52 protein-coding genes (1 of these 52 running past the window's edge) are annotated in these 57137 nt (G+C 64.3%); 21 read left to right on the top strand and 31 right to left on the bottom strand.

Annotated features, from left to right (window positions below; genetic code table 11):
- Positions 1-476, bottom strand: partial view of a tetratricopeptide repeat protein gene (locus tag ACX80C_RS16835; RefSeq protein ID WP_459327613.1) — the 5' portion only. The gene continues 46 nt to the left of window position 1, outside the view; 476 of the gene's 522 nt are visible here — the first part of the coding sequence; its start codon is at positions 474-476; its stop codon lies off the left edge, out of view.
- Positions 477-630: 154 nt separating this feature from the next.
- Between ACX80C_RS16835 and ACX80C_RS16830 the strand changes: the two genes are divergently transcribed.
- The 3 genes from ACX80C_RS16830 to ACX80C_RS16820 all read left to right on the top strand — a co-directional run bounded on the left by ACX80C_RS16830 (position 631) and on the right by ACX80C_RS16820 (position 3826).
- Positions 631-1170 carry a TIGR03086 family metal-binding protein gene (locus ACX80C_RS16830; protein WP_459327612.1) on the top strand — a complete coding sequence of 180 codons (540 nt, stop codon included), beginning with the start codon at positions 631-633 and terminating at the stop codon, positions 1168-1170.
- Between the two features lie 229 nt (positions 1171-1399).
- A complete protein-coding gene (locus ACX80C_RS16825) occupies positions 1400-2914 on the top strand; it encodes an HNH endonuclease signature motif containing protein (protein WP_459327611.1) in 1515 nt (504 codons plus the stop codon).
- Positions 2915-3307: 393 nt separating this feature from the next.
- Positions 3308-3826 (top strand): hypothetical protein, encoded by a 519-nt coding sequence (locus ACX80C_RS16820; protein WP_459327610.1) that lies wholly within the window; start codon positions 3308-3310, stop codon positions 3824-3826.
- 133 nt (positions 3827-3959) lie between these two features.
- Here ACX80C_RS16820 and ACX80C_RS16815 read toward each other — a convergent pair whose 3' ends face one another.
- Together ACX80C_RS16815 and ACX80C_RS16810 are read right to left on the bottom strand one after the other, a co-directional pair.
- The gene (locus tag ACX80C_RS16815) at positions 3960-5384 is read right to left on the bottom strand and encodes an FAD-dependent oxidoreductase (protein WP_459327609.1); all 1425 of its coding nucleotides are present in this window, start codon (positions 5382-5384) and stop codon (positions 3960-3962) included.
- Between the two features lie 114 nt (positions 5385-5498).
- A complete protein-coding gene (locus ACX80C_RS16810; RefSeq protein ID WP_459327608.1) occupies positions 5499-5876 on the bottom strand; it encodes a CBU_0592 family membrane protein in 378 nt (125 codons plus the stop codon).
- 131 nt (positions 5877-6007) lie between these two features.
- On the opposite strand from ACX80C_RS16810, the gene ACX80C_RS16805 reads away from it, so the two are divergent.
- The 9 genes from ACX80C_RS16805 (at position 6008) to ACX80C_RS16765 (ending at position 16407) form a co-directional block, all read left to right on the top strand.
- Positions 6008-6913, top strand: a complete 906-nt coding sequence (locus ACX80C_RS16805) for a LysR family transcriptional regulator (RefSeq protein ID WP_459327607.1) — start codon at positions 6008-6010, stop codon at positions 6911-6913.
- Positions 6914-7001: 88 nt separating this feature from the next.
- Positions 7002-8570: an ABC transporter substrate-binding protein gene (locus ACX80C_RS16800; protein WP_459327629.1), complete on the top strand. Its 1569-nt coding sequence runs from the start codon at positions 7002-7004 to the stop codon at positions 8568-8570.
- Entirely contained in the window at positions 8570-9571 is a 1002-nt protein-coding gene (locus ACX80C_RS16795) for an ABC transporter permease (RefSeq protein ID WP_459327606.1), read from the top strand. Before ACX80C_RS16800 ends, ACX80C_RS16795 begins: the two co-directional genes overlap by 1 nt.
- Complete coding sequence (locus ACX80C_RS16790; RefSeq protein ID WP_459327605.1) at positions 9568-10407, top strand: ABC transporter permease; 840 nt, start codon at positions 9568-9570, stop codon at positions 10405-10407. Before ACX80C_RS16795 ends, ACX80C_RS16790 begins: the two co-directional genes overlap by 4 nt.
- The gene (locus tag ACX80C_RS16785) at positions 10404-12158 is read left to right on the top strand and encodes a dipeptide ABC transporter ATP-binding protein (RefSeq protein ID WP_459327604.1); all 1755 of its coding nucleotides are present in this window, start codon (positions 10404-10406) and stop codon (positions 12156-12158) included. The genes ACX80C_RS16790 and ACX80C_RS16785 overlap by 4 nt, the downstream gene beginning before the upstream one ends.
- Entirely contained in the window at positions 12155-14209 is a 2055-nt protein-coding gene (locus tag ACX80C_RS16780) for a CocE/NonD family hydrolase (RefSeq protein WP_459327603.1), read from the top strand. The genes ACX80C_RS16785 and ACX80C_RS16780 overlap by 4 nt, the downstream gene beginning before the upstream one ends.
- The gene (locus ACX80C_RS16775; protein ID WP_459327602.1) at positions 14206-14880 is read left to right on the top strand and encodes a TetR/AcrR family transcriptional regulator; all 675 of its coding nucleotides are present in this window, start codon (positions 14206-14208) and stop codon (positions 14878-14880) included. Before ACX80C_RS16780 ends, ACX80C_RS16775 begins: the two co-directional genes overlap by 4 nt.
- 28 nt (positions 14881-14908) lie before the next feature.
- Positions 14909-15868: an EamA family transporter RarD gene (gene rarD, locus ACX80C_RS16770; RefSeq protein WP_459327601.1), complete on the top strand. Its 960-nt coding sequence runs from the start codon at positions 14909-14911 to the stop codon at positions 15866-15868.
- A 110-nt stretch (positions 15869-15978) separates the two neighbouring features.
- Positions 15979-16407, top strand: coding sequence for a universal stress protein (locus ACX80C_RS16765; RefSeq protein WP_459327600.1), 429 nt, complete (start codon positions 15979-15981; stop codon positions 16405-16407).
- Here the strand turns inward: ACX80C_RS16765 and ACX80C_RS16760 are convergent, their stop codons facing one another.
- The 5 genes from ACX80C_RS16760 to ACX80C_RS16740 form a co-directional block, all read right to left on the bottom strand.
- Positions 16408-17916: an APC family permease gene (locus ACX80C_RS16760; RefSeq protein WP_459327599.1), complete on the bottom strand. Its 1509-nt coding sequence runs from the start codon at positions 17914-17916 to the stop codon at positions 16408-16410.
- 8 nt (positions 17917-17924) lie between these two features.
- Entirely contained in the window at positions 17925-19334 is a 1410-nt protein-coding gene (locus ACX80C_RS16755) for a flavin monoamine oxidase family protein (RefSeq protein ID WP_459327598.1), read from the bottom strand.
- A 182-nt stretch (positions 19335-19516) separates the two neighbouring features.
- Entirely contained in the window at positions 19517-21046 is a 1530-nt protein-coding gene (locus tag ACX80C_RS16750) for an APC family permease (RefSeq protein ID WP_459327597.1), read from the bottom strand.
- A gap of 25 nt (positions 21047-21071) precedes the next feature.
- Positions 21072-22085, bottom strand: coding sequence for an agmatine deiminase family protein (locus tag ACX80C_RS16745; protein WP_459327628.1), 1014 nt, complete (start codon positions 22083-22085; stop codon positions 21072-21074).
- A 2-nt stretch (positions 22086-22087) separates the two neighbouring features.
- The gene (locus ACX80C_RS16740; RefSeq protein WP_459327596.1) at positions 22088-23062 is read right to left on the bottom strand and encodes a nitrilase-related carbon-nitrogen hydrolase; all 975 of its coding nucleotides are present in this window, start codon (positions 23060-23062) and stop codon (positions 22088-22090) included.
- A 176-nt stretch (positions 23063-23238) separates the two neighbouring features.
- Here ACX80C_RS16740 and ACX80C_RS16735 point away from each other — a divergent pair, with 176 nt between their 5' ends.
- The 3 genes from ACX80C_RS16735 to ACX80C_RS16725 are packed head-to-tail and all read left to right on the top strand — an operon-like array spanning position 23239 to position 24749.
- Positions 23239-23877: a hypothetical protein gene (locus ACX80C_RS16735; protein WP_459327595.1), complete on the top strand. Its 639-nt coding sequence runs from the start codon at positions 23239-23241 to the stop codon at positions 23875-23877.
- Complete coding sequence (locus ACX80C_RS16730; RefSeq protein WP_459327594.1) at positions 23878-24483, top strand: hypothetical protein; 606 nt, start codon at positions 23878-23880, stop codon at positions 24481-24483.
- Positions 24483-24749 carry a helix-turn-helix domain-containing protein gene (locus ACX80C_RS16725; RefSeq protein WP_459327593.1) on the top strand — a complete coding sequence of 89 codons (267 nt, stop codon included), beginning with the start codon at positions 24483-24485 and terminating at the stop codon, positions 24747-24749. The genes ACX80C_RS16730 and ACX80C_RS16725 overlap by 1 nt, the downstream gene beginning before the upstream one ends.
- A 215-nt stretch (positions 24750-24964) precedes the next feature.
- Here ACX80C_RS16725 and gabT read toward each other — a convergent pair whose 3' ends face one another.
- Together gabT and ACX80C_RS16715 are read right to left on the bottom strand one after the other, a co-directional pair.
- Positions 24965-26341: a 4-aminobutyrate--2-oxoglutarate transaminase gene (gene gabT, locus ACX80C_RS16720; protein ID WP_459327592.1), complete on the bottom strand. Its 1377-nt coding sequence runs from the start codon at positions 26339-26341 to the stop codon at positions 24965-24967.
- Between the two features lie 31 nt (positions 26342-26372).
- Positions 26373-27803, bottom strand: a complete 1431-nt coding sequence (locus ACX80C_RS16715) for a gamma-aminobutyraldehyde dehydrogenase (RefSeq protein ID WP_459327591.1) — start codon at positions 27801-27803, stop codon at positions 26373-26375.
- 146 nt (positions 27804-27949) lie between these two features.
- On the opposite strand from ACX80C_RS16715, the gene ACX80C_RS16710 reads away from it, so the two are divergent.
- Entirely contained in the window at positions 27950-29365 is a 1416-nt protein-coding gene (locus ACX80C_RS16710; protein ID WP_459327590.1) for a PucR family transcriptional regulator, read from the top strand.
- A 4-nt stretch (positions 29366-29369) separates the two neighbouring features.
- Here ACX80C_RS16710 and ACX80C_RS16705 read toward each other — a convergent pair whose 3' ends face one another.
- From ACX80C_RS16705 to ACX80C_RS16690, 4 genes are all read right to left on the bottom strand, one after another.
- The gene (locus ACX80C_RS16705; protein ID WP_459327589.1) at positions 29370-29723 is read right to left on the bottom strand and encodes a TraR/DksA family transcriptional regulator; all 354 of its coding nucleotides are present in this window, start codon (positions 29721-29723) and stop codon (positions 29370-29372) included.
- Positions 29707-30144: a sigma factor-like helix-turn-helix DNA-binding protein gene (locus ACX80C_RS16700; protein WP_459327588.1), complete on the bottom strand. Its 438-nt coding sequence runs from the start codon at positions 30142-30144 to the stop codon at positions 29707-29709. The genes ACX80C_RS16705 and ACX80C_RS16700 overlap by 17 nt, the downstream gene beginning before the upstream one ends.
- Before the next feature lie 138 nt (positions 30145-30282).
- Positions 30283-30861, bottom strand: a complete 579-nt coding sequence (locus ACX80C_RS16695; RefSeq protein ID WP_459327587.1) for an isochorismatase family protein — start codon at positions 30859-30861, stop codon at positions 30283-30285.
- A gap of 79 nt (positions 30862-30940) precedes the next feature.
- Complete coding sequence (locus tag ACX80C_RS16690) at positions 30941-31858, bottom strand: alpha/beta hydrolase (protein WP_459327586.1); 918 nt, start codon at positions 31856-31858, stop codon at positions 30941-30943.
- Between the two features lie 69 nt (positions 31859-31927).
- Here ACX80C_RS16690 and ACX80C_RS16685 point away from each other — a divergent pair, with 69 nt between their 5' ends.
- Positions 31928-32560 (top strand): putative glycolipid-binding domain-containing protein, encoded by a 633-nt coding sequence (locus ACX80C_RS16685; RefSeq protein ID WP_459327585.1) that lies wholly within the window; start codon positions 31928-31930, stop codon positions 32558-32560.
- A 91-nt stretch (positions 32561-32651) separates the two neighbouring features.
- Positions 32652-34304, top strand: coding sequence for a BCCT family transporter (locus ACX80C_RS16680; protein ID WP_459327584.1), 1653 nt, complete (start codon positions 32652-32654; stop codon positions 34302-34304).
- A 95-nt stretch (positions 34305-34399) separates the two neighbouring features.
- On the opposite strand, the gene ACX80C_RS16675 is transcribed toward ACX80C_RS16680, so the two are convergent.
- The 11 genes from ACX80C_RS16675 to ACX80C_RS16625 form a co-directional block, all read right to left on the bottom strand.
- Positions 34400-36100, bottom strand: a complete 1701-nt coding sequence (locus ACX80C_RS16675) for an ATP-binding protein (RefSeq protein WP_459327583.1) — start codon at positions 36098-36100, stop codon at positions 34400-34402.
- A 129-nt stretch (positions 36101-36229) separates the two neighbouring features.
- Positions 36230-37699 (bottom strand): FAD-dependent oxidoreductase, encoded by a 1470-nt coding sequence (locus ACX80C_RS16670; RefSeq protein WP_459327582.1) that lies wholly within the window; start codon positions 37697-37699, stop codon positions 36230-36232.
- On the bottom strand, positions 37686-38939 hold the full coding sequence (cobA, locus tag ACX80C_RS16665; RefSeq protein ID WP_459327581.1) for a uroporphyrinogen-III C-methyltransferase: 1254 nt from the start codon (positions 38937-38939) through the stop codon (positions 37686-37688). The genes ACX80C_RS16670 and cobA overlap by 14 nt, the downstream gene beginning before the upstream one ends.
- Positions 38936-39877: an ABC transporter permease gene (locus ACX80C_RS16660; protein WP_459327580.1), complete on the bottom strand. Its 942-nt coding sequence runs from the start codon at positions 39875-39877 to the stop codon at positions 38936-38938. The genes cobA and ACX80C_RS16660 overlap by 4 nt, the downstream gene beginning before the upstream one ends.
- The gene (locus tag ACX80C_RS16655; RefSeq protein WP_459327579.1) at positions 39867-40583 is read right to left on the bottom strand and encodes an ABC transporter ATP-binding protein; all 717 of its coding nucleotides are present in this window, start codon (positions 40581-40583) and stop codon (positions 39867-39869) included. Before ACX80C_RS16655 ends, ACX80C_RS16660 begins: the two co-directional genes overlap by 11 nt.
- A complete protein-coding gene (locus ACX80C_RS16650; RefSeq protein WP_459327578.1) occupies positions 40580-41764 on the bottom strand; it encodes an ABC transporter substrate-binding protein in 1185 nt (394 codons plus the stop codon). Before ACX80C_RS16650 ends, ACX80C_RS16655 begins: the two co-directional genes overlap by 4 nt.
- Entirely contained in the window at positions 41754-43142 is a 1389-nt protein-coding gene (locus ACX80C_RS16645; RefSeq protein WP_459327577.1) for a sulfate adenylyltransferase subunit 1, read from the bottom strand. Before ACX80C_RS16645 ends, ACX80C_RS16650 begins: the two co-directional genes overlap by 11 nt.
- On the bottom strand, positions 43142-44224 hold the full coding sequence (cysD, locus tag ACX80C_RS16640) for a sulfate adenylyltransferase subunit CysD (protein ID WP_459327576.1): 1083 nt from the start codon (positions 44222-44224) through the stop codon (positions 43142-43144). The genes ACX80C_RS16645 and cysD overlap by 1 nt, the downstream gene beginning before the upstream one ends.
- A complete protein-coding gene (locus ACX80C_RS16635) occupies positions 44221-45003 on the bottom strand; it encodes a phosphoadenylyl-sulfate reductase (protein WP_459327575.1) in 783 nt (260 codons plus the stop codon). Before ACX80C_RS16635 ends, cysD begins: the two co-directional genes overlap by 4 nt.
- A complete protein-coding gene (locus tag ACX80C_RS16630) occupies positions 44967-46700 on the bottom strand; it encodes a nitrite/sulfite reductase (protein ID WP_459327627.1) in 1734 nt (577 codons plus the stop codon). The genes ACX80C_RS16635 and ACX80C_RS16630 overlap by 37 nt, the downstream gene beginning before the upstream one ends.
- Before the next feature lie 119 nt (positions 46701-46819).
- Positions 46820-47518, bottom strand: coding sequence for a sirohydrochlorin chelatase (locus ACX80C_RS16625; protein ID WP_459327574.1), 699 nt, complete (start codon positions 47516-47518; stop codon positions 46820-46822).
- 69 nt (positions 47519-47587) lie between these two features.
- On the opposite strand from ACX80C_RS16625, the gene ACX80C_RS16620 reads away from it, so the two are divergent.
- Genes ACX80C_RS16620 through ACX80C_RS16610 form a run of 3 tightly spaced genes read left to right on the top strand, consistent with a single transcriptional unit; the run spans position 47588 to position 49161 of the window.
- Positions 47588-48226: a trimeric intracellular cation channel family protein gene (locus ACX80C_RS16620; protein WP_459327573.1), complete on the top strand. Its 639-nt coding sequence runs from the start codon at positions 47588-47590 to the stop codon at positions 48224-48226.
- A 36-nt stretch (positions 48227-48262) separates the two neighbouring features.
- Entirely contained in the window at positions 48263-48691 is a 429-nt protein-coding gene (locus ACX80C_RS16615; protein WP_459327572.1) for a hypothetical protein, read from the top strand.
- Positions 48688-49161 (top strand): HIT family protein, encoded by a 474-nt coding sequence (locus ACX80C_RS16610; protein ID WP_459327571.1) that lies wholly within the window; start codon positions 48688-48690, stop codon positions 49159-49161. The genes ACX80C_RS16615 and ACX80C_RS16610 overlap by 4 nt, the downstream gene beginning before the upstream one ends.
- Here ACX80C_RS16610 and ACX80C_RS16605 read toward each other — a convergent pair.
- From ACX80C_RS16605 to ACX80C_RS16580, 6 genes are all read right to left on the bottom strand, one after another.
- Complete coding sequence (locus tag ACX80C_RS16605; RefSeq protein WP_459327570.1) at positions 49082-50068, bottom strand: LysR substrate-binding domain-containing protein; 987 nt, start codon at positions 50066-50068, stop codon at positions 49082-49084. The genes ACX80C_RS16610 and ACX80C_RS16605 overlap by 80 nt on opposite strands.
- Positions 50069-50158: 90 nt before the next feature.
- Positions 50159-51613: an aldehyde dehydrogenase family protein gene (locus tag ACX80C_RS16600; RefSeq protein ID WP_459327569.1), complete on the bottom strand. Its 1455-nt coding sequence runs from the start codon at positions 51611-51613 to the stop codon at positions 50159-50161.
- A 78-nt stretch (positions 51614-51691) separates the two neighbouring features.
- Positions 51692-52783: a zinc-binding dehydrogenase gene (locus ACX80C_RS16595; protein ID WP_459327568.1), complete on the bottom strand. Its 1092-nt coding sequence runs from the start codon at positions 52781-52783 to the stop codon at positions 51692-51694.
- Positions 52784-52826: 43 nt separating this feature from the next.
- On the bottom strand, positions 52827-54041 hold the full coding sequence (locus ACX80C_RS16590) for an MFS transporter (RefSeq protein ID WP_459327567.1): 1215 nt from the start codon (positions 54039-54041) through the stop codon (positions 52827-52829).
- Between the two features lie 207 nt (positions 54042-54248).
- Positions 54249-55604 carry a phosphonoacetate hydrolase gene (gene phnA / locus ACX80C_RS16585; RefSeq protein WP_459327566.1) on the bottom strand — a complete coding sequence of 452 codons (1356 nt, stop codon included), beginning with the start codon at positions 55602-55604 and terminating at the stop codon, positions 54249-54251.
- Positions 55605-55912: 308 nt separating this feature from the next.
- The gene (locus ACX80C_RS16580; protein WP_459327565.1) at positions 55913-57016 is read right to left on the bottom strand and encodes a polyprenyl synthetase family protein; all 1104 of its coding nucleotides are present in this window, start codon (positions 57014-57016) and stop codon (positions 55913-55915) included.
- Between the last annotated feature and the right edge of the window lie 121 nt (positions 57017-57137).

Raw genomic sequence — 57137 nt, 5'->3', positions numbered from 1 at the left:
CTGGGAAGTGCCTCAGCATACTCCGTCAGCGCACGCCCGTAACCGCTGAGGGTAGGGATGAGGGCGTTCAGTGCTGTCCTTAACGCGTCTCCGTAGCGGCCCTCGTCATACATAGCCAGGGCGAGAAACGCGAGCCGCGCGTCGTCGTCGTTTGATGACGGCATTGACTCCAGCATCAAAACCGCTTCCGACGGGGCGCCAACGTTCCGCAGGGTGCTCGCGAGTTGGATATACACGCGTGTGGCGCGTTCCCCTTCGAGCCCGGCCTCGATCGACCGTCGATAGAGTGAAATGGCTTCGCTCTCGAGTCCGAGAGCATCGTGAACGCCGCCCAGCTCGAACAGCGCTGCAGCGTCCCCTCCCGGCTGCTCGGAAGCCAACGCGTGCATCCTGGCGATCGAACCCTGCGCGTCCAATTCCGAGAACTCGTTCTCGTAAAAGTAGTCAACTTTTCGGTCCCAGCTCTGATCCGTCACAATCTCAGTGTTCCATGTCGAGGTACCAGTAATTCGGTGGCCGTACTCGCAACGCTACTGAAATGGAGAGGCGATTCGACGAGTCCGTCAGCGCCACCGCTCTGGTGGAGTTCGCTTCAGCGGTGTTTACTGATTCCGTCGAAGGGAACCCACAATGTCCTCACGCTCCGAAGAATCGCTTGCCGTTCTGTCTCGCGCGCTCGACCAGACGGCCGAAGTGCTGGCCGCAATCCCAACCGAGAAGCTGCACAATCCAACGACGTGCAGCGACTGGGATGTGACTAGACTGACCGCACATGTGGTGGCCGGGCCGTCGAACTTCGTCGTGATGGCGGAGGGAAACGAACCTGACTGGTCGGTTGAACCTGACCTGCCTGATGATTGGACTGCCGAATTCCGGACTGGCGCCGACAAGTTGCTGACCACGTGGCGCGACGCCGGATCCGATGCCTCACCTGAAGGGATGGACTGGCAAACAGCGGAGTTCGCCGTTCATGCCTGGGAACTGGCGAAGGCTACCGGCCAGTCCCGCGAACTGGATGAGGAGGTGGCGCAGCGGGGTTATTCCTTTATGCATGCGGCCCTGACACCGGAGAATCGCGGAGACGCTTTCGCCCCGGAGGTTGCCGTTGCCGATGACGCTACGGCATACGAGCGGCTGGTCGCCTTTGCCGGAAGAAAACCGTCTTCCTAGTGACTGCTGCGCTTTGCGGTGTGGATTCATGGCTCAAAACAGGTCAGGCCGAGAACCTATCCATGTCCACCTACGACGACGGCGCGTGGCTTCGCGCTGTCGTCGTCTGGCCCGCTCGGCGGACGAAAGTGCGGCAGACTGGCCAATCTCTCGCCTCGTTCGCTGTGGGCATAATTCGGCGTTGAGCTGGCCCAGCAAGAATGTCAGAGCTGGGTGATGGACTGTTTCTATGGAGAACGGGAGTGAGTTGACCCTTGAGGATGCCTATGCTCAGGCGTCTTTGCATTGGTCTGAGGTTCCGCTTTCGGATTTCTTTTTTCCTGACGGCGATGATGAGTTCGATGAGCATGCCCGTGCTGCCGTTGAGAACGCGTCGCCGTACGGGCTGGTGAACAGGTTGGAGAGGGTGACCCGGTCGGATTCGCTGCAGGCAGACAGCCTGGATGATGCCCTGAACCAGCTTCGGGCAGCGGACCGGTTGGCGTCGTGGGCGGCTGCTAAGCAGGCAGCGCTGATCGCCCAGGTTTTCCACGGAATCCAGGCGCACCAGGCCTGCCACACCGAGGAGGCACGTGCGCAGTTCGCTTTCACCCTGGCTGAACAGGAGATCGCACCATTGCTGCGGCTGCCCGCCCGGACGGCACACCGGATGCTCAACGAAGCGTTACGCCTGAGTGAGTCGCTCCCGGCTACCTGGGAGGCCCTGGAAGCGGGGAAGCTTAGTCCTGCCCAGGCGCAGGTCATCGTGGAAGAATCCGGGTCCATCCCGGATGAGGCAGTCGGGGTGTTCGAGGCCACGGTGTTGACGACGGCGGGGGCACTGACCCGGCCGAAACTCGCCCGGTCATGCCGGCGGCTGCGGGAGGAACTGCACCCGGAGTCGATCAGCGTGCGAAGGGTCCGTGCGGTGAAGGACCGGGCAGTGAGCGTTCAGCCCGAACAGGATGGGATGGCCTGGCTGGGGGCGTACCTGCCCGCCGAGCAGGCGCATGGGATTTTCAACCGGGTCGACGCCGCGGCACGCTCGTTACAGGGCCCCGATGAGGCACGGACCCTCACTCAGCTCCGGGCCGACGTGTTCGCTGATGTGCTCACCCACACCTGCACCGGGGATCCGAAGAACGGCACCGGGTACCGTGGCGTCGGCGCCCACATCTACGTCACTGTCCCGGTCATGACACTTCTGGGTCACCGGAGACAGGACTGGCAAAACACCCCCGCCGGTGCCGACGGAAGCAGCCACGCGAAGGAGCCCGCCCAGGAAAGTGCGCGGAACGGCAACGGTCACGGCGGCGGCGCACCTGATCTCGAGGGTTGCGAAAGCGGGCTGCTCGACGGTTACGGGCCGCTCGACCCGGAAACCGCCCGCCAGTTGGCCGCGCACGCGCCGAGCTTCACCCGGATCCTGGTCCATCCGGAAACCGGGGCGGTCCTCAGTGTCGGCAGGGACAGATACCGTCCACCGAAACACCTCCAGGACTGGGTGAGAATCACCCACCCGACGTGTGTCCATCCGGGATGCAACAGATCCGCCTGGACCTCGGAGATCGACCACACCATCCCTTGGGCGCACGGCGGGAAGACGGAACTGGGAAACACTCTGCCTCGCTGTCGGCTCCACCACGCCCTCAAGTCAAAGGGTATCTGGGGAGGCATCAGAGTAGATCCATCCGGCTCCATCAGCATCACCTCACTGGCCGGGAAAACCTACACCACCCTCCCCGAACCACCACCACCCTTCTAAGAATCTGGGGGTGCCCTGACAAGGCTGCTGGGACTGACGGGTGCTGAGTCGTGTGCCCAGCGAGGAGCCAGCGGCGACAGGGGTGAGAGGACATCGGGTCATGCCTGCGCACCCAATCGCCTCCTCAGGCGCAGGCAACAGGGCAGTCCCGCCTAGCGCGGGGGCCCTGACGGGCGCTTTCCTTCAAGCAGGGACCGACGGGTGCGTTCCTTCAATCAGGGCCCGACGGGCGCTTTCCTTCATGCGGGGCCCCGCCTCCGGAGAACCGCAGCGAAGCATTCCCGTCTGCGGTGCCTGTTGCTGACGACGCGACGGCCTGCGAGCGGCTCGGGCTTTCGCGCACAGAGCCCGTCTGCTCGGGGATCTAGCCACGCCCCGAATGTGGTGCTCTCATTGAAGGACCAATCGGTCGGCGGCGAGGCGGTGGTCCAGATGTCGGAAATGGCAATTTCGAAGAGCGCGCTACGCGGTGGGGCTCTTACGGTCGGCCTCTACGCCATCCTCTTGTGCTGGTTTGGGGTGGCCTGGATGATAGTGACCATTCCGGGTCTCTTTTATTCGTCTGCTTGGTTCCTCGCTCCGGCAGCTGTGCTGACTCTGGTGCTCTGCGCGCGGTGGTTTAAGGGCCGGGAACGTGCCGCACCGCGCAAACCTCGACACGTCCACGTCCGACGACGGCACGTCGCTCGCGCCGTCGTCGTCGGGGCTGCTCAGCGAGGCCCAAGATCTCCGCTGTCGCGCTCGTTGCTCATTGTCTTTGTCTACACCGCGACGCTGGCTTGGGGTTTGCTGGTGCTGATGGCCTGGAACGGCGCGGCCTGGGTGCTTGGCTCGGTGTTGCTCGGGCTTCCGCTTCTGGCCACCCTCCTTGCAACCTTCGCGTGGGCTTATCGGGGACGACCTCAAACCTGACGCGAACAGCCCTCGCAGACGGCTGCACAGAACCAACGGATTCTGACAAAGAGGGCTTCCCGCAAGCGACGCAGCATCAACCCACCGTCACATGCATGAAGGCAACGGATTCGTTGGAACATGCATAAACAACCTACTCCCCGCGGGAAATCGCAATCATCTCGTCGCGCGGAACCAGCTTCACGCGCTCACGGACGAGCTCGGGCAGCGTGCCGTCGTCGTGCGCGTAATTCGCACCCAACTTGAGCTCATGGTCGTCGAGCCGAAGCCAGCCTTCCCACGTGGTGTAACGGACGCCGCGCTCCTCGAGGAGGTTGATAATGGCATCCTCGGACGGGTGCTCTGCCGCCGGAAGGTTCAGGCGGTCCTCGAGGAGGAAGCCGATGGTCTCCAGGGCGTCGCCCTTGGTATGGCCAATAAGGCCAACCGGCCCGCGCTTGATCCAACCCGTGCAGTAGATCCCCGGGACCGGATTGCCGGACTCGGCGATGACGCGGCCGCCCTCGTTCGGGATGACACCGTGCCGGCGGTCATAGCCGACCTCCGGAAGCTCAGAACCGAAGTAGCCGATCGCCCGGTACACAGCCTGGACCGGATAGTCCACGTACTCGCCGGTGCCCTCAACGGAACCCGTACCGTTCAACCGGGTGCGCTCAAACCGCATGTTCGCCACCTTGCCCGGGGTTTCCGATGAATCGGTGATCTCGACCGGGCTGTGCAGGAAGTGCAGATGCAGACGGCGGGACGCACCGGAGGGCTCATCTTCGACCAGCCAGTTGGTCAGGGTCTTGACCATGGTCTTTGTCTGGTTATTGGCGGCGATCTGCTGCTCGGACGCCTCGTCGAAGTCGAAGTCCTCGGGGTAGAGCACAATGTCAACGTCACGGGAATGGGACAGTTCACGCAGCTCCAGCGGCGTGAACTTCACCTGGGCCGGACCACGGCGGCCGAAGACGTGCACGTCCGTAACGGGCGACTTCTTCAGTGCCGCGTAAACGTTCGCGGGAATTTCAGTGACCAGCAGGTCGTCAGCATGTTTGGACAGCACGCGCGCGATGTCCAGGGCCACGTTGCCGTTGCCGATGACCGCGATCTCCTTGGCGTCCAACGGCCAGTCGCGGTCCACGTCCGGATGCCCGTCGTACCAGGACACGAAGTCCGCTCCCCCGAACGAGCCCTCAAGGTCAACGCCCGGAACATTCAACTCGGCATCCTTCACCGCACCGGTGGCAAAGATGACGGCGTCGTAGAAGGTGCGGAAATCGGAGAGGGTCAGGTCCCGCCCGTAGTTGACGTTGCCCAGGAACCGGATGTCGCCGCGGTCCAACACCTTGTGGAGAGCGTTGACGATCCCCTTGATACGCGGATGATCAGGGGCGACGCCGTACCGAATGAGGCCGTAAGGCGCAGGGTATTGGTCGAATAGGTCGATGGAGACCTCGAAGTCCCCGCCCTTAACTTCCTGCGACTTGGTCAGGATGTCTGCGGCATAGACACCGGCCGGGCCGGCGCCGATGATGGCAACCCGAAGTGGTCGGGCCGACGTCGTGCTGGACACTGATGCGCCTTCTTCCTGGTGGACAACCGCACGCGTATTAGCGCACAGTTTCCTATTCTAAATGTCGCAGCGTGCGGCGTCGAAAGCAGTGGCGCAGGTCTCACGGCCGGCTCGCTATACCCCGGTCAGCGTCCGGTGCTGCACCGACGACGGCGGCAGCAGAGTGAGCGGCAGTGTGGGCGGAGTGGCGGTGGAATCCTCGAAGCGCAGCCACTCGACCGGAACTGGCTCAGGTGCTGCTTCCTTCTTGGTGCGCAGCATCATGATCAGCGCATGCAGTCCAATGAACGCCCACAATGCATTCACGGCAGCCGATGGCCAAGCCTGACTGAAATACGCGCTACAGAACAGGAACGCCGAGCCCGTGATGTTCAGTCCCTGGAACAGGCGCGACGTCGCCGCAAGCCTACCCGCCGTCAACAAGCCGTACCCGGTGATGGTGCACAATGCGCCGGTCCAACCCAGCACTGAAAGAAGAAAAAAGGTGTCCACGGACAGCTTGCTCCGATGGGAAAGAGCCGCCAAGGACGGCTCGTGATTCGATCTGACAGATAGATCATGCGTCGCACGAAAGGTTAAGCACAACTCGCCATTTATAAACTCCCCATTTAGGATTACTAAACATGCCCACCGACGCCCGTCGCCTTGAGTTTCTTCTTGCCGTTGCACGCCAGGGAGGCATCCTCGCTGCCGCCGAGTCCCTCCATGTGACTCCCTCCGCCGTGTCACAACAGATCAGCAAACTCGAAAGCGAAGAGAAGGTGCGGTTGCTGGATCGGGGGCCGCGGGGCGTCACGCTCACACGGGCGGGCCGCGTGCTGGCCGAAGCCGCCGAAAACATCGAACGGGAACTCATCGAAGCGCGCCGCCGCGTCATGGAGATTGAGGGCGAGGTCTCCGGCACCGTGGTGATCGGCGCCTTCCAGACCGTCATCACAGGCGTTCTTGCACCGATGCTGGCCGCGTTTCAGCGTGATCTGCCGGGGGTCGACGTCGTTATCTCCGAAACTCCCTCGTCAAAGCTGCCGGGCGTGCTTCGCTCAGGTGATGCCGACGTCGTCATTCTTGAGCGCGATCTCGACGCCGACCACCCGGCCCCGCGGTATACCCGCGAAGTGCCGCTGCTGGACGAGCCCTGGCGGCTGATAGTCCCCAGGGATGCTCTCTCCGACCAGACCGTACCGGACCTGGATCGCTTGTCCTGGCTGGGCATCGACCCCGACGGAGCCTCGGCGCAGGCATTCGCGCGGGTGTCGGCCAACCTGAAGCTCACGCCGCGAACCGCCCACAGCTACTCGGACTTTTCCTCCGCACTGTCCCTCGTTGCTGCCGGACAGGGAGTTGCACTGTTGCCCGCGCTGGCCCTTGAGCGTGATCTGCCGGACGGAATCGAGATCATCGACCTGCCCGGATTGGGAAGCCGGCGCCTGGTACTGCGCCACCGGCAGAGCAAGCGCGAACCTTCGACCGCGGCCCTCGCCGTCATAGAGGCAATCGTGCACAAAGCGGGTCAACTCTCCCTGGCGTGATGGCTGGCGTGAGCACAGTCATGGGCTAGCCAAGTGACGTGCATTACGCGTATCGTTCATATGAACGATTAGTTAGGAGCTATCAGTGATGACTCCACCATCGCTTTCCCGCAGAAGCCTGCTCTCTGCCGGGTTGACCATTGGAGCCGGTTCGCTCGCGGCAGGCCTCACCGGTTGCGGACCTTCGCAGCCGGTCTCCGAAATCCCCCTGAGAGGCGCAACCGGAGTACCAGCGCCGGGCAAGCGGCTGAGGGTTGCGCGCCCGGCAGCCTCCGCCGCCGAAACCCTCGATTCCGCCAGTTCCCTCTCCGCCTACGAGTACCTGGGCGCTCTCTACAACCGACTGGTCAAACTCGACCGTGAAGGCCAGACCGTAGCGGATCTGGCAGAGGAATGGAGCTCGACGCCGGATGGCCGGGTCTGGACCTTCAGGCTCCGTCCCAACGTGAAATTCCATAACGGTCAGACCCTGGTCGCCGCGGATGCTGCCTACTCCATCACCCGAATCCTCGATCCGGAGGTGGCATCCCCGCAGGCAGGAGTGCTTGCCCCGATCCTCGAACCGGCGGGAATCAGGGCAACCGATCCCCTGACCCTCGTCTTCGAATTGCTCTCCCCCAACGCCGAGTTCCCCTCCCTCCTGACGGCGTACCAGTGTTACATCGTCCCTGAGGGCATAGCTCCCACGCCCGGATTCGCCGTAGGGACCGGACCCTTCCAGCTCTCTTCCTTCACTCCTGCAGGCCGGGGAAGCGTGGAAGCCTTTCCGGATCACTTCGCTGGCCCACCCGCCCTGGAAGGCATCGATTTCTACTCCGTCCAGGACACCAGCGCCAGGGTCAATGCCCTCCTGGCCGGTCAGATCGATTTCATCAGCCAGACCAACCTGGACTTCGCCACCGCGCGGGTTGTGGCGTCGTCGTCGAACACCACGGTGGCACGGTCAGAGAACGCCCAGTGGTACACGATCCCGATGCTGGCCACCTCGCCGGAGTTCTCCGATCCGCTGGTGCGCCAGGCCATGAAACTCGCTTACGATCCCCAGGACATCGTGGCGACCGCGTTGCAAGGCAACGGCACGCCGGGCTGGGACAACCCGGTCACGCCGTCGGATGCGGCTTTTCTGGACTTCCAACGCGAATATGATCCGGAGAAGGCACGAGCGCTCCTGCAGCAGGCGGGACAGGAAGGCTTCACCGCCGAAATTTTCACTTCGGCCTACGACCCGGTATTCACGCCCATGGCCGTTGCCTACGCGGACGCTGTCAAGGCGGCCGGCATCGATCTCCGGGTGACCAGCGCGTCGGCCGACTCCTACTACACGGAGATCTGGATCCAGGAACCACTGTGCGTCAGCTACTGGTTCACCGGCCGGCCCATCGACCAACTGCTGAACCAGATCTTCCGGTCCGGCTCCTCCTACAACGAAGCCGCCTGGTCCAACGAACAGTTCGACGAACTGCTCGTGGCCGCCCGCCGCGAAATGAACGATGAGCGGCGCCGCTCGATCTACCAGGACGCGCAGCGCGTGATTATCGACGACGGCGCGGACATGACTCCCATGTTCGGCGACCGACTGGTGGGCCTTGCCCGGAACGTCGTGAACTACGACGAGTACGGCTTCGAATTCGACTACATCAACATAGGGCTGACGTGATGCTGACCCTCATACTTCGCCGTCTTGGCACCTCCATCCTGACCATCCTGCTGGCGTCCTTCTTTGTCTTCTTCGCCGTGCAGGCCCTGCCCGGCGACGTGGCACAACAAATACTCGGCCAGAACGCCACGCCGGAAGCACTCGCCCAGACCCGCGAACGGCTGGGTCTCGATACACCCGTCTGGATCCGTTACTGGGAATGGCTGCTGGGTGCCGTCCAGGGAAACTTCGGCGTCTCGCTCGTCTCGGGTGAACCCGTTGGTTCTACGCTGCTGCTGCACTTCCGCAACACCCTGCTCATCGCCATCCCTGCTGTGCTGATCTCCGTGACACTGTCACTGCTGCTCGGCGTGGTTGCAGGCCTGCTGCGCGACAAGTGGGCAGACCACGGCATTTCCGTCCTTTCCCTCATCGCAATGAGCATCCCGGAGTTCATGGTGGCAGCGCTTCTGGTGCTGGCCTTCGCGATCGGCATCCCTGTGTTCCCCGCCGTGGCTCTCGACGGGCCGACGGCCTCGATACCGGACCTGATTCCCAACATCTGGCTCCCCGTGGTGGTGCTCTCCCTTGCCATGGCGGCCTACATCATCCGGATGACGCGCACCTCGACCATCGACGTCATGGCCTCGGAATTCGTCACGACGGCGAAGCTCAAGGGCCTCAGCCGGAAGCGCATCGTATTCCGGCACGCGCTTCCCACCGCGCTGCTGCCGACCCTCAACGTGGTCGCGATCAACATTGCGTGGCTCCTCGGCGGCGTGGTCGTGGTGGAGAACGTGTTCAACTACCCCGGCATGGGCGCTCTCATGCTCGACGCTGTATTCAACCGTGACCTGCCCACCATCCAGGCAATCGCGGTCCTGTCCGCGCTCATCTACGTCGTGTGCAACCTGGCGGCCGACCTGACCGCCATGGCCCTCGATCCGCGACAGCGCGGACGCGGGCAAAGAGCCCGGAAGAAGCCGGCGGAAGACGCGCCAACGCAGGGGGCGCCGGCATGAAAACACTTCTCCGCATCTCAAGCCCCATGGCGATCGTGGGTCTGGCGCTGATCGGCATCAACGTGCTGCTGGCCCTGCTGGCACCGTGGATCTCGCCCTATGATCCGGTGGCGAGCGACTCGGCCGCCGCATTGCAGGGTCCAACCTGGCAGCACTGGCTGGGCACGGACCTTTTCGGCCGCGACGTGCTGTCACGGACGCTGAACGGCGGACGCTACGCCCTTGGCGTCACGTTCGTCGCCACCACCATCGCCGTCGCGCTCGGCGCGGTGATCGGCTCCCTGGTGGCCTACGCGAACAACTGGATTGACGACGTCGTAATGCGCGTGGTCGACGCCATCCTTTCGGTGCCCACCATCCTGGCCCTGCTCGTGGTGGTCACGGTCTTCGGTGCCGGTGCGCCGGTGATTGTGCTCGCCGTCGTCGTTGTGTACACGCCGGCGGTGATCCGCGTGGTCCGCGGCGCCGCACGCTCCGTCACCACGCTGGACTACGTCACGGCGGCCCGGGCGCGCGGCGAGCGTGCTTTCCCGATCGTGACGCGCGAGGTGCTGCCGAACGTGCTCGACGTCGTTCTGGTGGAGTACGCCATGCGCGCCAGCTGGGTGGTCCTACTGATCTCCTCGCTGTCTTTCCTCGGCTTCGGCGCCAATCCCCCAGCGCCCGACTGGGGCCTGATGGTCGCCGAGAACCGCACAGCGCTCACCGTGGTGCCGCTCGCGACGATCGCCCCGGTGTTCGCTCTGGCCAGCTTTGTGATCGGCCTACACCTCACGGCGGACGGACTCGGCAAGGCCTTCGGAATTGACCGCGCGATGACGGGAGCAGCACAGTGAGCAACTCGGTGACAGACCCCCACCCAACGCGCCCAGCCAACGACGACGGCGCACTCGTCCAGGTCTCCGGCCTTCGGATTTCCTACGAGGCAGGCCGTGAACTGGTCCCCGTGGTGCAGGACGTCGATTTCAACATCGCCGCCGGCGAATCCTTCGGGCTCGTGGGCGAATCCGGGAGCGGCAAGTCCACTGTTGCCCGCACTCTCCTGGCCGAGCTCCGCGCCGGATCAAGAATCCTGGGCGGCGAGGTCCGCGTCGACGGGCAGAACGTCTTCGACCTGGACGGCCCGGCGCTCCGGAAACTGCGCGGCGGAACCGTGGCACTGGTGGCACAGAACGCCGGCCAATCGCTCACGCCGTCCATGCGGGTCGGCAAGCAGGTCCAGGAAGCGCTTGAGAGCCACGGAATCAAGGGCGGACGACGACGGGTGCTTGAGCTCCTGGATCAGGTGCGCCTTCCACACGTGGCCGAGTTGGCGAAGCGCTACCCGCACCAGCTCTCCGGCGGCCAGCAGCAGCGCGTATCCATCGCCATGGCCATCGCCGCGCGGCCGAAGGTGCTGGTGCTGGATGAACCCACCACAGCACTCGATGTGGTCACCCAGGCCGCCGTCCTGCGTCTGATCGAGGACCTGCGCAGCGAACTGAACGTTGCCGCGCTGATTGTGAGCCATGACCTGGGCGTGGTCTCCGGGATGGCGGACCGTGTCGCCGTAATGCGGGACGGCCGCATCCTGGAAAACCAGACCACCGCCGGCCTGTTCGCCCGTCCGGAGCAGGAGTACACCCGGGAGCTGCTGGACAGCGTTCCCCGGATCGGCGCCCCTGTCGCCAGCATCCGGGCGATTCAGGATGAGCCGCTGGTCGAGGCACGAAGCCTCACGATTTCCTATCATCCGAGCGCCCCACCCGCCGTGGATGGCGTTGACCTGACAATCAGGCGCGGTGAGACTCTTGCCGTCGTCGGCGAATCGGGCAGCGGGAAGTCCACCATGGCGTGGTCGCTAGCCGGCCTGACCCCTGCGAGCGGCGGCACCATGCGCCTACTCGATGAGCGGGTGGGCCAGGGTGGCGACCTCACTCAGCCGGTTGCCCGACGCAGCACGGACCTCCGCCGCCTGGTGCAACTCATCTTCCAGAACGCCGATACATCCCTGAATCCCCGCCGGACCGTGGCATCTGCGATCCGCCGCCCGTTGCGGCTGTTCGGAACGGTTCCACGAAAGGACGAGCGGCGAAGGGTCGAGGAACTCCTCACCGAGGTGGATCTTCCCGCCAGCTTCGCCTCCCGGCTCCCCTCGCAGCTTTCCGGAGGGCAACGGCAGCGGGTCGGCATCGCACGGGCTCTAGCGGCTGAGCCGGACCTGATCATCGCGGACGAAATCACAACGGCCCTCGACGTTTCGGTCCAGGCTGCGATTCTGGAGCTGCTCGCCGAACTGCAGAAGCACCGAGGACTGACCACGCTGTTCATCAGTCACGACCTGGCCGTGGTTAAGGACGTGGCGGACCGCGTGGTGGTCATGAAGAACGGCCGCATCGTCGAGGAAGGTCCGGTGGAGAGCATCTTCAGCGGACCCAACCATCCGTACACGGAATCGCTGGTTGACGCCGTACTGGAGCCGGGCGAGCTTGACCTGCCGGAACCGGGTCCCAGCGAGGACTCCTGGGAGGACCACCCCGACGGCGACTGGGACGAGCCCTCGCCTGGGCATCGAATTCGCAACTGGAAGGACAAGGCAGTCGTATGAAGTATGTGGACCCTCTCCCGGAGTCCATCACGGTGGAGGACGCCTGGATCCCTCTGCCCGACGGCGTCCGCCTCCACGCGCGGATCTGGCGCCCCGAGGACGCACGTACGCGGCCAGTACCCGGGCTGCTTGAGTATCTTCCCTACCGTCTGGATGACTGGACCGCGCCCCGCGACAGCGAACGGCATCCCTACTACGCCGGGCACGGCTATGCCTCGGTCCGGGTCGACATCCGCGGCACCGGGAGTTCCGGGGGAACGTTCGACGACGAATACTCGGCTCAGGAGCAGACCGACGGTCTCGCAGTCATCGAGTGGATCGCCCGGCAACCGTGGTGCACCGGTTCCCTCGGGATGTTCGGGATTTCCTGGGGCGGTTTCAATTCGCTTCAGCTCGCCGCCCATGCGCCTGAGGCGCTCAAGGCGATTGTCACAGTGTGCTCCACCGACGACCGCTACGACAACGACGTCCACTACATGGGAGGGGCCCTACTGGGCATCGACATGGCGGCCTGGGCCGGAACTATGTTCGCGTTCAACGCCCGCCCCCCGCGGCCGGAAGTGGTCGGGGAAGCGTGGGTAGACCAGTGGCGCGCGCGTCTTGAGCGGCACCGGCCGCTTGCCCCGACCTGGCTCGCCCATCAGGAACGGGACGACTACTGGCGGCACGGCAGCGTCTGCGAAGACTACTCCTCCATCAAGGCTGCGGTACTGGCTGTGGGCGGCTGGCATGACCCCTACAGGGACGCCGTGCTGCGCCTTCTTGCCAACCTCGACGCGCCGGCGCGCGGCATCATCGGCCCGTGGTCCCACCAGTACCCTGACCGGGAGTTTGCACCCGGCCCCGGCATCGGCTTCCTGCAGGAAACGGTGCGCTGGTGGGACAGATGGTTGAAGGGCGAAGACAACGGTGCGGACAGCGAACCCAAACTGCAGGCTTTTCTCATGGAAGCAGAGCCCCCGGCCACCTACTATCCCGTCCGCGACGGCAAGTGGACCGCGCTCGGTGAGTGGCCGTCGTCGTCCATTGAATCCTGGACCGTCCGGTTCGAGGACGCGCATGGTTCGGCGACGGGCGGTGCGGCGGTCGTGAAGTCGCCTCAGCACACCGGGATCGACGCCGGACGGTTCTTTCCGTTCGGCAATGTCACAGACCTGCCGCCGGACCAGCGGGCAGAGGACGGACGGTCCGTATGCCTGGACTTCGCGCTGGAGGAGCGGCTGGAGATTCTCGGTAATCCACGGGTTCGGTTGCTGCTGGCGTCCGACAGGCCCCAGGCGAATGTCATCGTCCGGCTGTGTGATGTCGCACCGGACGGAGCGTCCACACTGGTAACCCGCGGCGTGCTCAACCTGAACAAACGCAACGGCCGAGACCGGCGCGATGAGATGCCGGTCGGCGAATTCGTTGACGTGGAGTTTGACCTCGTTTCCATCGGGTATGCGCTGCCAGCCGGGCACACGCTTCGTGTGGCGATCTCTTCGAGTTACTGGCCGTGGATCTGGCCCCACGCCGAAGAGGGGGAACTGCGAGTGGATCTGGCGGCCAGTTCCGTTGAGGTTCCCATGCTGGCGGAGGCCGGGGATGCGCCTGCCGTGCGGCTCGGCGAGCCGGAGCAAAGCCGGCCAATCGCCGTCGTGGCCGTTCCGCCGTCGGAAAGACCGCAGGACGTGGACGCGAAGTTTGTGGCGCCGGCGCAGCGGAGTATTCGTCACGACGTCGAAACCGGTGAGTGGATACTGGACGTCGACCCTGGCTACGGCGGGTCGCGCCGCTACCCCGATGGGCTCGATTTCTCCGAGCACAGCAGGGAGACCTACCGTATCCGTCAGGGGCAACCGCTCAGCGCGGAAGCCACCTCGGCGTGGGCGATCACCCTCGCGAACGACGGCTGGCGGGCGCGGCTGGAGACGACCTCCCTACTGCGTGCGTCGGACACCCACTTCATTGTGACGAATCGCCTGCAGGCGTATGCGACGACGGCGGACACCGAGGAGCAACTTGTGGCCGAGCGGACCTGGCATGACGAAATTCCGAGGACATCCGCATGACGAGGCAGCGGCAACCACCGCTGGTGCGTCGCGGGCTCATAGTGGAGGCGGCGCGCCAGGTGATCATCCGGGACGGGCTACACCGTACGAAACTGCGCGATATCGCTGCCCAGGCCGAAGTATCTGTGGGCACGGTGACCTACCACTTCAAGAGCGTCGACGAGATTCTGAGTGAAGTCGCCGAACGGGAGACCGAGCGGTTCTACACCCCGCTCCTCGAAAAGGCGCGGAACGAACAGGACCCGGTGCGCGCGCTCACCCTGCTGATTGATCCCCTCTTCGACGGGAGTGAATCGACGGCGGGCCATTGGCGTTTGTGGACCGACTACTGGACGGCCAGCGCCCGCCGACCGGGGATGGCCGAGAACGACTATGGGCGGCTGCGGGTGTGGCAGGCGTGCTTTCAGGAAACGGTTGAACGCGGTATCCGGGAAGGGGTGTTCAGTTCTTCAGCGTTGCCCTCCGCGGTGGCGCTGAAGGTTGCCGCCTACTCCGACGGGATCGCGACGCAGATGGGCATGAACGCCGACGGACTGGACCATCTGGTGGCCCGGCAATGGCTTAGACAGCTGCTGACCGCCGAGCTCGATGCCGTGTTCGACGACGTACCTTCCGGTGGCGCGCAGGTCATGGCGTCCGGCGGCGGGCTGCCCCACGCAGTCAAGGAATAAATAGAGCGCCCTTTCGCCTTTCCCTGTTGTGACCAGACCGAGCAGCGCCCGTCAGCGACCTCCCCGCAGCGAGAACTCCCTTGGGATCCTCTTCGGCATCGGAGCGTACGGACTATGGGGTCTGCTCCCCATCTACTTCCTCATCCTGTTGCCGGCCACCGCCATCGAAATTGTGGCCAACCGCGTGCTCTGGTCACTGCTCTTTTGCGCGCTGCTGCTAACGGTGCTGCGCGGCTGGACCACGGTGCGAACAGCATTTCGCAACCCCAAAGTACTGGGAACCCTAACCGTCGCTGCGCTCCTGATCGCCGTTAACTGGTTCGTCTACACCTACGGGGTAACCAACGGCCACGCCATCGAGGCCTCCCTCGGCTACTTCATCAACCCGATCGTCTCAGTGTTGCTCGGCGTCTTCGTGCTCCGCGAGAGGCTGCGCCCGCTTCAGTGGGCGGCCGTCGGAATGGGGTTCGTGGCCGTCGTCGTACTGGCTGTCGGTTACGGCAATGTGCCGTGGATTGCGCTGGCGCTCGCGTTCTCCTTCGGTTTCTACGGCTTCGTGAAGAAGCGGGTGGGCCCGAGTGTCGACGCCGTTTCCAGCCTGAGCATCGAAACCGCTGTTCTCACGCCGATCGCCGCCGCAGTTATGATCTGGTTGACACTCTCCGGTGGCGCCACCCTGCTAACCGAAGGCACCGGCCACTTCTGGATCATGGCCGCCTCCGGCGTCATCACCGCCGTACCCCTGATCTTCTTCGGCGCCGCCGCCCGGCGGCTTCCCCTCACCAGCATCGGCATGCTGCAGTACCTTGCACCAGTGCTCCAGTTCATCCTCGCGCTCACGGTGTTCCGCGAGGAGATGCCGCTCGAACGGTGGATCGGCTTCGGCCTGGTCTGGGTGGGGCTCGCCCTGCTCACGGTAGATATGGTCCGCACAGTGCGCAAGAACGCGCGACCGCGTCGGCCGGAACTGGCTGAGGCCGCGGCCTAACGCTTGCCCTCCGGAGCCGCGCGCCGCCGTCGTGGGTGTTGGGCGTATAGGCTCATCAATGGACTACCGTCCACCGCACCGCCAGCCGCCACACCAAGGAGAAGAGCAGCATGACCGGAACCGTGATCGTCGGAGTAGACGGCAGTGAGACCGCCTTCAAGGCAGCTTCCCGCGCAGCCGGGATGGCCTCGAGTCTCAAGGCCGAGCTCACCGTAGTGAGTGCCCATACGAAGGACACCACCGAGATCGTCAAGATCGGCAGTGAAACCTGGGTACTCGATGACGCCGAGCAGGCCCTGGAGGTCGCCACGAAGGTTGCCGACAAGCTGCGCAAAGAGCACCCCGGCCTGGCCGTGCGCCCGCTCGCCGTTCGGGGCAAGCCGCAGGATGCCCTGATCGGTGAAGCGAGGCGGACAACCGCGGAACTTCTGGTGGTCGGAAACGTCGGCATGAAGGGCCTTGGCCGGGTACTCGGAAGTGTCGCGAGCAGCCTGGCGCACAATGCTCCGTGCGATGTTCTGATCGTGAGAACAGCTTAGCTAACGGGCCTTCCGGAGCGTTTCGCCGCGGAAGAACGCCGGATTTACCCGGTACATCACGAGCATGAGCACTGCGCCGAGCAGGATTACGCCCATACCGAGGACAAACACCAGGCCCACGCCGAACAGTGAGGACCCGGACCCGTACGCGGGGTCCATCGAATCGGACGCGGTCTTGACGAACATCACCAGCAGGATCACGCCGCCGAGCAACGGTGCCAGGAGCTTGAACAGGAAAGCCCGGGCGGAGGAGAACGCGACCGCACGGAAATACCAGACGCAGGCCAGCGCCGTGATGCCGTAGTAGAAGCAGATCATCATGCCGAGCGCCGTGATCGTGTCATACAGCGCGTTCTCGGACAGCACCCGCGTGACCACATAGAACCCGGCGGCGGCAACGGCGGCTGCGATCGTGGCGTACGAGGGCGACTTGTAGCGCGGGCTGACCTTGGCATACGACGCCGGCAGCGCACGGTAGTGCCCCATGGACAGCAGGGTGCGGGCCGGGGACACGAACGTCGACTGCAACGAGGCCGCCGAACTGCTCAGGACGGTCAATGACATCAGGATCGCGAACGGGCCCATCACCGGTCCGGCGAGCACCGCGAAGATGCTTCCCTGGTTATCCTCGTTGCCGGCGCCGAGCTCACCGTCGCCAACACCGGCGTAGGCGAGCGTGGCGAGCGATACCGCGAGGTACAGCACCACGATCACCAGGACCGTTACCGTGGCAGCACGCCCCGGCGTACGCTCTGGGTCCTTGGTCTCCTCGTTCATGGTCAGGGTGACGTCCCAGCCCCAGTACACGAAGATGGACAGCGAGACACCCGCGGCGAACGCTGAGAAGGACTCTACGGCGAACGGGTTGAACCAGTCGGGTGTGATCGCAGTGGCGTCGAACGCGGTCCCATTGGCAACGTGCACGGACGCGGCGATCGCGAACCACACCAGCACAATCACCTGGAACCCGACGAGCACGTACTGCACGGCCTTGGTGGTCTCCATCCCGCGGTAGGACACCCAGCAGGCCAGCGCAACGAATACCAGCGTGGTCGCGATATTCAGGGGCAGGTTCAGCGTCAGGTCGGCGAGCGCCGGGTTCCCGGTGAGCTGCGCGAGCATCAAATAGAAGAAGTCCACCGCGACCGCGGCCAGGTTCGACAGGACAATAATCGTCGCCGCGATCAGCCCCCAACCGCCCATCCAGCCCACCCATGGCCCGAATGCTCGGGTTGACCACGTGAAGGAGGTCCCGGCGTCGGGCATCGCGTTGTTCAGCTCCCGGTAGCCGAGGGCCACCAGCAGCATGGGAATGAAGCCGACGAGGAAGATCGCCGGCAACTGCACGCCCACCTCCGCGACGGTGGGGCCAAGGGCTGCGGTCAGCGTGTAGGCCGGCGCGATGCAGGACACGCCGATCACAACCGCGCCGAACAGCCCCACGGTCCCGGGCTTGAGCCCCTTCAGGCTCAACCCGCCCGCGGTTTCCTTCTTCGATTCGATGCTCATGACATGACCTAGTTCGAATTCGCTGCCGCGTACGACGGCGGCGACGCCGCGCCCTGCGCAGCCAGGATCAGCTGGGCGGTCTTGCGGCCCATGCGGATTGCGCCGTCCACGTGCTGGTAGCCCTTGGCGGCGAAGTCGCTGCAGGAGAAATAGATTGGGCCCACGGGCGCACTTTGGTCTGCGCCGTAGCGGGACAGCCCGCCGAGGTCGAAGCTCGCAGCGTAGGCGCCGCGGGTCCACTCTTCCGTGCCCCAGTCGCTCTCGTAGTACACCTCCGGGTTCAGCGCTTCCGGGCCATAGTAAGCGGCCAGCGATTCGAGGATGCGCTGCTTGCGCTCCTCGGCGCTGAGGCGGAAGACGGCGTCGGCGTGCTCGTCCGAGACGAAACCGACAAGGGTTCCGCGGGCGTCCCCGTGGTTTGTGTTGTCATACGACTCGTGGACCAGCTGATACGGGCTGAAGCACGTTCCCGAGAGTCCCTGCTCGCGCCAGAACGGCTTGTCATAGACCGCGTGAACCTTGATGACCAGGCCCAGCGAGAGGTGCTGGTGCATCTGGTGCTGCCGGCGCGGCAGCGGCGGATCGAAGCTGACCCGGGAGATCAGGTTCGGCGGAACCGCCATGATCACGCGCTTGGCGTGCACGGTGACCTTGTCGCTGACCACTGTCACACTCTCTTCACTCCAATGAACGGTCCGCACCGGAGTGTTCAGGTGCACGTCCTCTCCCAGCTTGTCCGCCAGCCGCAGCGGCACCTGCTGCAATCCCCCGATCACGCGCTTGTCGAGGATGAAATCGGCGTCGACCAGGTGGGTGAAGCTGCCCGCACTGGCTGCCATCAGCACGGCCTGCAGCGCGGAGAAGGAGTGCGCCGGCTTGGTCAGCATGGCGCCGGCGATGAACATACCGATATTGTCGCGTGCCTCCTGGTCATCGGTACGTTCCTCGAGCCAACGGGAGAAGGAGATCCGGTCGAGTTCCTGTGCCTTGGCATGCGCCCACGGCTCTTCGGGGCCGATCTCGGCGGTGAGGGCGTCGAGTTCCTCGATGAGCCGTTCCATCTCGGCTTCGGTCTCAGCCGAAACGGGGAACATCTCGCCGGTGAATCGGGTTTGCGCGCCGGCCGCGTCGAGGTAGAGCGACTCCCCCTCGCGGTAGCGGGAGTAGGTGTCCAGCCCCAGTTCGGCGAGGGTCTCGATCAGTGCATCCTGATCCGGTGAGACCCACTGGCCGCCGATTTCCAGCATCGCGCCGTCAATCTCGCGGGTCCAAAGCCGGCCGCCAACGCGGTCCCGTGCCTCAAGGACGGCGACGCTCAGGCCGGCCTTCTTCAGCTCGGTCGCGGCGGTAAGGCCGGAGGCGCCGGCGCCGATAACGACGACGTCGCGGGTAAGCGTGGGATGGTTGTCGGTATTCATCAGTTGTTCCTTGTCTAACAGTTGGTGTTACTTAGCGCGTTGAGTGTGCAGCTCATTGCCTTTTGCGCAGCTCGTAGCCTCGTTATCTGCGCACTCAGCCGGGGTGTCCTGGTTGGTCGCGCTCTGCCACGAACTGGGCGGCGTGGTCAGCCAGGAGTGTTGGACGGGCCGTCGTCGTGCTTTCATTCCGCCACCTCCAGCGCGGGAGTGTCCTTGCGCAGGGTCTCGCCGCGGAAGAAGGCTGGGTGTGTACGGCGGACCAGCAGCATCACAAGGATGCCGAGGGCGATGATGCCGACGCCGATCACAAACACCAGGCCGACGCCGAACACCTCCGAGCCGCTGCCGAATGCGGGGTCCCAGCTGTCGATCGCGGTCTGCAGGAACACGACGATCAGGCCGAGTCCGCCCAGCAGCGGAGCGAGGAAGCGGAACACCAGGTTGCGTGCCGAGGAGAACGCGCTGCGGCGGAAGTACCAGACACATGCGAGCGCGGTGAGGCCGTAGTAGAAGCAGATCATGAGGCCGAGCGCCATGATCGTGTCATTCAGGACGTTGTCGCTGATCACCCGCATCAGGGAGTAAAACCCGGCCGAAATCACGCCGGCAACAATGGTCGCGAAGACCGGCGAACGGAACCTCGGGTGCACGGTGGCAAACTTATCCGGCAGGGCTTTGTAGTACCCCATAGCGAGCAGGCTACGCGCAGGCGAGACAAACGTCGACTGCAGGGACGCGGCGCAACTGGACAGCACCGCGAGCGAGAGCAGGATCGCGAACGGTCCCATGACCGGGGCGGCCAGCGCGGCGAACACATTCTCGGAAATGTCCGGGTTATTCAGGCCGACACCCTCGGTCCCGACGCCGGCGAACATCAGCGTGGCGATCGCGCCCAGCAGGTAAATTCCGAGCACGACGACGGCGGTCACCGCAGCTGCGAGCCCGGCAGTTTTCTTGCCGTTGCGGGTTTCCTCGCTGACGGTGAGGCAGACGTCCCAGCCCCAGAAGGCGAAGATCGAGAGCGAAAGGCCGACGGCGAAGGCTGAGAAGCTGTCGATTCCCAACGGGTTGAACCAGTCCCAGGAGAAGGCGATCGCCTGAGGGTCTGTTCCCTGTCCGATACGGCTGAACGCCGCGATCACGAACCAGGCGAGCACAACTACCTGCAGCCCCACGAGCCCGTACTGCACGGCCTTCGTGGTTTTGACGCCGCGGCAGGAAACCCACACGGCCGTGCCGACGAACATCAGGCACGTGAGGATGTTCAGCCAACGGATCCCGGCGAGGTCGGCAATAGCTTCCTGCCCGGTGAGCTGGGAGAGGAAGAGGTAGAAGAAGTCGACAGCCACGCCTGCCAGGTTGGACAGCACAATGATGTTCGCCGCCAGCAGCCCCCAGCCGCCGATCCAGCCGATGTACGGTCCGAACGCCTTGGTCACCCACGTGAAGGTGGTGCCGCTGTCCGGTGTGTCCGAGTTCAGTTCGCGGTAGCCGAGCGCCACGAGGAACATCGGGATGAAGCCGACAATGAAGATCGCAGGCAGGTGCACTCCGATGCTCTGCACCGTGGGCCCGAGCGTGCTGGTCAGGACATACGCCGGCGCGATGGTGGAAATACCGATCACGACGACGGCGAGCAGCCCCAACTGCCCTGTCTTCAGGCCCTTGCTGGAGAACTTTTCATTCGTTGCGCGCACTTGAGTTGTGCTCATGGGGTTTCCTTACCTCGTCGTAAGTTCAGTTGACAGCAGGCTGCTGCTGGGTGATGCAGTGGATTCCGCCGCCACGGGCGAACAATTCGCGGGCGTCGACGCCCCTGACGGAGCGCCCAGGGTAGGCGTCGGCGAGGATGGCCAGTGCCTTGTCATCCATGGGGTCGTTGAACGTGCAGGCGATGACGCCGTCATTGACCACGAGGTGATTGATGTAGCTGTAGTCCACCCACCCGTCGTCGTCGGCCAGGGTTTCCGGAGCCGGCACTTCGATGATGCGCCAGGGTCGTCCGGCGGCGTCAGTGGTGGTGGCGAGGTACGCGATGATCTCGCGGCTTACCTGATAGTCGGGGTGCTCCGGGTTCTGCTGGCTGTGGACCAGCAGGGTTCCCGGTTCGGGGATGGTGGCGACAATGTCCACATGGCCGCGGGTCCCGTACTGTTCGGAGTCCCGCGTGAGGCCGCGTGGAAGCCAGATGACCTTGGTGGCGCCGAGGGTGCGGACGAGTTCCGCTTCAACATCGCGCTTGGTAAGGCCCGGGTTGCGGAAGGGGTCCAGTTGAACGGTTTCGGTGACCAGTACGGTCCCCTCGCCGTCAACGTGGATTCCGCCGCCCTCATTGACGAGCTTCGAGGCGATCCGCTTCACCCCGGCGAGCTCCGCGACGCGGGCGCCGATGAGTTCGTCCTTGTCCCAGCGCGCCCACTCCTGCTGGCCCCAGCCGTTGAAGACCCAGTCGATGGCCGCGAGGCCGCCGTCGTCGTCGTCGTAAACGAAGGTGGGGCCGATGTCCCGCATCCAGGCGTCGTTCAGGGGGGCGTTCTCTACTTCGATGGTGGGCCGAAGGTAGGTGGCGGCAACTCCTAAGTCGGCCGGGTCAACCAGCATGGTCACGGGCGCAAAGTCGACGACGGCGTTCGCCACCGCCGCCCAGGTGCTACGGGCGGCGTGAGCTTCTTCGGCGGTGTCACCCAGGGTGTAACCGCCGGGAGGAAACGCCATCCACACCCGGTCCTGCGGGGTGGTCTCCGCGGGCATCCTCATGACGTGACCAGCTTTCGCGCCGGCACTGGGTCCAGCAGGGCCTGGTAGGTGTCCGGGCGGCGGGTGTTGAGGAAGGGGAACAGCTCAAGCCAGTCGCTCCGCTGGTCGAGGTCGAGGTCCGTGACGAGAACCGCGGATTCGTCGCGGGGCGCCTGAACGAGGATGCGGCCGTACGGGTCGGAGATGAAGGACGAGCCGTAGAAGCTGACGTTGCCCTCGTTGCCCCAGCGGTTCGGCACAACCATGAACAGGCCGTTCGCAATTCCGTTGCCGACAATCACCTGCTGCCAAAGGGGCTGCGTATCGAACTTCGGAAAGGCTGGTTCGGAGCCGATGGCGGTCGGGTAGACGAGCAGGTCGGCGCCGGCCAGGGAGTAGAGGCGGGCTACCTCTGGGAACCACTCGTCCCAGCAGGTAGGCATCCCGAGGCGCGCGCCGTTCAGTTCCGCCGGTTCGTGGACGGCGTAGGCGTCTTCACCGGCCGGGCCCTGGCGGAAGTACTTGTCCTCCACATACCCCTCGGTGACGGGAATGTGCAGTTTGTGCGTGCGGGCGAGCAGCTCACCCTTCGGGGAAACGAGGATTGCGGTGTTGAGGCCAAGGCCGTCTGTATCGCCGTCGGGGTTCTCCGCCTTCTGGTAGAGCGAGGCGTGGACGCTGACGCCGTGCTTCCGTGCCGCTTCCGCCGCGAAGGTGAAGGTGGGGCCGGTGAGGAGGTCCTCGGCGTCGTCGGCCGGCGTGCCCTCGGGCAGGGTGTCCGCGGGGTAGCGGGACAGCGTGAGTTCGGGCAGGAAGACAACCTTGGCGCCCTGCGCAGCCGCGCGGGCGATGCCCTCGTTGAGTTCGGCCTTGACGGCGTTCTCGTCGGGCTGCCAACGATGCTGAACCAGGCCCACGCGGAGGGGTGTACGGACGGGCTCTGTGGTACGGGCATAGGACTCCGGCGTCTGGCTCCGTGTCACTTCAATCATGGGAAAAGCTCCAGTGTGAGATGGGGGTCACAAAACGAATGGTGTTCGTTTATTATGGCCGCCCATGAGCGCGAATGCAAGAGAACTTCCGTTGAGCCATCAGACGCCTTATCGACATTCGATAAGTTAACGACTATCGTTGTTATCGAACATCGTTAACAGTCTCGGAGGTCTCAATGATTACTGCACTCTCGCCCGGCAAACCGCGGGCGGCGCTGAAAGCTGTAGAGAAAGTCGGCCTGCTCGGGGTCATGCTGCTGATGGGGACGGGCACCGTAGTTCTCCTCCTCATTTCCGTTGCCGCGATCGTTCTCGGCGCGAATGGCACCACGTATCTGACGTTCCCCGCAGCCACCCCGCCTTCGAATTGGAGCCAAAGCTCGAACGTGACTGAAGCCCAGTTCGACTCGTTCTCGATGGCAGTGCACGGCGTCAGCGGTGACGCTATGACGCCGTTCATCACAACCATGCTTGTCGCGGTGGCGCTCATGGTCGCGATCTTCGTCGTATTCTTCTGGCTGGCCTTGCGCATCTATCTCGAACGCCCATTCGGTCGAATGATGACCGCCGGACTGGCCGCGGTTGCAGCTCTGAACATCGCAGGCGCATTCGTGTTTCCCGCAATCCTCGTGGACGCGCAGGGGGCCATCCTTGCCGACCTAGAGATTGCACTCGAAGGTGCGCCCTTCACGAATACCTGCTACTTCACGGAGTTCGATGCACTTGGACTCGTACTCGGCATCTTCTGTGCACTCTTCGCCGGCGCCTTCCACATCGGCACGCGCCTGCAGCGCGAAACGGATGGACTGATCTGAATGGGAACGACAATGCAACGGGCTGACCGGCGCACCGCCTTGGGAATCGCCGTCGTACTTGGACTTGCCGCCGCGGCACTGTCTGTGGCCGGTGCACTGACCGCCGTCGCACCCGGCCCGCTTGAACTGGGCGTACCACTGGATAATCTCCAGGCGCCTGCGCTGGGTGAGCGAATCGAAGGGGTACAAGATGCCGACTATGCAACTGCTTCTCTTACCGTTACGGACGTGACGAGCGGTGAGCGTTGGCTGCTTGGATCGGCATCGGCGTTCGGGTTCCTCGCCGCGATCATCGCTCTCGCCATGCTCGCCTGGCTGGGGTGGCGGATCTACCGGCGCGAGCCGTTCACCCGCCGACTGCCGTGGCTCATCGGGGGCACCGGGATTGCGGTCATGGTGAGCGGGACCGCCGGGTCGATGCTGCACATGTTCGGCGTTCATGCGGTCCTGAAACGGATTCAGTTGCTGCCCGCGCGGGATGACAGCGCGTTCTTCATCATGGAACTGGACCTTCTGCCGTTCGTGGTCGGGATTGGCGCGGTGCTGGTTGCCGGAGCATTCGAGGCCGGGTACCGGCTTCGACGAGATACCGACGGGCTCATCTAGTGGCCGCAAAGGAACCTGAAGATACCGGTATTCACTGCCGCCTGGACGAGTTGCTGGCCCAACGCGGGATGACGCTGACCGAGCTCGGCAGACGGGTGGACATGAGCATCGTGAACCTGTCGATCCTGAAGAACGACCGCGCCCGTGCCATCCGCTTCTCCACCTTGCGGGCGATCTGCGAGGTGCTTCAGTGCGACGTCGGCGACCTCCTGACCGTCGCACGTCCCAGCCCTGAGGGAACGGGTCCGTTGACTTCCCGCAGGTGACGCGGCATTGAAGCGCCGTCGTCGGCGTGAAGCGCACGGTTCCGTTGGTTAGGTGCGTCGAGGCGGCACACAGGCTGCGCGGCAAACAGGACGACGACGGCGGCCCGCCGGGAAATCCCAGCCGACCGCCGTCGTCGTACATCCGTTGAGTGTCGAGATAATCACCGAATGGCCGCACCAAAGGGCGATTATCTAAGCACTCAGCGCCGGAAAAGCTACTTCACCGCACGGATCGCGGCCTCCAGGACGTCGAGGCCGTCGTTCAGCAGATCCTCGCCGATCACCAGCGGCGGCAGCAACCGGACCACGTTGCCGTACGTGCCGCAGGTAAGGATGATGACGCCCTCCTCCAGGCACGATGCGGCGATGGCCTTCGTCGCAACAGGGTTGGGCTCCTTCGAACCTGGCATCACGAACTCGATCGCGAGCATTGCGCCGCGGCCACGAACCTCACCGATGATGCCCGTTTCCGACTGCAACTTACGCAGGCGCGCAACCACAATCTCCTCGATCCGCCGCGCACGTGCCGACAGGTCAAGGTCCGTCATGGTGTCGATCGCCGCGAGCGCCGCGGCACACGCAACCGGGTTGCCGCCGTAGGTTCCACCCAGACCGCCGGGGTGGACGGCGTCGAGCAGGTCCGCCCGGCCCGTGACCGCCGAGAGCGGCATGCCGCCGGCAATCCCCTTCGCCATGGTGATGAGATCCGGGACCACACCCTCATGGTTGACGGCGAACCACTCGCCCGTCCGGCAGAAGCCCGACTGCACCTCGTCCGCAATGAAGACGACGCCGTTCTCCCGCGCCCACTCGGCGAGCGTCGGCAGGAAGCCCTCGGCGGGGACGATGAAACCGCCCTCGCCCTGGATGGGCTCGATGATGATGCCCGCGAGCGACTCCACGCCGATCTGCTTCTCCATCATCGTGATCGCCCGACGCGCTGCCTCGACTCCCGAGATCGACGGGTTCTCCTCACGGAACGGGTAGCTCATCGGCACACGGTAGACCTCGGACGCAAACGGCCCGAAGTTACCGGCAGGCCCACCCTTGTACGGAAGGGACTTCGCGGTCAGAGCCATCGTCAGGTTGGTCCGGCCATGGTAGGCATGATCAAAGGCTACGACGGCGGTGCGGCCAGTGGCCACGCGGGCAACCTTGACGGCATTCTCCACCGCTTCAGCGCCTGAGTTGAACAGGACGGTGCGCTTTTCGAAGTCGCCCGGGGTCAGCTCGGCGAGCTTCTCCGCGACGGCGATGTAACCCTCGTATGGGGTCACCATGAAGCAGGTATGAGTGAAGTGCTCCACCTGTTCCCTGACGGCGGCGACGACGGCGGGATCCGACGCCCCGACGCTTGTCACCGCGATGCCCGAGCCGAGGTCGATGAACGAGTTGCCGTCGACGTCGTGCACGATCCCGCCGTCGGCGTCCGCCACGTACACGGGGACACCGGAGGCGACGCCCTTGGCGACGACGGCGGAACGGCGCTCGTTGAGCGCGACGGACTTGGGGCCAGGGAAGGTGCCTGTGATCCTGCGCTTCTGTTCAAGCCGGAACTGAGGCTGGAGTGCCTGGGTGGTCTGCGTTGTCATTGAAACGGTCCTTTCTAGGGTGCCGTGGAGCTCAGGCGTCCAGCGCACTCATGACGTGCTTGATGCGGGTGTAATCCTCCACGCCGTACATGGAGAGGTCCTTGCCGTAGCCGGAGCTCTTGAAGCCGCCGTGCGGCATCTCGGCGGTGAGGAGGATGTGGGTGTTAATCCAGACGGCGCCGAAGTCCAGGTCGCGGGAGACGCGCATGGCGGTGCCGTGGTCGGTGGTCCAGATACTGGAAGCGAGGGCGTATTCGACGTCGTTGGCCATCTCGACTGCTTCGTCCTCGGTGGAGAACTTCTGCACCGTGATGATCGGGCCGAAGGTTTCCTTCTGCACAATGTCATCGGTCTGCTTGGCGCCGGTGATGATGGTCGCCTCGTAGAAGTAGCCCTTGTCGCCGGAGCGCTTGCCGCCAACCGCAACGGAGCAGTGCGAGGGCAGCGCATCCATGACGGCGTTGACTGAATTGAAGTGGTTGATGTTGTTCAGCGGACCGAAGTAGTTCCTGGTGTCATCGGCGTCGCCCGTTGTGAGGGTCTTGGTGTGTTCCACCATCGCGGTCACAAGGTCATCGTGCGCTTCATCCTGTACGAGCACACGGGTGATGGCCGTGCAGTCCTGACCGGCATTGAAGAAGGCGAACTCGGCGATGGCTTCGGCGGTCTTTTTCAGGTCCGCATCAGCGAAGACGACGGCGGGTGCCTTGCCTCCGAGCTCAAGGTGCGCCCGCTTCAGGCCCTTCGCGGCGCCGGTCGCAACGGCGATACCGGCGCGGACGGATCCGGTGATTGAAACCATGGCGGGGGTCTTGTGCTCCACCATTGCGGCACCGGTTTCGCCGGTTCCGAGCACAACGTTGAGGACGCCGTCGGGCAGGATGCCCTGTGTGAGGCGGGCGAGAACGAGGGTGGATTCCGGGGTGGTGTCGCTCGGCTTGAGCACAATGGTGTTGCCGGCAGCGAGGGCGGGGCCGATCTTCCAGATGGCCATGAGGAACGGGTAGTTCCACGGTGCAACCTGCGCGACGACGCCGACCGGTTCGCGGCGCACGTAGGAGGTGTGGCCCTCGAAGTACTCACCGGCTGACTTGCCCTCAAGGAGGCGTGCGGCACCGGCGAAGAAGCGTATCTGGTCGGCACCGGCGGCAATCTCTTCGGAGGCGATCATCGCGCGGACCTGGCCGGTGTTGCGGTGCTGGGCGTCAACCAGCTCGTCGCTGTTCGCTTCGATGGCGTCGGCGAGCTTGAGCAGCATCAGCTGCCGCTGGCCCGGAGTGACGGCTTTCCATGACGGGAAGGCGGTCTTCGCGGCGCTCATCGCGGCGTCGATGTCGGCCTGCACGGAAACCGGCGACTTCGCGACAACTTCCCCGTTGGTGGGGTTCACGATGTCGATCAGCTCGCTGCCGGTTGGCGTGACGAACTGGCCGTTGATGAAGTTCTGCAGGGTAGTGACCACGGCAGGGTTCCCTTCTTGGATAGGCAAGGCTTTGATTTCCCTGCCGACCCTACGTGGTGCGCACCACGTCGCCTAGGTCCACGCGCACAATGCATTTCGAAAACCGTGATGCATCCGCACAACCCCTAAGCCCTATAGTTGACGTTATGGCGATCACACTGTCCGCTCTGTTGGCCGCCCCTGCGTTGAAGCTGCAACGGGTGGGCACAAGTCCCGTCACCGATGTCCCGGTGCAATGGGTCGCAGTTACCGAGCTCGAAGATCCGCAGCCCTTCCTTTCCGGCGGCGAGGTGGTCCTCACTACCGGCCTGCGCCAGAAGTCCGCGACCTCCCAGCGGAATTTCGTCAAGCGTGTGCACGCCTCCGGAGCGCTGGCGGTCGGACTCGGTACCGGCCTTAGCCACGAAAAGGTGCCGTCCGCATTTCTTGATCAGGCGGACGAGCTTGGACTGCCGGTTTTCCGGGTTCCCTACGAAACCCCGTTCATCGCCATCGGAAAGATCGTCGCCGATTCACTGTCCGCAGAGCACTATGCCCGCCTCGAGAACCTGTTGAAGGGCCACCAGGTCCTCGCCTCCGCCCTGCTGGGCGGTGGCGGACTCCCCCAGCTCCTGCGCGAGCTGGCCGCCCTGCTGCGCACCGACGTCGTACTGTCCCAGTACGGAACGCGCCTTTTCGCGACCGGAAGCGGCGCGGAGCAGGACCGGGAATGGCACCGCGTACCGGTGGCCACCGGGCTGAAGGACCGCTGCACCCTCGCGATCGCCGAACCCTATGAGCGCGACGCCATCGTTGCCTACGCCCAGAGCCTGATCAGCGTCGAGTTGAGCAACCAGGCGCGGCGGCGGGCGAGCGAGCGCGCCGTCGTCGGCCAACTCCTGCAGGACGTGGTGCGCGGCACCATTGCCGGGACCGACGCCGCGGCGCGTCTGGGCAGCGCGGGCATCGATACCGTGCGACGCCAGTGCGTGGTCATTGCCGACGTCGCGACGGGGCAGCGCCGCGCCCTGCGCACCCTCCCCCTCCCGGGCAAGCACGACGACGTCGTGACCGCCATCCTCGATGATCGGCTGATCATCACGGTGCCGGAGAGCGACGGCGAATCGCTCAGCCGCGAGATCAGTGAGTACCTGCACGGGGCCGGGTTCACCGCGAAGGTGGGGTTCGGCGGCGGGTATGCCCAGCCCAGCGGGTTGCGGTGGAGCTACTTCGAGGCTCGCGAGTCACTCACCCGCGGCCAGGCCGTGAACCGGCCGGACCGGTTGAGCCTTACGTCACTTCTCATGGCGAGTGAGGACGTGCCGCTGGCAGACCTTGCTTCGGAAGCACTGGACCCGGTTGCCGCGTTCGATGAACGGCACGGCGCCGAACTCATGCTCACGCTCGAAAAGTACCTCGCGCTCAACGGTTCGGTGGCGGCGGTGGCCGACGTGCTGCAGTTGCACAGGAACACCGTCCGCTACCGGCTCCAGCAGATTGTGGACCTGACCGGCTACGACCCGTCCATCACGGCCGACCGCGTGCACCTTTACCTCGCATTGAACGTTCGCGGGTTGCGGTAGGTTCTCACGCACCGGCCGCGTGGTTGATGCAGAATCGCGTCCATGGCCGGGCTTCCAGCCTGCCCTCGGCGATTGGAACATGGCATACTTCGCAGATCCCGTAAGTTCCGGTCTCCAGACGGTGGAGCGCGGCTTCGACCTCGGCGATCCGCGAATTAACTTCCCTGATCAGGGTGGCGGACTGGGACAGCTCGAAAGCGATAGTGGAACCTTCGGGATCGTGTTCGTCGTCGACATTGGAGTCTCGCCGGAGGTCGCTGGTCGATGCGAAATCGGCGCTCAGCGCGGCCTGGGCAGCACGCGAGGCCGTTCGCTCCTGCTCAAGCAGGGACCGGAAACGCTCATACCCGACCGGCACGCAGCAACCCAAGGTTCTCGCGGATCCTCGCGCGGATTGTTTCGGATGACACGCCGAGGCGCTTGGCGATATCCCGGTAGGTAAGCCCGTCGAAATAGATCATGCGCAGGAGGTCCGTTTGTGCCGGCCGGGCGTCGTCGTGTTCACGCAGCTCGCGCACAGCCAGCCGGTGCAGCAGGTTTATCAGCCACGCTTCAGGGCTGCCTGAGGAAGGCTTGTACTCCGATGCCCGTTCCCATACCTCGAGATACGCCCGCTCCACCAGCGCGCGGTGCGCCGCTGGATCAGGCAGTAGATGCTCCGCGAGGGCGCAGGCGCACGGTGCAGTAGCCGCATAGAATTCGGTGAACGCGGCGCGGTCACCCTGCCCTACCCGGCGCAGCAGGGCGCCAAGCTTGGTGGAACTTTCAACACTACCCATGAGCGCCTCTCAAAATTCTCCCCGCTGCCCCGGGATAATAAGCCTACTTATCCGAGCCTAACGCCCCGTCATCTTCCCGACCAGCCCCCGTGCAACAACTGAAAGATGACCAGCTGCTGCAGGGACGCCAGCCTGGCGTCACACTGCCACTGGTTCTCCCACCCGCTGGGCTGTGGTCACAATCGCGGCGAAACCACGCGCAGCCAGGATGCTGGCGGTCCGATCCATCAGGTCTTCACCGGAAACGTCTCCATAGTTTCCTCCCGCTGGAATTCCTGAGGTTGTCGTGGCATCAATCACGAACTCCACGTCGAAGCCCAGATCACTGGCCACCCGCGCCGTCGTCTCGCAGCACTGCTCCGTGCGGATCCCGCAGATCACCAGACGGCGGACACCCCGAAGCATCAGTTGCTGTTGAAGGTTGGTGGTTGTGAAGGCGTTGACCGAGGTTTTCATTACCTGCAGCTCGCTCTCCGCAGGTTCGAATTCAGACACGACCCGGACGTGGCCGTTCGCTGGATCGAACACCCCGTTGGTTCCGGGATCAGAGTGGGTCACCCAAACGACCTGATCACCGCTGGAGCGCGCGTGCTCCACCAGTTGTGCGATGTTGTCCAGCACCATTGGGTTGGCGGTTGCCGCCCAGTCATCAGTGCGCTGACGGAAGGACTCCTGGACATCGATCACCAGGAGGGCAGTATCGGTTCGCGTAGTCATATAACGATTCTCAGCGCCGGCAGACGCCGAAGACAGGCTGAAGGGCGCCAATAAGCGGAAGGATCCCGCCATTCAGGGATCAGCGCAGCAAGGTGGCCATCCTGCCGTAGGCCACCCTCGATTCGGGAAGAAACGGTAGCGCCACGAACACGTGGAAGGCGCCAGGGTAGGTATGCACGGTGAGCCGGCCGCCGGCGTCGTGCATTCTGCTCTCGAACAGGCGGGTATCCGCCATGCAGATGTCGCGGTCTCCCTGGTGGATCTCAACAGGCGGAAGCGCGGCGAGCGCGTCGGCCCGTGCGAAGACCGGACTCAGGAGGGGATGCCGTGGGTTCTCGCCGTCAGCCCACCAGGATCCGGCTTCCACCGCTCCTGGTACGGCAAGCATGGGATCCACCCGCTGGTAACGCTCCGTCTCCGGATTTGTTCCGGTGATGTCCAGCCACGGCGAGAACAGCAGGAGCTGACCCGGCGCGGGCAGTCCTTCCGCTGCGAAGTGCAGGGCCTGCCCCACGGCCAGTCCGCCGCCCGCCGAGTCGCCTGAGAGGACGACGTCGGCCGCTTCCGTGTCATCGAGCACCCTCCGGTAGACCTCGCTCAGGAACGCGTAGCCCTCCCGGTACGAGTGCTCGGGCGCTAACCGGTAAAGCGGCACTGTAACGGCGGCGCCGGTCCGGCGGACCAGTTCGGCAATGATCCACCAGTGCGGCCGGACAAGCTCATTGATGTAGGTGCCGCCGTGCGTATAGATGATGCGGCGGCCGGAGGGCTTCCGCGGCGTCAGCGTCAGCACACGCGTACCGGCGATGCGGGATTCCCTGACGCTGCCGAGCCTGCGGATACTGCGGGGAGGCTCCGCGGGCGACGGGTAGCTGCGGGCCAGATACTCCCCGCGCATCCGCTCCGGCGACAGGTAACGCCGCTTCGTAGGACCCCTCCCCAGCAGCGCGCATGCTGCCCTCATTGCGATACTGCCGCCCGCCGCGTTGCTCGTCATCCCCTCAATCTAGACTCTGTTCCGTCCAGACTCTGGCGTGGCGGGCCTGCCGCTCTCTAAGGTGAGCGAATGGGAAATCAACTTCATACGAGCCTGCTTCACAGCTGGCAGGGCATCGACGACGCCGCACGCCTGGACACCGCGACCATCAACCTCGAGCAAGGCCGCTTGAGCGCCCACGGCACCTCCCGCACTGATGAGTACGCGATGAGCTGGGCACTGACGACGACGGAGGGCTGGGTGACCCGCAGGCTCACCGCCACCGTCCACGGCCACGGCTGGAGCCGGCACCTGGAGCTGGACCGGTCCGACGACGGCGTGTGGTCAAGCACGACGCACAGCTCGGGCGAGTGCCCGCTCCCCGGGGCGGGCATCGATGACCCCTCCTCGCTGACGGGTGCACTGGACTGCGACCTGGGTCTTTGCCCGGTCACCAACACCATGCCGATCCTGCGGTTGAACCTTCACTCGGAGGAACTGGCCCCGGCCGATGAAACATCCATGGCCATGGCCTGGGTGGAGGTCCCGAGCCTGCGCGTGGTCCGCAGCCAGCAGATGTACAGTCAGCTCCGCGCACCGGGCGAGGACCGAAACGGCGTCATCCTTTACAGCTCTGACAACCACGGGTTCACGGCCGAGCTTCAGATCGACCGGGACGGGATAGTCGTCGAATATCCGGGCCTGGCGACGCTGACCGGGTGAATTCCGGTTAGTTTCCTCACATTTCGACCCACCAACAGCGTGGCCGGTTATCATACGTGACCATCCGCTGTACAGGGACTACCGTAGGATTATGTCTACTTCTGTCCCTCAGCAGAGTCCGGAACAGTCCGGACCTCCCGGGCCGTCGAGCGCAGCGCCCGTCAAAGGCGTGCTCGACCGGCCAGTTTTCTACACGTCCCTGGTGGTCGTGCTGGCGCTGGTGATTCTTGGTGTGGTCTTCCCCACCGGGTTCGCCAATGTCACCAGCAGCGTCCTCGATGGATTGGTATCCAACTTCTCCTGGGCCTTCGTGCTCACAGCCACCGGTTTTGTGGCTTTTGCCGCGTTCCTCGCTTTCAGCAAGTACGGCCGCATCCGGCTGGGCAAGGATGATGAGAAGCCTGCCTTCTCCCGCGCCTCATGGATCGCGATGATGTTCAGCGCCGGTATGGGCATCGGCCTCATGTTCTACGGGGTGACGGAACCGATCTCCCACTACCTGACACCGCCCATTGACGGCGTCGAGCCCGGAACTGACGCCGCCGCGCGCCAGGCCATGAACTACACCCTCTTCCACTGGTCGCTGCATCCGTGGGCGATTTACGCCGTCGTCGGGCTTGCCCTTGCCTACTCGGCGTTCCGCAAGGGCCGGGGTACCGGTTTCAGCGCGGCTTTCGCTCCGCTGTTCCGTGGCCGCACGAACATCAAGGCACTTCGGGCAATTGACGTCTTCGCGATTTTTGCAACACTCTTCGGTTCGGCAACATCACTGGGTCTCGGCGTTGTGCAGATCAACGGCGGCCTGACCGAGGTCTTCGGCGTCGAAAGCAACCTTTGGGTGCAGGTGGGCCTGATCGCGCTGTTGACCGTGTGCTTCGTGGTGTCCGCGGTCAGCGGCATCTCCCGCGGCATCAAGTGGCTTTCCAACGGCAACATGATTGCGGCGCTGGTGCTGCTCGCCTTCCTGTTCGTAGTCGGCCCCACGGTCTTCATCCTCGAACTGATCCCCTCATCCGCGGGCAACTACCTCTTCGCGCTGCCGCAGATGGCAACGCGAACAGGGGCCTTCGGTGGCGAGGACTGGCTTGCCGGCTGGACAATCTTCTACTGGGCCTGGTGGGTCTCATGGACGCCCTTCGTCGGTTCGTTCCTCGCGAAGATCTCCCGGGGCCGGACCATCCGTGAGTTCATTTTCGGCGTCGTCGCTGTGCCGAGCGCCGTGAGCCTCGTGTGGTTCGGCGTGTGGGGCGGCACCGCGATCACCGCCCAGAACAACGGCGTGGACATCGCAGCAGCCAACGCGGAAAGTCAGGAATCGGCGATGTTCGCGCTCCTGGCCGAGTATCCGCTCGCCTCGGTCACGGCGATCCTGGTGGTATTGCTCGTAGCGGTGTTCTTCATCTCCGGCGCGGACGCAGCGTCCATTGTGCTCGGTTCGCTCTCTTCCTTCGGATCCGAGAATCCGCGGAAGTGGCTGACCATCCTGTGGGGCACCATGACCGGTGCGGTGGCCGCCGTCCTGCTGTTCATCGGCAGTCTGGACGCACTGCAGACCCTGACGATCATCGCCGCAGCGCCGTTTGTGCTGATCATGGTGGGGCTGTGTGTCGCGTTGATGATGGATCTGCGGAAGGATCCTGCAGTGGCCGGCCTGAAGCGCCGTCGTACTCCGCGGACACCTGAACCAAACCCTGAACGGCAGCCCGAGGACCTCGGAACCGCCGAGGAGGCGTCCGCGAGGTAAGCCGCCCAGTCCTCGGAACTTCATCACAGCTTCGGCGGGTTCAAGCCCTTCTTGAACCCGCCGAAGCTGCGCTTACGTTGCGTGCAATGCTGGCGCTACCCGACGACGTCGTCCGCCGCCTCTCGCTGCGGCTGTTCCTCTTCGCCGGGGTTGTCAGGCAGCTCGAAAGTGAAAGTCGTTCCCCGCCCCAACTCGCTCCGGCAATGAATCTGCCCGCCGTGCTCTTCGACGATGGAGCGCACAATAGCCAGGCCCAGCCCGACTCCGGGAATCGCCGCCTCGCGCACCGCCGTCGTGCGGAAGAACTTCGAAAAGACCTCTGCAGCGTCCTCCGGGCTCATGCCCATGCCCTGGTCCACGACCTCGCACACAACTGAGCCGGGCATGCGTTGCGCCCGCACCGTAACGGTGCCGCCGGACGGCGAATACTTCACCGCGTTGGACAGCAGGTTGTCCAACACCTGGCCGATGCGCGCAGGGTCGCAATGCGCGCTGGTCCCCTGCGGCACATCATTGACGACAACGACGCCGGCTTCCCTCCCCCGCGCTGCGATGGCACCCACGGATTCACGGGCAATGTCCCCCAGGTCGCTCGGAACCGGTGACACATCCGGCGTGCCTGCGGCAGCGGCAAGGAGGTCGTCAACAAGTCTCCGGAGCCGGCTGACGTTTCGTTCGATGACGTTGAGGCCCGACAGTACGTTCGCCGGCGGTTCGTCGTCGAGCAGGATCTCCAGGTGGCCGACGATCACGGTAAGCGGCGTGCGCAGCTCGTGCGAAACCATCGCAACGAACTCCTCCTTGGCGTTCAACGCTTCAACGAGGTCCGTCACGTCATTGAAGGCCAAAACGGCACCCTCACGATTTCCGGCCTCGTCCAGCATCACGCGCGCTGAAACCGAAAGAGCCCGCTGTTCGGGATGCTCCCCTATCCGGATGAGGTGGTCTGAGAAGGTCTCGCCCTGCACGGCGCGGTACGCCGGTCGCATCTCGGCGGGGACGGGGGTCACGCCGTCGGCCTCGAACAGGAGCAGTTCCTTCTCTGGTGCGTCGTCCCTCCCCTTCGGCAGGCCGATCCGGTGTATCTCATGCTGGCGCCGGTTGAACAGGATGTCGTGGCCGTCCGCGTCGATGGCGAGAAGGCCGACGTCGACGGTGTTCACCGTCGCATTCAGTAGCCGCTCACGCTGCGCACTTTTGTGGAGGAGTTGCTGCAGGGCGTGGTCCTTGTCCTTCATGGCCCGCTGCTGGTCCATCATGCTGGCTGTCATCACCCGGATGGTCACGGCAATTCCGAAGATGATGATCGGCAACAGAATGGATTGCGTGAGCTGGGTCACCGTGACGTCCGGATTGTTCACGAACAACGGAACCCAGATCATGGCCAGCGGACCGAGGAAGCTCAGCGCCAGGCACAGCCGTGGATACAGGTCCGAAGCGCAGAGCCACACCACCGGAAACACCGCCAGCAGACCTATTCCGAGAAGTTCCGTCCCCGCGCCCGTTCGCAGAAGCGACACGGGAGCGAAGTTCAGTACCGGAATGATGAGGAACAGCCCGTACTTCATCCGGTCCCACGGGATGGCCGCACACAGCAGCAGGATGAAGGCACTGAGGACGACGCCAGCTCGGTAACTGGCGCTCTCCCACACCTGCGGATGCAGGATCGCACTCCCGAGCGCGAGCACACCCACCGTGATGGACATCGGCGCCTGGCTGAGAAGCACCCGTGTCCGCATCGACATTTCGTGGAACTGCCGGGTATTGAACGTCAGATAAGACAGAACGTTGTCCATCGCTCGGTGCTCCTCACGGTCAACTGCGGAACGTGCGGTGCATCTGTCCGATGCACCGCACGCCGGATGCCTCCACTCTATAGAGCACCCACTCACGCGCCATCAGTTGCGCGCATAGTTGTTGAAGAGTTAGCGCACTTCCACGCCGGCAGTGTCCTTGCGGGAGATGGAGACCATGTCCTCACGCGGCACCACCTTGATCCGCTCCCGGACCACGCCGTCGATCTCGGTCACGGCATCACCCAGACCGCGTTCGTGGGCATCGAGGGCCAACCAGCCCTCCCAGGTTGTGTACTGCACACCGCGCGACTCAAGGAGCTCGACGACGGCGGTCTCCGCCGGCGCGTCCGCGGCGGGCAGGCTCTCGAGGTCTTCCAGCAGGTACGTGACGGTCTCCAGCGCGTCGCCCTTGGTGTGCCCGATCAGGCCGACCGGCCCACGCTTGATCCAGCCCGTCGCGTAAACGCCGGGCACGTGGGTGCCGGCGGCATCCAGGACGCGACCGCCGTCGTTCGGGATCACGCCGCGGCGGTGATCGAACTCGACCTCCGGGAGGGCCGAACCGAAGTAGCCCACCGCGCGGTATACGGCCTGCACGGGGTAGTCGATGAACTCGCCGGTGCCCACGGCGTTTCCGGTGCCGTCGAGCTCCGTGCGCTCGAATTTGATACCCGCAACCTTGCCGTCCTCACCGAGCACCTCCACCGGATTGTGCAGGAAGTGCAGGTGCAGGCGGCGCGAGGCAGTGAGCTCGGAAACATCCTCGGGCTGCTCCGCGATCCAGTTGGTCAGTGTGCCGACCATGGTCTTGGTCTGGTTGTTCGTTTGGATCTGGCGGTCGGATTCGGCGTCGAACTCGAAATCCTCAGGGTAGAGCACAATGTCTACGTCGCGCGAGTGGGACAGTTCCCGTAGCTCCAGCGGCGTGAACTTCACCTGGGCCGGTCCGCGCCGCCCGAAGACGTGCACATCGGTCACGGGGGATGCCTTGAGTCCGGCGTAGACGTTGTCCGGGATCTCGGTGACCAGCAGGTCCTCGGCGTGCTTGGAGAGCATGCGCGCCACGTCGAGGGCCACGTTCCCGTTACCGATGACGGCGATCTCCTTCGCCTCGAGCGGCCACTCCCGCGGCACGTCGGGGTGCCCATCAAACCAGGACACGAAGTCCGCCCCGCCGAAGGAACCCTCGAGCTCGATGCCTGGGATATTGAGGTCGGCGTCCTTGATCGCGCCGGTGGCGAAGATGACGGCGTCGTAATGGGCCGCCAGGTCCTCCATGGTGAGGTCCGTGCCGTACTCGACGTTGCCGAAGAAGCGGATGTCGCCACGATCGAGCACCTTGTGCAGCGCATTCACGATGCCCTTGATACGCGGGTGGTCCGGCGCAACACCGTAGCGGATGAGGCCGTACGGCGCGGGGTAGCGGTCATAGAGGTCGATGCTGACGGTCAGCGCACCGCTCTTGACGGCCTCGCTCTTCGTGAGGATGTCCGCTGCATAGACACCGGCAGGACCTGACCCGACAACGGCAACGCGCAGGGCACGGGCGTGGGGGAAGGGGGAAGGTTGCGACACGGCTGTGTTCCTATTCTTGTTCATACGAATTCGAAGTTTGAGATGCTTGATCGGCTGGCTGCCAGTGCGGGGAGAGCGTCACCACATCACCGACGACGACGACGGCGGGAGACTTTACCCCCTGCGTTGCCGCGAGATCGGCGATGGTTTCGAGGGTTCCGGTGGTGACCCTTTGGGAGTCCATCCACCCGTTCTCGATGATGGCGACGGGCGTAGACGGTTTGCGGCCGCCGCGAATGAGCGACGCCGCGGACTGGGGCAGGAGCGAAACCCCCATCAGCAGGACCAGCGTGTGATCGCTGCCCGGCGGAATGAGCCCGGCCTGCTGCGTGATGTCCTCATGACCGGTGATGACGCTGAAACCCTTCGCCACTCCCCTGTGTGTGACCGGAATACCGGCGGCGGCAGGTACCGAGATAGCGGAAGTGACGCCGGGGACAACCTCCACGGGCACGCCGTGGTCGCGGCAGTAAGCCTCTTCCTCGCCTCCGCGGCCGAGCACGTACGGGTCACCGCCCTTGAGGCGCACCACGCGGTTTCCGAGCAGTGCCTGCTCGACCAGGATCCGGTTGATTTCGTCCTGCGGCACCGGGTGGTTGCCCGGGAGCTTGCCCACTTCGATCACCTGGACATCCGCTCCCAGCCCGGGAATCAGCGCCCGCGGCCCAAGCCGGTCAGCGACGACGACGTCGGCCATGGCCAGGAGTCGGCGACCCCGGGTAGTGATGAGGCCGGCGTCGGCAGGTCCGCCGCCCACCAGAGCGACGGAACCGATCGCGCCTTCAGAAGACGAACGCCGGTGGCGCCGCAGCGGGAGCTCACCAGAGTCCAGCGCGGCAGCGACGCCGTCGCGCAGTGCGGCGGCCCGTTTAGGATCACCGTTGGTGTTGACTGCAACAGTCACGTCGTCGACCTTTGCCACGGCTGGTACCCAGGCGCGGGAGGCCGTGTGATCACCGCCCTTGACGCACCAGACGCGGGCGGCATCGGCGTCGGCGGCCACCCGATCTTCCACTGCGGGAGTACCGGAGTGGCTGAGGACCAGCCAGGCGCCGTCGAGGTCGGCGGGGGCGTACTCCCGCTGCAGCCACTCCAGCGAACCCGCGGCAGCGAGCTCGCTGATGTCCTCACACGCGTAAGGAGCAACGACGGTGACCAGGGCGCCGTCGTCGAGCAGTGCAGGGATGCGGCGCGCGGCCACAGGGCCGCCGCCGACCACGAGGACCTTGCGTCCACGTAACTGCAATCCGAGGGGGTAGGTCATCGCGATCCTCCGATGAGCAGGCCGCGGCGGCGCAGCAGGCGGCGTTCGAGCGGACCGAAGATGAGCAGTTCCACCACGATACCGATGAAGAGGATGAGCAGGATCGCGGCGATCACGGTTGCCATCGACGAGAACTGACGCCCCTGGTCCAGCAGCGCGCCGAGGCCGAACCCGAGCGTGCCGCCCGTGGCGATGATCTCCGCGGCCATGAGCGAACGCCAGGAGAATGCCCAGCCCTGCTTCAGCCCGGACACGTAGCTGGGCAGCGCGGCCGGGAGGATGATTCTAGTGGCAAGTTCCCATCGGCTTGCTCCAAGAACGTGGCCTACGCGCCGATGCTGGTCGGGAACGTGGTCGACGCCGGCGATCAGCCCGTTGGTGATCGACGGAATGGCGCCCATAAGCACTACGAAGTACACGGTGGCATCGCTGAGCCCGAACCAGATGACGGCGGCTGGCACCCAGGCGACGGACGGCAGCACCTGCAGGCCGGAGATCAGCGGCCCGAATGCCCCGCGGAGAATCCTGCTCTGAGCCAACAGCAACCCGAGCGGCGTGGCGATGACCACAGCGATCGCGAAGCCGACGACGCCGCGCTGCAGACTGGTCAGGACCGTTTCCACCGCTTCGCCGTTCTGCCACAGCGTGCCCAGGGTTCCGAAGACATCGGCGGGGCCGGGAAGCTGGTCAGGGCGCGGGCGTGCGATCCAGATGTACATCTGCCAGGCGTAGATCACGGCAGCCAGCGCTGCGACCGGCAGGAGCGCCTTGGTGATGCTCGCCTTCCAGGAGGACCGGACGCTGGTTTCCTGCTGGAGGGCGTCGAGTCCCTTCTCGAGGGCGCGATCGTCTTCAGCGGTCAATGTAGTTGGTGCCGGCGTTTGTGAGACCCTGTTGATCTCGTCTTCGCGCTGGATGAGAGCTGGTTCAGGCTGCATGGCGGCGGATCTCCTTCCGCAGCTCGCTGGTGATTTCCGCGGTCAGCGCAGCAGGATCCTGCTCTCCGACGGCCCACTCCGAAACAACTCGTCCCGGGCGGGAAGACATGAGCAGTACGCGCTGGCCCAACCGGACGGCCTCACGGACGTTGTGCGTGATGAACACGATGGTGCGGCCGGTCTCACGCCATACCCGCTGCAGTTCGTCGTGCAGCAGGTCACGCGTGATGGCGTCCAGTGCGGCGAACGGTTCATCCATGAGGAGGACGTCGCGGTTCTGGGCGAGCGACCGCGCGAGGGCCACCCGCTGGCGCATGCCGCCGGACAGCTCGTGCGGACGCTTGTGCGCGGCATCGGAGAGGTGGACCAGCTCGAGCAACCGTGCGGCTTCGGTACGCCGTTCGGTCCTGGGAGCACCACGCAACTGCAGTGCCAACTCGACGTTCGCCTGGGCGGACAACCAGGGAAAGAGCGAGGCGTCCTGGAACATGAACGCGGCCTTCGGCGAGGCGATACTGCCCGACGTCGGCTCCTCCAGTCCCGCGATCAGGTTCAGCAGGGTTGACTTGCCGCAACCCGAAGCGCCGAGGAGCGCAACGAACTCACCCTGCGCGACGCGAAGGTTGACGTCGTCGAGCACCAGCGGCGCGTCGGCGGCGAACCGTTTGGAAAGACCTGAGATCTCGATCTGCGCGGGCGGGTTCACGGTGCTGTTCCTGCGCCGAGCCCGGCGTCGTCGTGCTCCGGCCGCCCGGCTTCCACCTGTTGGTCATTGAGCAGGGTGAGGTCAAGGATGCCTGCGAGGTCCGCGTCATCCGTTGTGCCGGCCTGGACACCGTCCTTGAGCAGTTGGCCGAGCGCATCAGCCAGCGGTTCCTGGGAGAACGTGACGTTTTCCAGCGCGCGTTCGAGGACGGGTGCGGCCAGCGGCTTGGCGTTCGCCGCCTCGAGGCCGGCGTTGATGAGGTCCGGGGTCTGTTCCGGGTTCTCGTTCAGCCAGGTGATGGCGCGTTCCTCTGCCCGGAGGAGGGCCTTAACCTGGTTCGGGTGTTCCGCGAGGTACTGCCGGTTCACCACGAGGACCGTCGTCGCGAACTTGCCCTCGGGCCACAGTTCCGCCTCATCCACCAAGACTTCAGCTCCGGCGTCAACCACGAGGCGGGAAGCCCACGGTTCGGGAAGCCAGGCGCCGTCGATGTCGCCGTTCTGGAAGAGCTGGAGCGTGGTGGCGTTCTCGGTGGGAATGATTGCTACGTCCCCACCTCCCTCGGTTGTTGTTTCGTAGCCCTGTTCGTCGAGCCACACGCGCAGCGCGACGTCCTGGGTGTTGCCCAGCTGCGGCGAGGCAAGGGTTGCACCGGCAAGGTCCTCGGGGGAATCGATGCCGGGCTTCACCACCAGTTGCGCACCGCCCGAGGTTGCACCGGCCACAATCCGCAGGGACTCACCCTTGCTCTGGACGTACGAGTTGATGGCAGGGTTGGGTCCGATGAACGTCGCGTCGATGGCGCCGGCGTTCAACGCCTCGATGGCGGAAGGTCCAGCGTTGAAGGGCTGGGTGGAAAGCTTCGTGTCGCCCAGTTCCTCGGCGATATACCCGTTCTCCAGCCCCACGAGGGCGGGCGCATGGGTGAGGTTGCCGAAGTAGCCCAGGCGAAGTTCCTCGGCGTCGGAGACGGGGACCGCCGTCGTCGTTGGTTCCGGTGCTGACTGAGCCGAGGCGTAGGCGGCGATTGCCGCGCCGGTTGCAACGGCGACCACCGCGAATCCGGCGATGACGCCCTCTAACGCGCGGCTCTTGAGCAGGAAGCCGCGCCTGGAGGAGCGCTTGTTCAGGTTCTCGTTGACGGGTCGGTTGATGGAATCTTTGGGGCGGTCATATGTCATAACGTTCGTCCTCGCGGGCCGCCAGTTCCAGGTGGTCGGATTCCACCAGGCCTGCGGCCAGGGTGTTGCCGTCGGAGGGGTCGATGACCAGGAAAGCTCCGGTGCGGCGGAAGTTCACGTAGTTGTCCACGGGCAGCGGTGCTGCCAGGCGAATGTGGACTGTCCCGATGTCGTTGAGCTCAAGGCCCGACGCCGGTTGATCGGCGAACGTGGAGAGATCCAGTTTGTTGATGACCTGACGAACCAGTCCCTGGACCGTCTTGCTGCCGTGCTTGATGAGGAGCCGCGAGCCCTCTTTCAGCGGCTTCGGCGACAGCCAACAGAGTGCTGCGTAGAGGTCCTGGGTGGGTTGTGGAAGGGCTGCTGCGGGTCCCGCTTCGGCGAGGAGGTCTCCGCGGGCGATGTCGATGTCGTCGGCGAGCCGAAGCACCACTGACTGCGGCGCGAAAGCCTCAACGAGCTCCTGACCTGCAAAGTCGATGCCGGTCACCGTGGTTTCACGGCCGGACGGCTGCACCGTCACGGCGTCGCCCACGCGGATGGAGCCGGCAGCAACCTGCCCGGCGTAGCCACGGTAATCGCGGTACTCCTCCGCGTCTAGCCCGGGAGCCACCGCGCCCTGCGGACGGATGACCGTCTGCACGGGGAAGCGGAACGCCTCGATGTCCGTCTCAAGATCCGCGAGCGCGGGCAGCTGCTCAAGGGTTTCCAGCAGTGACGGCCCGTTGTACCAGGGGGTCTTCTCCGACCGGTCCACCACGTTGTCACCTTCAAGGGCGGAAACGGGGATGATGGCCGGTTCGTCGACCTTCAGCTCGCGGGCAGCCTGCTTGAGCTGGGCCTCGACATCACGGAAGACGGCCTCGCTGTAGTCCACGAGGTCGATCTTGTTCACCGCGACGATGATGTGAGCGACGCGCAGCAGCCTCGACACCGCGAGGTGCCTGCGGGTCTGCTCCAGCACGCCCTTGCGTGCGTCAATGAGTACGACGACGGCGTCGGCCGTGGACGCGCCCGTCACCGTGTTCTTCGTGTACTGCACATGCCCCGGGGTGTCCGCGAGGATGAAGGTGCGGTTCGCGGTGGCGAAATAGCGGTACGCCACGTCGATGGTGATGCCCTGTTCACGCTCGGCACGCAGGCCGTCGGTGAGCAGCGCAAGGTCGAGCCCCCCGCGTTCGCCACCGAAACCACGCTCAGCTGAGGTGCGGGCAACGGCGTCGAGCTGGTCAGCCAGCACCGACTTGCTGTCGTGCAGGAGCCTGCCCACGAGGGTCGACTTGCCGTCGTCGACCGAACCGGCCGTGGCGAACCGGAACAGGGTCGAGTGCTCGAGTGCTGTTTCAACTGCGGTGGTGCTCTGAACTGCTGTGCTCATTAGAAGTACCCGTCTTTCTTGCGGTCTTCCATCGCGGCTTCGGAAATCCGGTCATCTGCCCGGGTTGCGCCGCGTTCAGTGAGGGTGCTGAGGGCTACTTCGCGTACTACTGCCGCCACGTCCGCGGCGTCGGACTCGACGGCGCCGGTGCAGGACATGTCGCCCACGGTCCGGTAGCGGACGGTGCGGGTTTCAACGGTTTCCTTCTCCGTGGGCAGGGAAACGTCGCCGACCGCACGCCACATCCCGTCGCGGCGGAACACCTCACGTTCATGGGCGTAGTAAAGGCCCGGAAGCTCGATGTTCTCGCGTTCGATGTAGCGCCACACATCCAGCTCAGTCCAGTTGCTGATCGGGAAAGCGCGCACATGCTGGCCCACTGTGTGACGGCCGTTGTAAAGGTTCCACAGCTCAGGCCGCTGGTTGCGGGGATCCCACTGACCGAATTCGTCGCGGAGGCTCAGGATCCGTTCCTTGGCGCGGGCCTTGTCCTCATCGCGACGGCCACCGCCGAAAACGGCGTCGAACTTATTGGCGTTGATGGTGTCCAGCAGCGGAACCGTCTGCAGCGGGTTCCGGGTGCCGTCGGCACGGTCCTGCAGTTCACCGCGGTCGATGTACTCCTGCACAGACCCGACAACGAGCCTCACGCCAAGCCGCTCGACAGTCCGGTCGCGAAACTCGATGACCTCTGGGAAGTTATGCCCCGTATCGACGTGCAGCACCGGAAACGGAACCTTCCCGGGCCAGAACGCCTTCGTGGCAAGGTGCAGCATGACCACAGAATCTTTGCCGCCCGAAAACAGCAGCGCGGGCCGCTCAAACTCGGCGACAACCTCGCGGATAATGTGAATCGCTTCGGACTCAAGGGCGTCGAGGCTGGAAAGCCGCTTCGCTGTGGGCGCGGAGGCAGCAAATGCCGGCCCCGCCCCTTCGCCGCGCGGCTGATCTTCGATCAGTCCGCCACGCGGCTCCGACAGGCCCGATGCCACTCCCTGGCCGGCATTTGCTGCCTCTGCGCTTTGGGGGGCACCTTCAGTCTTCACGCTTGCGTCCTCAATGGTTTGGGTGGTGTGGCTCATTGGTGGATTCCGCACTCTGTCTTCGCTAGGCCGGCCCAACGGCCGGCTCGTGGGTCTTCTCCTGGGGCTACTGGACGGGTGCAGGGTTTGCAGCCGATCGACGGGTAGCCGTTGGAGAGGAGCATGTTGACGGGCACCTGGTGCTCTCCGGCGTAGTCGAGCAGTTCGTCGAAGGTCCACGCAGCGACCGGGTTGATCTTGACCAGTTTGTGGACGTGGTCCCAGGTCACCAACGGGGTGTTGGTCCGGGTGGGGGCCTCGTCGCGCCGGACGCCGGTGAACCAGGCTTCGTAGCCGGACAGGGCCTTTTTGAGGGGATTCATCTTCCGGAGCGCGCAGCATTGGGCAGGATCGCGGCCGAACAGGTCCTTGCCGTACTCAGCATCCTGTTCAGCGACCGTCTGTTCGGGCATGACATTGACGATGTTGATGTCGAGCTGCTCCGCGACTTCGTCCCGCGTGATGTGGGTTTCGGTGAAGTGGTACCCAGTCTCAAGGAACAGGACGTCAATGCCGGGATACTGCTGTGAGACCAGGTGCGGAAGCACCGCGTCAGCCATGGAGCAGGCGACTGCGGCCTGGGAAACATCGAAGTTCCGCACAACCCAGGCAATGACCTCCCGGGAATCCGCATCCCAGCCGAGTTCCTCGGCACCGATCCGGGCAAGCTCCCGCAGCTCTTCTTCTGAGCGACGGGGAAGACGCGTCTGATCCGACGCGGCAGTGAACTCAGGGGACTCACTCACTGCAGCACTCCTTCCTCGGCGCGATGCGCCCATTCGGCGAAGGTCTCGTTGTTCTCACGGTCGGCGGCGTATTGGCGCACTACGCGTTCGACGTAGTCGGGGAGGTTGTCGACGGTTACCTTGAGCCCGCGGATGGTGCGGCCGAGGCCCGCCTCTTCGCGGTTGGAGTCCGCGAGCCCGCCACCGAGGTGAACCTGGAAGCCTGGCGTGGGATCGCCGTCGGGCGTTGGAAGCATCATGCCCTTGAGGCCGATGTCCGCAGTCTGGATTCGCGCGCAGGAGTTCGGGCAGCCGTTGATGTGCAGGGCGATGGGTTGCGTCAGGGTTCCGTTGTCAACGAGGTCGGCCAGGCGGCGCTCAAGTTCGGCGATGGCCGTGGCAGCCGTGACCTTGGTCTCGACGATCGCGAGCTTGCAGTACTCGATGCCGGTGCACGCGATCGTGGAACGGCGGAACAGTGACGGCCGGGCGGAGAGGCCCAGTGCGTCCAGTTCAGTGACAAGCGGCTCCACGTGGTCCTTCTCGACATCGAGGATCACCAGCTTCTGGTGCGGGGTGGTGCGCAGGCGCGTGGTGCCGTGTGCCTCGAGCGTGTCCGCGAGGGACGTCAGGATGGTTCCGGAGACGCGGCCCACAGTGGGCGCGACGCCGATGAAGAATTTGCCGTCCTTCTGTTCGTGGATGCCCACGTGGTCGCCGGGTGTTGGTGGCTTCGGCGCGGCCGGACCGTCCGGCAGTTGAAAGCCAAGGTACTCGTCCTGCAGAATCTGCCGGAACTTCTCCGGCCCCCAGTCATTGAGGAGGAACTTCAGGCGGGCCTTGGTGCGCATGCGGCGGTAGCCATAGTCGCGGAAGATGCTGGTGACGCCGAGCCATACTTCGGCTGCGACGTCGGCGGAAACAAACACGCCGAGGCGTTCGGCCAGACGCGGGTTGGTGGAAAGTCCGCCGCCAACCCACAGGTCGTACCCTGCTCCGAGTTCCGGATGCACAACGCCGACGAGTGCGAAGTCGTTGATCTCATGGACCACGTCCTGGCTGGGGTGGCCGGTGATCGCGGTCTTGTACTTCCGGGGCAGGTTCGCCAGTTCGGGGTCACCGATGAACCGCTCGCTCAGTTCGTGGATGAGCGGCGTGGGATCGATGATTTCGTCCTTGGCAATCCCGGCTACCGGCGAGCCGAGGATCACGCGGGGAACGTCACCGCACGCTTCGGTGGTCGAGAGGTTCACGGCTTCCAGCCGGTTCCAGATCTCGGGGACATCCTCGACACGGATCCAGTGGAGCTGAATGTTCTGGCGGTCCGTGATGTCCGCCGAGTCGCGTGCGAACTCCGTCGAGATCTCGCCGATGACGCGCAACTGGTGCGTGGTCAGGGCGCCGCCGTCAATGCGGACGCGGAGCATGAAGTACTTGTCTTCGAGTTCGTGCGGCTCAAGCGTGGCGGTCTTGCCGCCGTCGATCCCCTGCCGGCGCTGCGTGTACAGGCCCCACCAGCGAAAACGCCCGTGGAGGTCGGTGCCGTCGATCGATTCGAAACCGTTCTTGGAGTAGATCTGCTCGATCCGCTCACGGACGTTGAGTCCGTTGTCCTCCTGCTTCCAGGTTTCGTTGGCGTTGAGCGGAGTGGTGCCGTCCACCTTCCACTGGCCATGCGGCTTGGCTGCAGGCCTGTTTGCCCGCGCAGGCTTGGTTCGCGCGGAAGCGTTGGCCTGGGCGGCGTCGGTCACGACTGAACTCGTCATGTAAAAACAGTAGGACCGGCTCCTGAACCCCATCAAAGGTCCGGCAACACCCGTTCACGTGACGACACCTCACGTCACAATCGGGTCAGGACCTTGACAAGAATTCACGCGTCGAGCTTGGCACAGGCTTCGTCGTAGCGGTCCAGCGCGATCTGTGCGAGTACCGCGTCCGGAAGGAGCGGTGCCGTCACTAGGCTCGCACCCGCCTTCGCGAGCTGGTCATGGAAGTAGCCCGGCGCCAGGAGGTAGGAGGCGATTGCGGGCGCGGCGCCGTCGTCGTCGTGCAGTTGCTGAACCGCCTTGGGCACCGAGGGCCTGGCGCTCGCCCCGTAACCCGCGAGGACCTGGCCCGTGCGTAGTTCGGCGAGCTGTTCCAGAAGCTTGCCCACGTCTTCGGCCGCGGAAGGATCCGACGAGCCAGCAGCGGCCAGTACGACGGCGGCACCCGCCTCCACGCCCGCTTCTTCCAGGCGCTGCTGAAGCATCTTCGCCAGCCGCGGGTCCGGTCCGAGAGGCGCTGAGGCAACGGTTCCGGGGCGGCCGGCAACGGCCTGGGCGATGTCCACTTTCACGTGATAACCCACGGACAGAAGCAGCGGTACGATGACCGCTGGGCCGTCCGGAAGGGCAGCCACCACGTCCGGAAGGTCAGGCTGCTGGACGTCAACGTAGGCTTCGCGGATGTCCAACTCCGGCCTCAGGAACCGCATCTCATCGCGCATGCGATTGACGGCTGCCTGTCCCTCCACGCTGCTGGTGCCATGGGAGCAGGCAACCAGGACTGGATGCTCGAAACTCTGCATGCTGGCAATTGAAGCACCCGCTAGGCCACAATTGACAGTTGTGTCCCGCACCCCCGAACGAAAGATCCCATGAACGCCGCGCTGATCCTCGACCTGTTCGGCGTCTTCTTCTTCGCGGTGTCCGGGTCACTGCTGGCTGCACGCAAAGGCTTTGATCTCGTGGGGTCGCTGCTGTTGGCCTCGCTGGTTTCCCTGGGTGGCGGCGTGGCACGGGACGTAATCATCGGCGTCGTGCCCGTGGCCTTCTCCAATCCGCTCTACCTGGCGCCGCCACTCCTGGCCACGTCGCTGGTGTACTTCTTGTTCTCCCGGCTTGAGAAGGTCAGCAAACTCCTGGTCCTGTTCGACGCCGGTGGGCTGGCTCTCTTCTGCATCGTCGGTGCGCTGAAAGCTGTTGATGCCGGCCTGAACCCTGTGGCGGCGGTACTGCTCGGCGTGACGACCGCTGTCGGGGGCGGCCTCCTGCGCGACGTCGTTGCGAATGAGGTTCCACAACTGTTCAATCCGGGCGACATCTATGCCCTTCCCGCATTCCTCGGCGCCGCCCTGACCGTGGTCCTTGCGAAGCTGGACTGGTTCAACGTGCTGACCGGCGTGGCCGTCGCGGGCCTGGTATTCCTGCTGCGCGTCCTGGCGTGGCGTGCCGGCTGGCAGGCACCGCTGGCCACACGGGTGCCACGGCAATTCAGGCCCCCGCGGGAGGGATAGGATTGCAGTATCCCCCTACCTTCACCTGGAGCCACTGTGACCGAGCTGTTCCTGGATAAATTCCGCGCCCTCGTGCCCACCTACTTCGACGAGCCCTGGGTCGCTGAAGACGGGCTTTCCGAAAACGAACTGGCGGAACTACGTCAGGACCAGGACTTCCCGCTTCCGCTGGCCCTGCTCGAGTTCTACCTCGCCGTCGGTGCAGCCGAGGACATCATGGAAGCCTTCCACTACGTCTGGGACCCGGACGAGCTTGAGATCGAGGACGGCTATCTCCTCTTCATGGAAGACGTGGACGAGAAGTTCGTGTGGGGCATCCGCGCTGACCAGCTGAACGTCCCCGATCCCATCGTGTGGCGCCGAAACAATGCGCGCGCCTCCTGGAAGAACGAGGAAGGCACCTTCAGCGAGTTCATGCTGGATATGTTCGAGTGGGTGTTTGTTGACGACGATGAGGCGGAATGAACTGGGTCCGCCACGCCCCCGAGGGGTACGAGTGCCCGTTCTGCGATCTCGCCTCCGGTGAGTTCGCGTTCGCGTCCAACCTCTGCGAACCCGGCGACCTGATCTACTCCGATGAACTTGTCCTGGCGTTCATCGCCTCCCACGGGTTTGAACCCCACCCCGGCCACGTCCTGGTGACGCCGCGGGCGCACTACGAACTGCTGTATGAACTGCCCGACGACGTCGCCGGCCGCATCATGACCGTCAGCCGCGACATGGCGATCGCCATCAAGCGCGCCTGGAACCCGGACGGCGTTTCAACCCGTCAGCACAACGAGCCGGCAGGCAGCCAGCACGTGTGGCACTACCACCAGCACATACTTCCCCGGTGGCACAAGGACGGCTTCTACTTCACGCCGAAGCGTCCGATCGTGGATCCGGCGGTGCGGGCGCGGAAAGCAGCGGAGCTTCGGGCTGCACTGGATTCCTGAGTTCTACCTCGGGCTCCGGCCACGTTCCCAATGTGCGGATGAGGTCGGCGAAGGCCCGCTCAGCTGACGTTTCTGCCCGGCTGGATTTTCGTACCAGTGAAACCTGTCGGACCGGTGGCGCGGGTGAGACGTCGATGCACTCCAGCACGCCGGCTTGAAGTTCGGTGGCAACGGCATGGCGGGACATGAGTGCAACTCCGAGACCTGCCCGGACGGATTCCGTGAGGGTATTCGGACCCCAGATGTCCCATTGCTCCACCCCGCGGAGTTCCCACGAGGAGAGAATCTCTTCCTGAAGGTGCCTTGTGGCGGAACCCACCTCCCGCATCAGGAAGCGCTGATGAATCAGTTCCTGCGGGCTTACCGAGCGCCCCGCGAACTCGGAGTCGGCAGTGGTGACAAGAACGAAAGGATCGCCGAATACGGGAGTTACGCTCAACTGCTCCGCCTGCGGCTCACCGCCACAGACGGCCAGCCCCACCTCTTCCTTCAGCAGCCAGGCAACAACTGCCTCTTCGTTGCCCACCCGCAGTTCCGTCCGGACTCCCGGTGCAATGCGTCCGAACCGGGCGACAATCTGGGGCAGAAGATACGTTCCGATGGTGGTGGTCCCGGCGACCACAATCTTGCCGCTCAGGAGATTCTCGACGCCGGCAACGTCCTCCTCGATCTTGCCCAGCAGCTGGAAGATCTGGCGGGCGTACCCGACAACTACCTCACCGGCCGGCGTGGGAGTGGCACCTGAGGTTGCCCGGTTGATGAGGTTTACGCCAAGCGATGCTTCGAGGCTCCGAACGTGGTTCGATACCGAGGGTTGACTCATGTACAGCTTCTTGGCCGCCGCGGAGAAACTTCCGCTCTCCACCACCTCGAGCAGTACTCCGAGCCGCTGCACACTCAATTCCATTACCCCATTGTGGCAGTTGACGCAGGTTACCCGGCCACTTCGTGCGAATCAGAAGTATGGGGCCACCGGCATGGCCGGTGGCCCCTCATGCTAGTAGCGGATGCAGGCCGAACGTAGGTCGGTGTAGAAGTTCCACACCTCGGGTGAACATTCAGGTGCTCCCAGCTGGGAGGCCTTCGCCCCCATGTGCGGCAGGTGCGAGTAGGCACCGACGCCGGGCCTGTTCACGTGGAGCATACCGGCGTCGAACCTGTTGATTGCCTCAAACATGCGCGACGGGTTCTGCGTGAAGATCGTTCCGGACATGCCGTACTTTACTGAGTTCGAGATCCGCATTGCGTCGTCGAAGCCGTCGCAGTCAATCACCGACAGCACTGGGCCGAAGACTTCTTCCTGGCCGATCGTGCTGTTCCAGCCCACGTTGTCCAGCACCGTGGGGTTCACGAAGTAGCCGTCCGGATGGTCTTCGGGTGCACCGCCGCCGCAGAGAACTGTGGCCCCTTCCTTCACCGCTCCTTCGATCGCGTTCAGGCACGCCCGCTGGCTGGTCTCGCTGATAACCGGTCCGATGTCGGACCATTCCGCGGTCCCGGGGCCAATCTTCATCGCGGCGACCCGGGGCACAAGCTTCTCCAGGAGCTGCTGCTTCACGGCCACGTCGACAATCACGCGGCTGGTGGCGCTGCAGCGCTGGCCGCTTTGCCCGAAGGCGCCGTGAACAATGGCATCGACGGCCGCGTCAAGGTCAGCATCGTCCAGAACGATCAGTGCGTTCTTCCCGCCCAGCTCGAGCTGCGTTCTCATGAGGCGTCCCGCGCCCGCCCGGTTGATCGCCTGACCCACGGGAAGCGACCCGGTGAACGAGATTCCTGCTACGCGTTCGTCGTTAACCAGCTGCTCACCGGCCTCGCGGTCGCCCTGGATGAGGTTGAGTACACCGGCAGGCGTTCCAGCGTCCGCGAACGCCTCCACCAACAGCGCCGAAACCAGGGGTGTAAGCGGCGATGGCTTCAGCACCGCCGTGCATCCTGCGATCAACGCAGGCGCGACCTTCCACACCGGGATCGCGAGTGGGAAGTTCCATGGCGTGATCAGACCGACGACGCCGATGGGCCGGCGGAACGTCATCGCGATGGTATTCGGTTCCTCGGCCGGTGTGGTGATGCCGTTCAGGCGGCGCGCTTCGCCGATAGTGAAGTCGAGGATGGTCAGGGAACGCTTTACTTCGCCCGCAGCCTCGGAAAGCCGCTTCCCCTGCTCCCTGGTGATCGCCTGGGCAAAGGCGTCGCTTCGCTGGGCGATGAGAGCGGCTGCTGACCTGACAATCTCCCCGCGATTGATCGGTCCGAGGGCTTCCCACTCCTTGAAAGCTGCCGCGGCGGCATCGATGGCGAGAGTGGTGTCCTTTTCCCCGGACTCGGTGAACTCCCCGATGACGTCGTTGACGTCGGCGGGGTTGAGGTTCTTGCGGGTCTCCCCGGCTGCGCCGGGGCTCCAGCTCCCGTTTACGTAGTTCTGCAGGTGATGCGATTGGATGTCTAGCACGAGGAACCTCTCGGTGATTGCGTTGCTGAGGGTGGTGACCGGTGTCGCCGCGCGCCAACAGCGGCGACACCGGGGGTTCTAGGGCATGGTTATTGCGATACGGGGAGCCGTCCCGAGGTTTGCTTCTGCGATTGCTTCGTTGATGTCCTTGAGCTCGAACCGCGTTGGAACCAGGTCAGCGAACAGGTTCCTCGTTGGTACCCGGGTAAGGAAGTCGATCGCCTCGACCAGGTCGTCGAGCTTGTAGTTGTGGCTACCGATGACGGTGCTGAGGTTCTTGACGAATCCGCTCGGTTCGAAGCTGACTTCCGGTGCCGGCGAAACGGAGCCCACCAGGGCAACCCGGCCGTCAATGCCGACGAGGCCCAGAGCCGACTGCACTGCGCGGCTGTTGCCGGAAAGCTCGAAGACGATATCAGCGCCGATGCCCCCGGAAACCTCATCAACCGTGCGGGCGAGATCTTCCGGTGTGCAGACGGCGTCCGCACCGAACTGCCGCGCCAAAGCACCCCTGGCCTCATTGACGTCGCAGGCGATGACTTTCGCCGCACCCTTGTCCTTCGCGTAGGCGACAGCCGTCAGGCCGAGCATTCCGCAGCCAAGCACCACCACGACGTCGTCGGTCCGCAGCCCTGCACGCCGCGCCGCGGCGACGACGGTCGCAGTGGCGCAGTTCGCTGGAGTCGAAAGTTCGTCCGGCAGCCCGTCGGGAAGAACAACCACGCCGGTGCCGGCCAACAGGTGGCAGTGTGTGGCGAACCCTCCGTTGAGCTGCCAGTGGCCGTCCATCTTCTCGTGCCCGTACTTCTGCACGGAAGCACACTTCTGTGGAACGCCGCGGGTGCAGTTGCGACACTCCCCGCAAGAGGTTCCGATGGTCCAGGTGATGCGCTGGCCCACCTCCAGCGGGTAGCCCGACGAGGTCAGCACAGGACCACCGGTTTCCACCACGCTGCCGATCGCCTCATGACCCAGGATGGTCGGCAGCGGAGTTGGCCGGTGGCCGGCAATAGTGTGGAGGTCACTACCGCACACAGTTGCCGATTCAATCTTCACGAGAACCTCGCCGGGTGCGAGTTCCGGAAGATCGACCTCCGCAATGGAAAAGCCGGAATCGGTTCCGCTCCAGACCGCCGCCGTTGCTGTACCTACGGCTGTGGACTTGCTCATCTGTTCAACACTCATCTTTTAGTCACTGCCACTTTCAAAGTTGTTACCGGCGGATAGTCGTAGCTGCCGTAGCGCTGAGCACGCATGCGACGGCCACGATCGGGAAGATCACGCTGGTTTCACCGGTTGACTCCATGATTCCACCGATGATCGGCTCTCCGAGTCCTGCAAACAGGTAGGAGAAGAAGTTCACCACTCCGGTTGCGGTACCCGCCATCTTTTTCCCCATGATGTCCGGGCAAAGCGCCCAGAACGAGGCCGCAGGTCCGTAGACAAGGAATCCTGCGATGAAGAGGACCACGATACCCATCAGAGCACCCATGGGTACGAGGTACATGACCATGACGGCAACGGCACCCAGAAGCATGAAGATGATAATCGGCTTATCACGCCGCGAACCGAACAACCGGTCGGAGAGCTGGCCGTTCGTGAAGGCTCCAACGGCCATGCCCACAGGGAGTGCCAGTGAGATCCAGATGGGGTCGATCACGGAGCTTCCGGATTTGAAATCGCCGCCGAGGAAGTAAACAGGAACCCAGATGAGCAGTCCATACCGTGCGGTGTTCTGGAAGCCGATCGAGATGCCGGTCGACCAGATCTTCGGCGTCTTCAGTACGGCCTTATAGCGCTGCCACGACGTACCCGACTCTGATTCACTGCCATCGAGCTGGCCGGAAGTGTGTTCTTCATCCTCGGTGAACTTGCGGGGAGGTTTGACTCCGTAGTCCGCAGGCGTATCCCGGGCGGCAAGGTAGAAGGTGATGCCGCCGACGAGCATCAGGATGACGGGAATCCGGAAGATCCAGCGCCAGTCCAGCTCAAACACTTCCACCACGAGGATGGACGTGACGAAGGCCAGAACCGAAGCGCACCCTGCGGCGAGGGTATAGAAGCCGAAGCTTTTGCCCCTCTCGTGGGGTGCCCACCAGTTGGAGATGACCCGGCCGCCAGGTGCCCACCCCATCGCTTGCGCGAAGTTATTCGCGCCCCAAGCAGCGCCGAGGGAGAACGCGCCGCCGGCGAAGCTGGTGGCCCAGTTCAGGATGGTGGAGAGGATCGCGCCGCCGGTCATCATGCGTCGGCCGCCAAATTTGTCGGCCAGGTTGCCGTTGACGAGTTGCCCAACGGCATAGGACCACAGCGCAATACCGCTGATCAGACCGAGGGTCGTCTTCGTGAGTCCGAGTTCCTCTTCGATGCCTGGTATCGCGAACCCGAAGGTCTGCCTGCCCGTATAGAAGAACAGATAACAGAACATTGCCGCGAGCAGGATTCTCCATTGAAGCTTCCGGAATCGGCCTTCAGATACTTGCTCTAGATTTGTGTTTTTGCTTGAAATCCCTTGGTTTGTCGCCATTGACTCAACCATTCCCTTGAATTTTGGATTGTCTGGTGCGGTGATCCCGAGCTGTTCACCCGCGGTGGGCGGGTGAACAGCTCAGCTGGTGCTGTTGGTGCGCGTGGTCTAGACGGTGACGGTTTGTGTCTCGACTGCAGCGCTGGCGACGTGGGTGGTGGCCACCCAGTAGGCGTCATAGTTGTGCAGTGCTGCCTCGTCACCGGAGTAGGAGACGGACTCCGTACCTTCGGGGACCGGCAGTGTGCGGTTGATGATGAACGGGATCCGCAGTTCGCCGAGGCCGCCATGCGAACGCAACGGTACTTCGAGGTTGCCGAGGTCGTGCCAGGCACGGTAGCGGCCAAGCGCAGCGTTCTTGTCCGAAACTGCAACAAGATCGCCGATCCGGTCCTTGGGCAGCCGGAACTGTTCAACGGCAGCGTCCGCAGCGTAAACCTTCTCCACGCCGTCGATCGATTCCACGTGGCGGATCACGGCCTCAACGTCTGCACCCTCAGGGAGGTACACGCTCGCGAAAGCGCCCAAAGCCCCGTGATGGACGGTGTAGGGGTCCGTGATCGGCAGAATTACCCGTACGTCTTCGCTGTCGTCGGCGACTCCGAGGAAGGACTTGACCTCTTCCTCGAGGTAGATCACGCGGGGGGTTCCGTCGTCGTGATGCTTGGCGCTCATGCCGTGGTCAGCAGTGATGACAACCACTGCACCCTCTTCATCCAGCTTCTGGGCGTAGGAGTCGATCATGGCGTAGAAGCTGTTGGCGGTTTCCGTGCCCGGCGCATTCTTGTGCTGGATGTAGTCCGTGAGCGACAGGTACATGAAGTCCGGCCGGCTGTCCTTGAGGATCTTCACTCCCGCGGCCAGGGCAAACTCGCTCAGGTCAGCTGAGTAGACGCTGGGAAGCGGAAGGCCCACGAAGTCGAGAGCATTCTCGATTCCGTTTTCCTCCACGGTTGCCTGATCGGCTTTCTCTGCCGAGAAGCAGATACCCCGGTTCTGAGGCTCGACGTACCCGCCGCTGCCGTCGACTGCGAGCCCTGCATGTACGATGCCCGCACCGAGCAGCCGGCGCAGCTTGTCCTTCGCGGTGACGATCGCAACGCTGTGTCCCGCTTCGGCCGCGGCCGCGAAGAAGGTAGGCGCCCGGAGGAGCTTGGCGTCGTTCATGAGGACTTCCTCGCCCGTCTCGCGGTCGTAGAAGTAGTTCCCGCTGATACCGTGCACCGCCGGAGGCTGCCCGGTTGCGATGGACATATTATTCGGGTTCGTCAGTGCCGGCATGGCGCAGTGTGCCGGCCAGGAGGACCCGCCCCCGGCGAGAATGCCTTTCAACCAGGGCATCTGTCCGGCCGCGATGGCGGCTTCGTGATACTCAGGTTCGCTGCCGTCGATACAGATGACGACGACGGGCGCGGAACCAACGGCATAGCTGCGGCCGTTGACTTCGAATTCTGTGGAGCTCATGAGTTTCCTGTCCTTGTCGGTAGGGGCGGTGGTGTGCCTAAAGTCCTGGCAAACCTTCTTCCTTCCATGATTAGTCCGGAATGCCCATCCGAGAACACACTTTCGGGCTATGAGGGCTATCAAGGATTGGTATGTGCCCCTCACCTCGGATAAACCAGATGCCCGGCTCCTGATACGGAGCCGGGCATCTGGTGACTACTGCGCTGAAACCAGCGTTTCTGCTGGGATCTCCGGCGAGCCGATCGCCCAGTAGCCGTTAGCTACCCGACCGGACCGGTTACTCCCGACGCCGATGATGTCCCGATGTGTTAGACGTCGCGGCTCACCACAGCTTGCGCGAAGCTCGCCAGCGCCTGCTTGACAGTGGTGTCCGGAAGCGGGTCCAACGCGGCGACGGCGTCGTCGGCCCACTGTTGCGCGACCGCCCAGGCCTCCTGGGTTGCCGGGTGCCCTCGAAGGGCAGAGACCGCCTCTGCCAGTGCCTCATCCGAGGTGAGGTCGCCGTCCACCAGGGCGAGCACCCGCACTGCGGATTCGTCGCCGGAAGCAACCGCCTGCCGCAGTAGCAGCACGGGGAGTGTGGGGACGCCTTCCCGCAGATCTGTACCGGGTGATTTGCCGGACTTCACCTTCAGCCCGGTGACATCAATAACGTCGTCGGCCAGTTGGAAAGCCACGCCTACCTTCTCGCCGTACGAGACCATGACGTCGACAGCTGACGCCGGCGCATCCGCGAAGATCGCGCCAAGCTGACCCGAGGCTGCGACCAGCGAACCGGTCTTGTCAGCGATGACAGAAAGGTAGTGCGCTACCGGGTCCTCGCCATCCTGCGGCCCGACGGTTTCATGCAGCTGCCCAAGGCACAACCGCTCGAAAGTACGGGCCTGAATCCCGAGGGCGCGGCTTCCCAGTTCGGAGACCAGGATGGATGCCCGCGCGAAGATCAGGTCTCCCGTCAGGATCGCAACGGAGTTTCCCCATACCTCGTGAGCGGTCGGCGCGCCGCGGCGGTAGGGTGCGGAGTCCATGACGTCGTCGTGATAAAGGGTTGCGAGGTGGGTCAGTTCGACGACGACGGCGGCAACCACCACCTCCGGCCTCGTCGCGTTCCCGAGGTGGGATGCAAGGATGGTCAACAGCGGCCGGATTCGTTTGCCGCCGGCTTCGACGAGGTGGCGGGACGTTGCGTCGGCGAGCGGGTCGGAGTTGGCGATCGCCTCACGCAGCTGCTTCTCGACCTTCGCCAGGCACGTTGACACTGCCGGACCGAGCTGGGGATCCTCCGCGATGAGCGCAAATCCGGCAGGCAGGCGCAGACCTGTGGCGATGACGCCGGTGGAGGTGTCCATCTCGTCGACGATCGGACGCGGATGGCCGGCGCTGGTCCAGCTGCTGTGGGAGGAATCCGTCATGGTGCTAAGCCTATCGGCAGGGCCCCTACTTGAGCGCCAGCGAAAGTTGGGGGGCCGGTAGGCGCTATCGGCAGGGCCCCTACTTGAGCGCCAGCGAAAGTTGGGGGGCCGGTAGGCGCTA

Source organism: Arthrobacter tecti, from assembly GCF_054511355.1.
Note: the sequence above shows the minus strand (reverse complement) of the source record. Positions and strands in the feature narration are given on the sequence as shown.

Excerpts from the sequence above, each read along its gene's own strand:
- ACX80C_RS16830 (WP_459327612.1), top strand. The coding sequence starts at position 631 with ATGTCCTCACGCTCCGAAGAATCGCTTGCCGTTCTGTCTCGCGCGCTC.
- ACX80C_RS16825 (WP_459327611.1), top strand. The coding sequence starts at position 1,400 with ATGGAGAACGGGAGTGAGTTGACCCTTGAGGATGCCTATGCTCAGGCG.
- ACX80C_RS16805 (WP_459327607.1), top strand. The coding sequence starts at position 6,008 with ATGCCCACCGACGCCCGTCGCCTTGAGTTTCTTCTTGCCGTTGCACGC.
- ACX80C_RS16800 (WP_459327629.1), top strand. The coding sequence starts at position 7,002 with ATGACTCCACCATCGCTTTCCCGCAGAAGCCTGCTCTCTGCCGGGTTG.
- ACX80C_RS16795 (WP_459327606.1), top strand. The coding sequence starts at position 8,570 with ATGCTGACCCTCATACTTCGCCGTCTTGGCACCTCCATCCTGACCATC.
- ACX80C_RS16790 (WP_459327605.1), top strand. The coding sequence starts at position 9,568 with ATGAAAACACTTCTCCGCATCTCAAGCCCCATGGCGATCGTGGGTCTG.
- ACX80C_RS16780 (WP_459327603.1), top strand. The coding sequence starts at position 12,155 with ATGAAGTATGTGGACCCTCTCCCGGAGTCCATCACGGTGGAGGACGCC.
- ACX80C_RS16775 (WP_459327602.1), top strand. The coding sequence starts at position 14,206 with ATGACGAGGCAGCGGCAACCACCGCTGGTGCGTCGCGGGCTCATAGTG.
- ACX80C_RS16765 (WP_459327600.1), top strand. The coding sequence starts at position 15,979 with ATGACCGGAACCGTGATCGTCGGAGTAGACGGCAGTGAGACCGCCTTC.
- ACX80C_RS16760 (WP_459327599.1), bottom strand. The coding sequence starts at position 17,916 with ATGAGCATCGAATCGAAGAAGGAAACCGCGGGCGGGTTGAGCCTGAAG.
- ACX80C_RS16755 (WP_459327598.1), bottom strand. The coding sequence starts at position 19,334 with ATGAATACCGACAACCATCCCACGCTTACCCGCGACGTCGTCGTTATC.
- ACX80C_RS16750 (WP_459327597.1), bottom strand. The coding sequence starts at position 21,046 with ATGAGCACAACTCAAGTGCGCGCAACGAATGAAAAGTTCTCCAGCAAG.
- ACX80C_RS16745 (WP_459327628.1), bottom strand. The coding sequence starts at position 22,085 with ATGCCCGCGGAGACCACCCCGCAGGACCGGGTGTGGATGGCGTTTCCT.
- ACX80C_RS16740 (WP_459327596.1), bottom strand. The coding sequence starts at position 23,062 with ATGATTGAAGTGACACGGAGCCAGACGCCGGAGTCCTATGCCCGTACC.
- ACX80C_RS16735 (WP_459327595.1), top strand. The coding sequence starts at position 23,239 with ATGATTACTGCACTCTCGCCCGGCAAACCGCGGGCGGCGCTGAAAGCT.
- ACX80C_RS16730 (WP_459327594.1), top strand. The coding sequence starts at position 23,878 with ATGGGAACGACAATGCAACGGGCTGACCGGCGCACCGCCTTGGGAATC.
- gabT (WP_459327592.1), bottom strand. The coding sequence starts at position 26,341 with ATGACAACGCAGACCACCCAGGCACTCCAGCCTCAGTTCCGGCTTGAA.
- ACX80C_RS16710 (WP_459327590.1), top strand. The coding sequence starts at position 27,950 with ATGGCGATCACACTGTCCGCTCTGTTGGCCGCCCCTGCGTTGAAGCTG.
- ACX80C_RS16700 (WP_459327588.1), bottom strand. The coding sequence starts at position 30,144 with ATGGGTAGTGTTGAAAGTTCCACCAAGCTTGGCGCCCTGCTGCGCCGG.
- ACX80C_RS16695 (WP_459327587.1), bottom strand. The coding sequence starts at position 30,861 with ATGACTACGCGAACCGATACTGCCCTCCTGGTGATCGATGTCCAGGAG.
- ACX80C_RS16690 (WP_459327586.1), bottom strand. The coding sequence starts at position 31,858 with ATGACGAGCAACGCGGCGGGCGGCAGTATCGCAATGAGGGCAGCATGC.
- ACX80C_RS16685 (WP_459327585.1), top strand. The coding sequence starts at position 31,928 with ATGGGAAATCAACTTCATACGAGCCTGCTTCACAGCTGGCAGGGCATC.
- ACX80C_RS16680 (WP_459327584.1), top strand. The coding sequence starts at position 32,652 with ATGTCTACTTCTGTCCCTCAGCAGAGTCCGGAACAGTCCGGACCTCCC.
- ACX80C_RS16675 (WP_459327583.1), bottom strand. The coding sequence starts at position 36,100 with ATGGACAACGTTCTGTCTTATCTGACGTTCAATACCCGGCAGTTCCAC.
- ACX80C_RS16670 (WP_459327582.1), bottom strand. The coding sequence starts at position 37,699 with ATGAACAAGAATAGGAACACAGCCGTGTCGCAACCTTCCCCCTTCCCC.
- cobA (WP_459327581.1), bottom strand. The coding sequence starts at position 38,939 with ATGACCTACCCCCTCGGATTGCAGTTACGTGGACGCAAGGTCCTCGTG.
- ACX80C_RS16660 (WP_459327580.1), bottom strand. The coding sequence starts at position 39,877 with ATGCAGCCTGAACCAGCTCTCATCCAGCGCGAAGACGAGATCAACAGG.
- ACX80C_RS16650 (WP_459327578.1), bottom strand. The coding sequence starts at position 41,764 with ATGACATATGACCGCCCCAAAGATTCCATCAACCGACCCGTCAACGAG.
- ACX80C_RS16645 (WP_459327577.1), bottom strand. The coding sequence starts at position 43,142 with ATGAGCACAGCAGTTCAGAGCACCACCGCAGTTGAAACAGCACTCGAG.
- cysD (WP_459327576.1), bottom strand. The coding sequence starts at position 44,224 with ATGAGCCACACCACCCAAACCATTGAGGACGCAAGCGTGAAGACTGAA.
- ACX80C_RS16635 (WP_459327575.1), bottom strand. The coding sequence starts at position 45,003 with ATGGGCGCATCGCGCCGAGGAAGGAGTGCTGCAGTGAGTGAGTCCCCT.
- ACX80C_RS16625 (WP_459327574.1), bottom strand. The coding sequence starts at position 47,518 with ATGCAGAGTTTCGAGCATCCAGTCCTGGTTGCCTGCTCCCATGGCACC.
- ACX80C_RS16620 (WP_459327573.1), top strand. The coding sequence starts at position 47,588 with ATGAACGCCGCGCTGATCCTCGACCTGTTCGGCGTCTTCTTCTTCGCG.
- ACX80C_RS16610 (WP_459327571.1), top strand. The coding sequence starts at position 48,688 with ATGAACTGGGTCCGCCACGCCCCCGAGGGGTACGAGTGCCCGTTCTGC.
- ACX80C_RS16605 (WP_459327570.1), bottom strand. The coding sequence starts at position 50,068 with ATGGAATTGAGTGTGCAGCGGCTCGGAGTACTGCTCGAGGTGGTGGAG.
- ACX80C_RS16595 (WP_459327568.1), bottom strand. The coding sequence starts at position 52,783 with ATGAGCAAGTCCACAGCCGTAGGTACAGCAACGGCGGCGGTCTGGAGC.
- ACX80C_RS16590 (WP_459327567.1), bottom strand. The coding sequence starts at position 54,041 with ATGTTCTGTTATCTGTTCTTCTATACGGGCAGGCAGACCTTCGGGTTC.
- phnA (WP_459327566.1), bottom strand. The coding sequence starts at position 55,604 with ATGAGCTCCACAGAATTCGAAGTCAACGGCCGCAGCTATGCCGTTGGT.
- ACX80C_RS16580 (WP_459327565.1), bottom strand. The coding sequence starts at position 57,016 with ATGACGGATTCCTCCCACAGCAGCTGGACCAGCGCCGGCCATCCGCGT.